The sequence below is a fragment of the Pseudomonas sp. 01L34 genome, from assembly GCF_056400265.1.
Map to the genome: position 1 here is coordinate 115,344 of NZ_JBFTSX010000009.1, position 57,671 is coordinate 173,014.

Annotated in this window: 46 protein-coding genes, 1 tRNA gene and 1 pseudogene (2 of these 48 cut by a window edge); 23 read left to right on the plus strand and 25 right to left on the minus strand. The window is 59.6% G+C overall.

Annotated features, from left to right (window positions below; genetic code table 11):
• From AC1DQM_RS25765 to AC1DQM_RS25780, 4 genes are all read right to left on the minus strand, one after another.
• Positions 1 to 121: the 5' portion of a FadR/GntR family transcriptional regulator gene (locus AC1DQM_RS25765; protein ID WP_018929528.1), read on the minus strand. The gene continues 626 nt to the left of window position 1, outside the view; the window shows 121 of its 747 coding nt (coding positions 1–121); it begins with the start codon at positions 119 to 121; its stop codon lies beyond the left edge, outside the window.
• Positions 122 to 286: 165 nt separating this feature from the next.
• Positions 287 to 2,014: an ABC transporter ATP-binding protein/permease gene (locus AC1DQM_RS25770; protein ID WP_477747038.1), complete on the minus strand. Its 1,728-nt coding sequence runs from the start codon at positions 2,012 to 2,014 to the stop codon at positions 287 to 289.
• A 96-nt stretch (positions 2,015 to 2,110) separates the two neighbouring features.
• On the minus strand, positions 2,111 to 2,671 hold the full coding sequence (locus tag AC1DQM_RS25775; protein ID WP_018929526.1) for a response regulator transcription factor: 561 nt from the start codon (positions 2,669 to 2,671) through the stop codon (positions 2,111 to 2,113).
• Positions 2,664 to 3,926: an ATP-binding protein gene (locus AC1DQM_RS25780; protein ID WP_018929525.1), complete on the minus strand. Its 1,263-nt coding sequence runs from the start codon at positions 3,924 to 3,926 to the stop codon at positions 2,664 to 2,666. Before AC1DQM_RS25780 ends, AC1DQM_RS25775 begins: the two co-directional genes overlap by 8 nt.
• Before the next feature lie 366 nt (positions 3,927 to 4,292).
• Here AC1DQM_RS25780 and AC1DQM_RS25785 point away from each other — a divergent pair, with 366 nt between their 5' ends.
• From AC1DQM_RS25785 to AC1DQM_RS25840, 12 genes are all read left to right on the plus strand, one after another.
• Positions 4,293 to 5,009: an SIMPL domain-containing protein gene (locus tag AC1DQM_RS25785; RefSeq protein ID WP_477747039.1), complete on the plus strand. Its 717-nt coding sequence runs from the start codon at positions 4,293 to 4,295 to the stop codon at positions 5,007 to 5,009.
• A 143-nt stretch (positions 5,010 to 5,152) separates the two neighbouring features.
• A complete protein-coding gene (locus AC1DQM_RS25790; RefSeq protein ID WP_019582420.1) occupies positions 5,153 to 5,635 on the plus strand; it encodes a hypothetical protein in 483 nt (160 codons plus the stop codon).
• A 4-nt stretch (positions 5,636 to 5,639) separates the two neighbouring features.
• Positions 5,640 to 5,873: a hypothetical protein gene (locus AC1DQM_RS25795; RefSeq protein WP_018929522.1), complete on the plus strand. Its 234-nt coding sequence runs from the start codon at positions 5,640 to 5,642 to the stop codon at positions 5,871 to 5,873.
• 280 nt (positions 5,874 to 6,153) lie between these two features.
• Positions 6,154 to 7,764, plus strand: a complete 1,611-nt coding sequence (locus AC1DQM_RS25800; RefSeq protein WP_111454497.1) for an ABC transporter substrate-binding protein — start codon at positions 6,154 to 6,156, stop codon at positions 7,762 to 7,764.
• Between the two features lie 257 nt (positions 7,765 to 8,021).
• On the plus strand, positions 8,022 to 9,647 hold the full coding sequence (locus AC1DQM_RS25805; protein ID WP_018929520.1) for an ABC transporter substrate-binding protein: 1,626 nt from the start codon (positions 8,022 to 8,024) through the stop codon (positions 9,645 to 9,647).
• A gap of 302 nt (positions 9,648 to 9,949) precedes the next feature.
• A complete protein-coding gene (locus tag AC1DQM_RS25810; protein ID WP_018929519.1) occupies positions 9,950 to 11,551 on the plus strand; it encodes an ABC transporter substrate-binding protein in 1,602 nt (533 codons plus the stop codon).
• A 172-nt stretch (positions 11,552 to 11,723) separates the two neighbouring features.
• Positions 11,724 to 13,157, plus strand: a complete 1,434-nt coding sequence (locus tag AC1DQM_RS25815; RefSeq protein WP_477747040.1) for an OprD family porin — start codon at positions 11,724 to 11,726, stop codon at positions 13,155 to 13,157.
• A gap of 77 nt (positions 13,158 to 13,234) precedes the next feature.
• Positions 13,235 to 14,830 carry an ABC transporter substrate-binding protein gene (locus tag AC1DQM_RS25820; protein ID WP_018929517.1) on the plus strand — a complete coding sequence of 532 codons (1,596 nt, stop codon included), beginning with the start codon at positions 13,235 to 13,237 and terminating at the stop codon, positions 14,828 to 14,830.
• Positions 14,831 to 14,903: 73 nt separating this feature from the next.
• Complete coding sequence (locus AC1DQM_RS25825) at positions 14,904 to 15,914, plus strand: ABC transporter permease subunit (protein WP_018929516.1); 1,011 nt, start codon at positions 14,904 to 14,906, stop codon at positions 15,912 to 15,914.
• A gap of 11 nt (positions 15,915 to 15,925) precedes the next feature.
• The gene (locus AC1DQM_RS25830; protein WP_028939886.1) at positions 15,926 to 16,837 is read left to right on the plus strand and encodes an ABC transporter permease subunit; all 912 of its coding nucleotides are present in this window, start codon (positions 15,926 to 15,928) and stop codon (positions 16,835 to 16,837) included.
• 10 nt (positions 16,838 to 16,847) lie between these two features.
• Entirely contained in the window at positions 16,848 to 17,816 is a 969-nt protein-coding gene (locus AC1DQM_RS25835; protein ID WP_007941106.1) for an ABC transporter ATP-binding protein, read from the plus strand.
• Positions 17,816 to 18,796 (plus strand): peptide ABC transporter ATP-binding protein, encoded by a 981-nt coding sequence (locus tag AC1DQM_RS25840; protein WP_018929514.1) that lies wholly within the window; start codon positions 17,816 to 17,818, stop codon positions 18,794 to 18,796. The genes AC1DQM_RS25835 and AC1DQM_RS25840 overlap by 1 nt, the downstream gene beginning before the upstream one ends.
• 112 nt (positions 18,797 to 18,908) lie before the next feature.
• Here AC1DQM_RS25840 and AC1DQM_RS25845 read toward each other — a convergent pair whose 3' ends face one another.
• Entirely contained in the window at positions 18,909 to 19,124 is a 216-nt protein-coding gene (locus AC1DQM_RS25845) for a hypothetical protein (protein ID WP_018929513.1), read from the minus strand.
• A 293-nt stretch (positions 19,125 to 19,417) separates the two neighbouring features.
• Positions 19,418 to 21,001: a peptide chain release factor 3 gene (locus AC1DQM_RS25850; protein ID WP_064616153.1), complete on the minus strand. Its 1,584-nt coding sequence runs from the start codon at positions 20,999 to 21,001 to the stop codon at positions 19,418 to 19,420.
• 360 nt (positions 21,002 to 21,361) lie between these two features.
• On the opposite strand from AC1DQM_RS25850, the gene AC1DQM_RS25855 reads away from it, so the two are divergent.
• The 5 genes from AC1DQM_RS25855 to AC1DQM_RS25875 all read left to right on the plus strand — a co-directional run bounded on the left by AC1DQM_RS25855 (position 21,362) and on the right by AC1DQM_RS25875 (position 26,501).
• Entirely contained in the window at positions 21,362 to 22,078 is a 717-nt protein-coding gene (locus tag AC1DQM_RS25855) for an ABC transporter permease (protein ID WP_018929511.1), read from the plus strand.
• Between the two features lie 20 nt (positions 22,079 to 22,098).
• The gene (locus AC1DQM_RS25860) at positions 22,099 to 23,001 is read left to right on the plus strand and encodes a glycine betaine ABC transporter substrate-binding protein (protein ID WP_477747041.1); all 903 of its coding nucleotides are present in this window, start codon (positions 22,099 to 22,101) and stop codon (positions 22,999 to 23,001) included.
• 18 nt (positions 23,002 to 23,019) lie between these two features.
• The gene (locus AC1DQM_RS25865) at positions 23,020 to 23,673 is read left to right on the plus strand and encodes an ABC transporter permease (protein ID WP_018929509.1); all 654 of its coding nucleotides are present in this window, start codon (positions 23,020 to 23,022) and stop codon (positions 23,671 to 23,673) included.
• Entirely contained in the window at positions 23,670 to 24,827 is a 1,158-nt protein-coding gene (locus AC1DQM_RS25870; RefSeq protein WP_477747042.1) for an osmoprotectant ABC transporter ATP-binding protein OsmV, read from the plus strand. The genes AC1DQM_RS25865 and AC1DQM_RS25870 overlap by 4 nt, the downstream gene beginning before the upstream one ends.
• A 510-nt stretch (positions 24,828 to 25,337) precedes the next feature.
• Entirely contained in the window at positions 25,338 to 26,501 is a 1,164-nt protein-coding gene (locus tag AC1DQM_RS25875; RefSeq protein WP_477747043.1) for a type III PLP-dependent enzyme, read from the plus strand.
• Positions 26,502 to 26,591: 90 nt separating this feature from the next.
• Here the strand turns inward: AC1DQM_RS25875 and AC1DQM_RS25880 are convergent, their stop codons facing one another.
• Both AC1DQM_RS25880 and AC1DQM_RS25885 read right to left on the minus strand, forming a co-directional pair.
• Complete coding sequence (locus AC1DQM_RS25880; RefSeq protein ID WP_477747044.1) at positions 26,592 to 27,347, minus strand: tetratricopeptide repeat protein; 756 nt, start codon at positions 27,345 to 27,347, stop codon at positions 26,592 to 26,594.
• Positions 27,344 to 28,024, minus strand: coding sequence for a Fe2+-dependent dioxygenase (locus AC1DQM_RS25885; protein WP_018929505.1), 681 nt, complete (start codon positions 28,022 to 28,024; stop codon positions 27,344 to 27,346). The genes AC1DQM_RS25880 and AC1DQM_RS25885 overlap by 4 nt, the downstream gene beginning before the upstream one ends.
• Before the next feature lie 206 nt (positions 28,025 to 28,230).
• Between AC1DQM_RS25885 and AC1DQM_RS25890 the strand changes: the two genes are divergently transcribed.
• Positions 28,231 to 30,489 (plus strand): TonB-dependent receptor, encoded by a 2,259-nt coding sequence (locus tag AC1DQM_RS25890; RefSeq protein WP_477747045.1) that lies wholly within the window; start codon positions 28,231 to 28,233, stop codon positions 30,487 to 30,489.
• A gap of 149 nt (positions 30,490 to 30,638) precedes the next feature.
• Positions 30,639 to 33,167, plus strand: coding sequence for a PepSY domain-containing protein (locus tag AC1DQM_RS25895; RefSeq protein ID WP_477747046.1), 2,529 nt, complete (start codon positions 30,639 to 30,641; stop codon positions 33,165 to 33,167).
• A gap of 75 nt (positions 33,168 to 33,242) precedes the next feature.
• On the opposite strand, the gene AC1DQM_RS25900 is transcribed toward AC1DQM_RS25895, so the two are convergent.
• The 5 genes from AC1DQM_RS25900 to ptsP all read right to left on the minus strand — a co-directional run bounded on the left by AC1DQM_RS25900 (position 33,243) and on the right by ptsP (position 41,052).
• Entirely contained in the window at positions 33,243 to 33,659 is a 417-nt protein-coding gene (locus tag AC1DQM_RS25900) for a hypothetical protein (protein ID WP_155944820.1), read from the minus strand.
• A 120-nt stretch (positions 33,660 to 33,779) separates the two neighbouring features.
• Entirely contained in the window at positions 33,780 to 35,330 is a 1,551-nt protein-coding gene (locus AC1DQM_RS25905) for an alkaline phosphatase D family protein (RefSeq protein ID WP_477747047.1), read from the minus strand.
• 162 nt (positions 35,331 to 35,492) lie between these two features.
• The gene (locus AC1DQM_RS25910) at positions 35,493 to 37,232 is read right to left on the minus strand and encodes a PTS fructose-like transporter subunit IIB (RefSeq protein ID WP_018929501.1); all 1,740 of its coding nucleotides are present in this window, start codon (positions 37,230 to 37,232) and stop codon (positions 35,493 to 35,495) included.
• 11 nt (positions 37,233 to 37,243) lie between these two features.
• Complete coding sequence (gene pfkB, locus AC1DQM_RS25915; protein ID WP_018929500.1) at positions 37,244 to 38,185, minus strand: 1-phosphofructokinase; 942 nt, start codon at positions 38,183 to 38,185, stop codon at positions 37,244 to 37,246.
• Positions 38,185 to 41,052 (minus strand): phosphoenolpyruvate--protein phosphotransferase, encoded by a 2,868-nt coding sequence (ptsP, locus tag AC1DQM_RS25920; RefSeq protein WP_019582441.1) that lies wholly within the window; start codon positions 41,050 to 41,052, stop codon positions 38,185 to 38,187. Before ptsP ends, pfkB begins: the two co-directional genes overlap by 1 nt.
• Before the next feature lie 301 nt (positions 41,053 to 41,353).
• On the opposite strand from ptsP, the gene cra reads away from it, so the two are divergent.
• Both cra and AC1DQM_RS25930 read left to right on the plus strand, forming a co-directional pair.
• On the plus strand, positions 41,354 to 42,349 hold the full coding sequence (gene cra / locus AC1DQM_RS25925) for a catabolite repressor/activator (protein ID WP_477747048.1): 996 nt from the start codon (positions 41,354 to 41,356) through the stop codon (positions 42,347 to 42,349).
• A gap of 3 nt (positions 42,350 to 42,352) precedes the next feature.
• Positions 42,353 to 43,129: a TatD family hydrolase gene (locus tag AC1DQM_RS25930; RefSeq protein ID WP_019651087.1), complete on the plus strand. Its 777-nt coding sequence runs from the start codon at positions 42,353 to 42,355 to the stop codon at positions 43,127 to 43,129.
• Positions 43,130 to 43,164: 35 nt separating this feature from the next.
• Here the strand turns inward: AC1DQM_RS25930 and AC1DQM_RS25935 are convergent, their stop codons facing one another.
• The 5 genes and pseudogenes from AC1DQM_RS25935 to AC1DQM_RS25955 all read right to left on the minus strand — a co-directional run bounded on the left by AC1DQM_RS25935 (position 43,165) and on the right by AC1DQM_RS25955 (position 49,196).
• Positions 43,165 to 44,094, minus strand: a complete 930-nt coding sequence (locus AC1DQM_RS25935) for a methyl-accepting chemotaxis protein (protein ID WP_477747065.1) — start codon at positions 44,092 to 44,094, stop codon at positions 43,165 to 43,167.
• Positions 44,071 to 45,162: pseudogene (locus AC1DQM_RS25940) on the minus strand (methyl-accepting chemotaxis protein); the annotation flags it as partial. The pseudogene AC1DQM_RS25940 and the gene AC1DQM_RS25935, both read right to left, overlap by 24 nt.
• 353 nt (positions 45,163 to 45,515) lie before the next feature.
• Positions 45,516 to 46,352, minus strand: a complete 837-nt coding sequence (gene ampE, locus AC1DQM_RS25945; protein ID WP_086945991.1) for a regulatory signaling modulator protein AmpE — start codon at positions 46,350 to 46,352, stop codon at positions 45,516 to 45,518.
• On the minus strand, positions 46,349 to 46,924 hold the full coding sequence (gene ampD, locus AC1DQM_RS25950; RefSeq protein ID WP_028939912.1) for a 1,6-anhydro-N-acetylmuramyl-L-alanine amidase AmpD: 576 nt from the start codon (positions 46,922 to 46,924) through the stop codon (positions 46,349 to 46,351). The genes ampE and ampD overlap by 4 nt, the downstream gene beginning before the upstream one ends.
• A gap of 64 nt (positions 46,925 to 46,988) precedes the next feature.
• Positions 46,989 to 49,196 carry a DUF1631 domain-containing protein gene (locus AC1DQM_RS25955; RefSeq protein ID WP_477747049.1) on the minus strand — a complete coding sequence of 736 codons (2,208 nt, stop codon included), beginning with the start codon at positions 49,194 to 49,196 and terminating at the stop codon, positions 46,989 to 46,991.
• A 360-nt stretch (positions 49,197 to 49,556) separates the two neighbouring features.
• Between AC1DQM_RS25955 and nadC the strand changes: the two genes are divergently transcribed.
• Positions 49,557 to 50,405 (plus strand): carboxylating nicotinate-nucleotide diphosphorylase, encoded by an 849-nt coding sequence (gene nadC, locus AC1DQM_RS25960; RefSeq protein WP_019582448.1) that lies wholly within the window; start codon positions 49,557 to 49,559, stop codon positions 50,403 to 50,405.
• A gap of 51 nt (positions 50,406 to 50,456) precedes the next feature.
• On the opposite strand, the gene AC1DQM_RS25965 is transcribed toward nadC, so the two are convergent.
• Positions 50,457 to 50,762 carry a DUF6388 family protein gene (locus tag AC1DQM_RS25965; protein WP_018929491.1) on the minus strand — a complete coding sequence of 102 codons (306 nt, stop codon included), beginning with the start codon at positions 50,760 to 50,762 and terminating at the stop codon, positions 50,457 to 50,459.
• A 304-nt stretch (positions 50,763 to 51,066) separates the two neighbouring features.
• On the opposite strand from AC1DQM_RS25965, the gene AC1DQM_RS25970 reads away from it, so the two are divergent.
• Positions 51,067 to 51,612, plus strand: a complete 546-nt coding sequence (locus AC1DQM_RS25970; RefSeq protein WP_018929490.1) for a hypothetical protein — start codon at positions 51,067 to 51,069, stop codon at positions 51,610 to 51,612.
• A 10-nt stretch (positions 51,613 to 51,622) separates the two neighbouring features.
• On the opposite strand, the gene AC1DQM_RS25975 is transcribed toward AC1DQM_RS25970, so the two are convergent.
• The 6 genes from AC1DQM_RS25975 to infB all read right to left on the minus strand — a co-directional run.
• A tRNA-Thr gene (locus AC1DQM_RS25975) sits at positions 51,623 to 51,698 on the minus strand.
• A gap of 162 nt (positions 51,699 to 51,860) precedes the next feature.
• A complete protein-coding gene (gene pnp / locus AC1DQM_RS25980; protein ID WP_018929489.1) occupies positions 51,861 to 53,966 on the minus strand; it encodes a polyribonucleotide nucleotidyltransferase in 2,106 nt (701 codons plus the stop codon).
• Positions 53,967 to 54,163: 197 nt separating this feature from the next.
• Complete coding sequence (gene rpsO, locus AC1DQM_RS25985; protein ID WP_011332409.1) at positions 54,164 to 54,433, minus strand: 30S ribosomal protein S15; 270 nt, start codon at positions 54,431 to 54,433, stop codon at positions 54,164 to 54,166.
• Positions 54,434 to 54,550: 117 nt separating this feature from the next.
• Positions 54,551 to 55,468 (minus strand): tRNA pseudouridine(55) synthase TruB, encoded by a 918-nt coding sequence (gene truB, locus AC1DQM_RS25990; RefSeq protein WP_007933551.1) that lies wholly within the window; start codon positions 55,466 to 55,468, stop codon positions 54,551 to 54,553.
• Between the two features lie 3 nt (positions 55,469 to 55,471).
• The gene (gene rbfA / locus AC1DQM_RS25995; RefSeq protein WP_028939914.1) at positions 55,472 to 55,873 is read right to left on the minus strand and encodes a 30S ribosome-binding factor RbfA; all 402 of its coding nucleotides are present in this window, start codon (positions 55,871 to 55,873) and stop codon (positions 55,472 to 55,474) included.
• Between the two features lie 159 nt (positions 55,874 to 56,032).
• A protein-coding gene (gene infB / locus AC1DQM_RS26000; protein ID WP_086945987.1) for a translation initiation factor IF-2 crosses the window boundary here: on the minus strand, positions 56,033 to 57,671 show its 3' portion. Its footprint extends 887 nt past the window's final position; only the last 1,639 of its 2,526 coding nucleotides appear in the window; its start codon lies beyond the right edge, outside the window; the stop codon is at positions 56,033 to 56,035.

Here is a 57,671-nt window from a genome sequence, read left to right on the forward strand (position 1 = left end):
GCAATTTGTCGCCACGCTTGAGCTGACCGTCGCGGATCTGCTCGGACAACACCGTCACCAATTCCTGTGCGAGGCTGCGGCGCTTGCGAGGGAGGCGAGGTGCGTCGATCGGGTTTTCCATGGTGAACGTCTGTCTCGAAAAAACGGCTGAAACCGCATCATAGCGCATGCGGGTTGTACGATCACCGTTGACCTGTGGGAGCGTGGCATGCCCGCGATGGCCTTGACGCGGTTTCCTGACGAACCGCGTTATCGTTCATCGCGGGCAAGCCACGCTCCCACAGGTTCAGGCGGTCACGGCCTGGTCCACCAGGTGACCATTCTCGATGCGCACATGCCGTGGATGGAAACGTTTCAGGCTGCTGCGATAGCCGACGCTGACAATGCTCAGCCCCGGCAATTCATCGATCAACGCCTGATACAACGACGCTTCATCCTCTTCATCCATCGCCGAGGTGGCTTCGTCCATGTACAGCCATTGCGGCGCATACAGCAGCGCACGGGCGAAGGCCAGACGTTGCTGCTCACCCGGCGAAAGCATGCGCTGCCAGTGATTGGCTTCATCCAGACGTGAAACCAGGTGCGGCAAGCGGCTGGTTTCCAGCACGTGGACGTAGCGCTCGTGCGGGTAGGTGTCGCCCGGTTGTGGATAACTCAACGCCTCACGCAGGCTGCCAATCGGCAGATAGGGTTTTTGCGGCAGGAACAGATAACGCGCCGTCGGCAGGCGAATGCTGCCGTGGCCGGCTGGCCAAAGGTGCCCCATCGCTCGCAGCAAGGTCGACTTGCCGCTGCCGGAACGACCGCTGAGCATGACGCGCTCGCCCTCCTCCACGGTCATGTCGGCATTGGTCAGCAAATGACGACCGTCAGCGAGGTCAAGACCAAGGTTATGCACCCGTAGTGCCGAACCCTGATTCTGCACGTCGATGGCCGGCGCGCGCTCTTCGTTGTCGGTCATGGCCTGACGGAAACTCAGCAGACGATCACAGGTGGCGCGCCACTCGGCAAGGTCCTGGTACGCGCTGATGAACCAGCTGAAGTTCTCCTGCACATTGCCGAACGCGGAGTTGATTTGCATCAGCTCACCAAGTTCGATCTTGCCGGCGAAGTAACGCGGCGCAGCGACCATGAATGGAAAGATGATTGCAATCTGGGCATAGCCGGCGGTGAAGAAAGTCAGGCGCTTGGACACTTTCATGATGTCCCAGAAGTTGTGCCAAACCAGGCCGAAGCGACTGCTCAGACGACGGTTCTCGTTGGGTTCGCCGTTGTACAGCGCAATGCTCTCCGCATTTTCGCGGACCCGCACCATGGAGAAACGCAAGTCGGCTTCGAAACGTTGCTGGTTGTTGTTGAGGCTGATCAAGCGACGACCGATCACATGCGTCAGCCAGCTGCCGACGGCGGCGTAAACCAGTGCGCACCAGAACATGTAGCCGGGGATCGTGAAGCCAAACACTTCGATGCTGCCCGACACGCCCCACAAAATGATCGAAAACGACACCAGGCTGACGATGTTCCGTATCAGCCCAAGGCCCAGGCCCAAGGTGTTGGTGGTGAACTTATTGAGGTCTTCGGAAATCCGCTGGTCCGGGTTATCGGTGTAACCGCCCTGCTCCAGCTGATAGTAATTCTTGCTGCCTAGCCAGCGGGCGAAGTGCTTTTCGGTGAGCCAGGCTCGCCAGCGAATGGTCAGCATCTGAGTCAGATAAAGCCGATACACCGCGCCAAGAATCGCCACGGCGGCGATGCCGCAGAAATACAGAATCAGCTGCCAGAAGGCTGCTTCGTCCTTCTTTTGCAGGGCGTTATAGAAGTCTTTGTACCAACTGTTGATCCACACCGAAATCGCCACGCTGAACAATGACAGCGCAATCACAGCGATCAACAGCGTCCAGGCCTTGCCCTTCTCTTCGCTGCGCCAGTAAGGCGTGGTCATCGCCCACACTTTGCGAAAAAACTGCCCGCGCACAGCATCGTTGACCGCGGAATATTCAGCGTTCTGATTCATGGATAAGGCTCGATAAAGAAAAGAACACACAAGAACCGATCATAGATGATCGGCTCGTGTGATCGCGAGAGCTGGCGATAACCGTTCAGCGCTCGTTCAGCGACGGACCGGACGCTTCTGCAGTTTGCGCTGCAGCGTGCGGCGGTGCATGCCCAGGGCACGGGCGGTGGCGGAGATGTTGCCTTCGTGCTCGGTCAGGACGCGCTGGATGTGCTCCCACTGGAGACGGTCCACGGACATCGGGTTTTCCGGCACCAGGCTGTCGAGGTCGGCGTGCTCGGAGAGCAGCGCGGCCAGCACGTCATCGGCATCCGCCGGTTTACACAGGTAATTGCAGGCGCCGCGCTTGATTGCCTCGACGGCGGTGGCAATGCTCGAGTAACCGGTGAGGATCACCACGCGCATCTCCGGGTCGAGTTCGAGCAGCTTGGGCAGCAACACCAGGCCTGAATCGCCGTCCATTTTCAGGTCCAGCGCGGCGTAATCAGGGATATCGGCCTGGGCGATGGTCAGGCCCTCTTCGGCGGAACCTGCGGTGCTGACGCGAAAACCACGGCGGGCCATGGCGCGGGCCATCACGCGGGTGAAGGTTGCATCGTCGTCTACCAGCAGCAAATGCGGCAGTTCTTCGCCTTCAACTTGGATCTCGTCACTCATGTTCGTCTCCTCGGGCGACACGGGGCAGGCGCAGCTCGGTGAGCGTGCCGCCTTCCTCATGACTGTAGAGTTTCACTGAGCCGCCGGCGCGTGTCACGCTGGCCTTGCTCAAAAACAGGCCCAGGCCGAAACCTTTGCCCTTGGTGGTAAAAAACGGTTTGCCGATCTGCTCGGCGATAGCCAGCGGTACACCGGCACCATGGTCGCGAATGCTGATGGTCAAGTCTTCGACGGTCCAGTCCAGGGTCACTTGCAAGCCTTCAGGGCACGCATCGGCGGCGTTGTTCAGCAGGTTCAACAGCGCTTGAGTCAAATCCGGCGGCGGCGCCATGCGCGGCACCGTGCCCTGGCCCAGACGCTGGAAGCGATAACTGGCCTCAGGACGCATCAGGTGCCAGCGGTTGAGCGCTTCGTCGAGCCAGTCGGTGACATCCTGCATCTCCACCGCCATACGACGGTTGGCCTCGGCGGCGCGCACCAGTTGCTGCAAGGTTTCCTTGCACAACTTGACCTGATCCTGCAAAACCTTCAAATCGTCCTGCAACATCGGGTCGGGGTGATCCTGCTGCATTTCTTTGAGCAACACGCTCATGGTCGCCAGCGGCGTGCCCAGTTCATGGGCGGCACCGGCAGCCTGAGTCGCGACTGCCAGTAATTGCTGATCGCGCAGGCCTTCTTCGCGACGGATCGCACGCAGCTCTTCCTGCCGACGCAGCTCTTCCGCCATGCGTGCAGCAAAGAAGGTGATGACGGCGGCGGCCAAGGCAAAACTCAACCACATGCCGTAGATCTGCAGGTTTTCCCGGGCGATGGGGAAGGTTTCCAGCGGGTAGAACCGCGCCAGCAGCAACGTATACAGCGCCAGGGCTATACCCGACAGAATCACCGAATAGCGCCACGGCAGCGTCACGGCGGCGATGGTCAGCGGCACCAGGTAATAAGAGACGAACGGGTTGGTCGAACCACCGGAGAAATACAACAAGGCGCTGTGGATAAACAGGTCGCAGGCCAGTTGCAGGGCGTATTCAAGCTCGGTAACCGGCCACGAAGTGCGCAGGCGCACGGCGGTGAACACACACAACAGCGTCGAACAGCCCAGGGTCATCGCCAGCGGCACCCACGGCAACGGCAGCAGCTGGAGCCAGTAGGCCAGGCCTACGGAGCCGGCCTGGGCGGCGAGCACCAGAATCCGGATGAAAGTCAGCCGCCAGAGGTTCTGGCGAGTGGCGGAAGTCAATTGTACGGGGGCGAGCATGAGCTCTCCTGATGAGCGCTCCAGGCGGATCGCACGGAGTATAACCAAGCCGCGGGCCTGAGAGGCGAAAGTGCGGCAAACGACCACAGGCTCTTTTGTGACGAGTGCCCCTGTGGCGAGGGGGCTTGCCCCCGTTGGACTGCGAAGCAGTCCCAAACCTGCCACCGCGTTTTGATCCTGCATACTGTATCTGCCGAATGGCGACTGCTGCGCAGCCGAACGGGGGCAAGCCCCCTCGCCACAGGATCACCAGCATTCCATCTGTATAGAAGTTGTAACTGTGCGAAACGGACCATTGAAGCTAGAGTCTGATGGTTTCACGCAGGTTCGGACCCTAACCCCTGCGCATCGTCCAAGGAGCTTTTCATGCACACATTGCGCCGCAGCGCCGCCCTTCTTGCCCTAAGCGTTGGCACCGCCGCCAGCCTCCCGGCCCTGGCCGTCGACGAGTTGCATTACAACCAGATCTCCCTGCGCGCCGAAGTCAGCCAGGAAGTGGCCCGCGACCTGATGATCGTGACCCTCTACACCGAAGAACAAAACACCGACCCGGCCAAACTCGCCGCCGACGTCAGCACTACCATGAACAAGGCGCTGGCCCAGGCCAAACAGGGCAAGGACATCACCCTGCGCCAAGGCAGCCGCAACAGCTACCCGATCTACGACACCAAAGGCCAGAAAATCACCGGCTGGCGCGAACGCGCCGAACTGCGCCTGGAAAGCTCGGACTTCGCCGCCCTGTCCAAACTCACCGGCGAATTGCTCACCGACCTGAAAATGGGCGGCATGGACTTCGCCATCGCAACGCCAACCCGCAAAGCCAGCGAAGACGCCCTGCTCAAAGAAGCCGTGACCGCCTTCAAGGCCCGCGCCCAACTGGCCACCGACGCCCTGGGCGGCAAGAGCTACAAAATCGTCAACCTGAACCTCAACAGCAACGGCTATCCACAACCGTACATGCGCGGGCCGATGATGATGAAAGCCGCCGGCATGGATTCGGCACCGGTGACGCCAGAAGTTGAAGCCGGCACCAGCCAGGTCAGCATGACAGCGGATGGGGCGATTGAAGTGTTGATGCCTTGATGCGATAACCCGGACACGAAAACGGCAGGGCGGTGTACGCGCGAGTAAACAGGCCGCCTCAGCTGCTTTTGATTTTGCATTTGCGAAAGCCCAGGAGCTAAGAGAAACTCCCTGCCTTTCCAGACTCGATAAGGACGCGAGCATTGAAGTTTGAAAGGGATCAGTTTTCCGGCAACCATGGAATTGTCTTCAACGTATCGCGCTTCACCCTGTCAGCCGGTGAACGGGGTAGCCTCAGAACACTGCATTTTGGTGAAGCGAAAGCCGCCCACTATGAAGTGAGCAATCTGGTGGTAGAGCTCTATGACAAAATGCTCGCCAAGGATTTGCCTTGCCAAATGATGGTCGGGATCTCCAAACCCCTGACCCGGCAACAGGGGGATTTACTCAATGCTCAACGAACAAGTATCGCCAACCTCACCAGTGGTGTTTTCGGGGCAGCGGCAGGTAAATTCATGCCCGGTGCGGCCATCCCGGTGGGATGGGCAGTCCGCGAGTTCACGCTGAGCAAATTGCCGACTTATCACGCCGGCGATGTCATCGTCAGCCTGGATGCACAGGTCAGCGGTGGCATAGGCCCTCAGCACTCAGGATCGTCCATGATCATCAAGACTCAAGGCGGGTGAGATCATGAACGAATATGGCCTGTACGCCGTGGCTTATGCAGTATTCCTGCTGTTGTTCTTCTATCTGAAATCCTATGGCCTCAGAAAATGGCTGGGCATCACCCTGTTCGCTCTGGGGTTTTCGAGTATTTTTATGCTGCCGCCTTTCATCGCCGGCTTCGATCTGGGCATCGTTTCAACCAATGCTATCGCCCTCGGGGCTGCGCTGTTTTTTAGTCGGGCCCGGTATACGGCGTGAGCCACGCGCTCATTCAAGCAACGTGAAACGGATTAACTTCACCCACAACGCCCGCCTGACACCGCTTTGCGTAGGAGCTGCCGAAGGCTGCGATCTTTTGACGTTGATTTTCAAGATCAAAAGATCACAGCCTTCGGCAGCTCCTACAGTCCGCCATCAACGCAAAGACCGGCAGACTATGCCCGGATAGAGGGGTCCCCCTCAAAAAACGATATTTCCACCCTCCCCGCCAACAACGCTACTCTCAGGAAAATATCGCTGCTCAAATCCCGGGGACTCCATGGAAAGAACCACCGTCAAACCACTTCTGCTCGCACTCGCCCTCGCCACAACCGCATCACTCGCACAAACCGCCCAAGCCGCCACCACCCTGGTCTACTGCTCCGAAGCCAGCCCTGCCGGATTCGACCCCAGCCAATACACCAGCGGCACCGACTTCGACGCCTCCGCCGAAACCGTCTTCAACCGCCTCACCCAATTCAAACGCGGCGGCACCGAAATCGAACCCGGCCTGGCAACAAAATGGGACGTATCCGAGGACGGCCTCACCTACACCTTCCACCTGCGCGACGGCGTGAAATTCCACACCACCGACTACTTCACCCCCACCCGCGACTTCAACGCCGACGACGTGCTGTTCACCTTCCAGCGCCTGCTCGACCCGGACAACGCCTTCCGCAAGGCCTACCCCGCCGAGTCGCCGTACTTCACCGACATGGGCCTGAACACCACGATCAAAAGCATCGACAAGATCGACGACCACACCGTGCGCTTCAGCCTGAACAACGTCGACGCCGCATTCGTGCAAAACCTCGCCATGAGCTTCGCCTCGGTGCAATCCGCCGAATATGCCGCCCAACTATTAAAGGAAGGCAAAGCCGCCGACCTCAATCAGAAACCCGTCGGCACCGGCCCGTTCGTGTTCAAGCGCTACCAAAAGGACTCGCAAATCCGCTACGCCGCCAACAAGGCCTACTGGAAACCCGAGGACGTGAAACTCGACAACCTGATTTTCTCGATCACCCCGGACGCCGCCGTGCGCTTGCAAAAACTCAAGGCCGGCGAGTGCCAGGTCAGCGGCTACCCACGCCCGGCAGACATCGAAGTGATGGAGCAAGACCCGAATCTGAGGGTGCTCAAGCAAGCCGGTTTCAACCTCGGCTTCCTTGCCTACAACGTGACCCACCCACCGCTGGACCAGCTCAAGGTGCGTCAGGCGCTGGACATGGCCATCGACAAGCCGGCGATCATCAAGGCTGTCTACCAGAGTGCCGGGCAACTGGCGCAAAACGCCTTGCCACCGGCGCAATGGTCGTATGACCCGAGCATCAAGGACGCCCCGCACGACCCGACCAAAGCCCGCGCGCTACTGAAAGAAGCGGGGGTTGCACCCGGCACTACAATTAATCTGTGGGCCATGACCGTGCAGCGCGCCTCCAACCCCAATGCGCGGATGTCGGCACAGATGATCCAGCAGGATTGGGAGAAAGTCGGGATCAAGGCCAACATCGTCAGCTATGAATGGGGCGAATACATCAAGCGCGCCAAGAACGGTGAGCATGACGCAATGATCTACGGCTGGACCGGCGACAACGGTGACCCGGATAACTGGCTCGGCGTGCTCTACAGCTGCGCTGCGGTGAAAGGTAGCAACTACGCCAAATGGTGTGACCCGGTCTACGACAAACTGGTGCAGCAAGCCAAGGTGTCCACGGACAAACAACAGCGGGTCAAACTGTACCAACAGGCCCAGCAAATCCTTAAACAACAAGTACCTATCACACCCATTGCCAACTCGACGGTGTTCCAGCCACTGCGCAAGGAAGTCACCGACTTCAAGATCAGTCCGTTTGGCCTCACACCGTTCTATGGCGTGGGTATAAATAAGTAACACCAGGCTCCAACCGGGTGCGTCAACCGCCCCGGTCGCCCCTTATCGGTGCACGACTTGCACCGTAAAAAACCTGCGCAAACGGTCAAATACATCAGTTTTTACACATATGCGACATTAAGGTACGTTCGTGCCACTCTTTAGGACTTGTGGCCATTCCGGATCTTGCATTGGGTACGGCCCCTGCATAAGTATCCGCAGGTCGACTCACGAGGTCGTCCTCTAATCCAAAAATGACAACAAATCATGAGGCCACCATGCTTAAACACGCGGTCATTCCGTTTTTAGTCGGCGCAAGCCTGTTAGCCAGTGCACCTTTCGCCCAAGCGGCGTCTAACCTGGTGTTCTGCTCCGAAGGAAGCCCGGCCGGTTTCGACCCAGGTCAATACACCACCGGAACCGACTTCGACGCCTCTGCAGAAACCATGTTCAACCGCCTGACCCAGTTCGAGCGCGGCGGCACCGCCGTGATTCCTGGCCTGGCGACCAAGTGGGACATTTCCAGTGACGGCCTGACTTACACTTTCCACCTGCGTGAAGGCGTCAAGTTCCACACCACCCCGTATTTCAAGCCGACGCGTGAGTTCAACGCCGACGACGTGCTGTTCACCTTCAATCGCATGATTAACAAGGATGACCCGTTCCGTAAGGCGTACCCGACCGAATTCCCGTACTTCACCGACATGGGGATGGATACCAACATCACCAAGATCGATAAAGTCGACGACCACACCGTCAAGTTCACCCTCAAAGACGTAGACGCCGCGTTCATCCAGAACATGGCCATGAGCTTCGCCTCGATCCAGTCCGCCGAGTACGCTGCCCAGCTGCTCAAGGAAGGCAAGGCTGCCGACATCAACCAGAAACCGATCGGCACCGGCCCGTTCGTGTTCAAGAGCTACCAGAAAGACTCCAACATCCGCTACACCGGGAACAAGGACTACTGGAAGCCTGATGACGTGAAGATCGACAACCTGATCTTCGCCATCACCACCGACCCGTCGGTACGCATCCAGAAGCTGAAGAAGAACGAGTGCCAGATCACTCTGTTCCCGCGTCCAGCCGACCTGAAGGCGCTCAAAGAAGATAAAACTTTGAAGATGCCTGAGCAGGCTGGTTTCAACCTGGGCTACATCGCCTATAACGTGATGGACAAGGTCAAGGGCAGCAACGAGCCGAACCCGCTGGCCGACCTGCGCGTTCGTCAGGCGCTGGACATGGCCGTCAACAAGCCGCAGATCATCGACTCGGTTTATCAGGGCGCAGGCCAACTGGCCGTCAACGCCATGCCGCCGACCCAATGGTCCTACGACACCACCATCAAGGATGCCAAGTACGATCCTGAGAAAGCCAAGCAGCTGCTCAAGGAAGCCGGCGTCAAGGAAGGCACCGAAATCGTTCTGTGGGCGATGCCGGTACAGCGTCCGTACAACCCGAACGCCAAGCTGATGGCTGAAATGCTGCAGTCCGACTGGAAGAAGATCGGCCTGAACGTGAAGATCACCAGCTACGAATGGGGCGAGTACATCAAGCGCTCCAAAGGCGGCGAGAACCAGGCGATGATCATCGGCTGGAGCGGCGACAATGGTGATCCGGACAACTGGCTCAACGTGCTGTTCGGCTGCGACTCGCTGAGTGGCAACAACTTCTCCAAATGGTGCGACAAGAAATTCGACGGCCTCGTCAAGGAAGCCAAACGCACCACCGATCAGGCCAAGCGCACCGAACTGTACAAACAGGCGCAACACGTCCTCAAAGATGCTGTTCCAATGACACCTATCGCTCACTCGACGGTGTTCCAACCCATGCGCGCCAACGTGCAGGACTTCAAGATCAGCCCATTTGGCTTGAACTCCTTCTACGGCGTCAGCGTCAGCAAATAAGAAAAGGCAGCGGCGACGTTTTCAGTGTCGCCGCTGCTTTTTTCTGCCGAGAAGTTAGGAATTTGCCTACATCCAAATCCGCTGTCTGACGCAGCCAGGGGTTAGGACGCGTTGCCTTTTCCTACGAGTCTTTAGGACTCAGCGCATTTACTGCCAGACCCACGGCACCTACCGTCGGGTTCTGACCAGTGACTGTGTGGGCTATCGGTTTGCTGCCCGTATTGGTTTGAGCTCAATGCCGCCACAACGTCCCCGGACGGGATCGCGGCGCATTGAATAACACTACAAAAAGAGGGAGCGTCATGCGCCATTCCTTGGTTTTATCCGCATTGCTGGGCACCGGCCTGCTGGCCGCCACTTCCATCAGCCAGGCCGCCAATAACAGCCTGGTGTTCTGCTCCGAAGGCAGCCCCGCCGGTTTCGACACCGCGCAGTACACCACTGCGACCGATAACGACGCCGCCGAGCCGCTGTACAACCGTTTGGCAGAGTTTGAAAAAGGCGCCACCAATGTCGTGCCAGGCCTGGCAACCCGCTGGGATATTTCCGAGGACGGACTCAAATACACGTTTCATCTGCGTGAAGGGGTGAAGTTTCACACGACCAAATACTTCACGCCGACTCGCGATTTCAACGCCGACGACGTGCTGTTCACGTTTAATCGCATGCTCGATCCGCAGCACCCGTTCCGTAAGGCTTATCCGACCGAGTTCCCGTATTTCAACGGGATGAGCCTGAACAAGAATATTGCCAAGGTCGAAAAGACCGGGCCGCTGACCGTGGTGATGACGCTCAACAACGTCGACGCCGCGTTCATCCAGAACATCGCCATGAGCTTCGCCGCCATCCTTTCGGCCGAATACGCCGACCAGTTGCTGGCGGCCGGCAAGCCGAGCGAGATCAACCAGAAGCCGATCGGCACCGGGCCGTTCGTGTTCAAGAGCTACCAGAAAGACTCCAACATCCGTTACAGCGGCAACAAACAGTACTGGGACCCGAGCCGGGTCAAGCTCGACAACCTGATTTTTGCCATCAACACCGACGCCTCGGTGCGCGTGCAGAAGCTCAAGGCCAACGAATGCCAGATCACCCTGCACCCGCGCCCCGCCGACGTGACCGCACTGAAGAATGATCCGAAACTGCAGCTGATCGAGAAACCCGGCTTCAACCTCGGCTACATCGCCTACAACGTCCGGCACAAGCCTTTCGACCAGCTCGAAGTGCGCCAGGCGCTGGACATGGCGGTGAACAAGCAAGGCATTCTCAACGCCGTCTATCAAGGTGCCGGTCAACTGGCGGTCAATGCCATGCCACCGACCCAGTGGTCCTATGACGACACCATAAAGGACGCCTCCTACAACCCGGAAAAAGCCAAGGAACTGCTCAAGGCTGCCGGCGTGAAGGAAGGCACCGAAATCACTCTCTGGGCCATGCCGGTCCAGCGTCCGTACAACCCCAACGCCAAACTGATGGCCGAAATGCTCCAGGCGGACTGGGCGAAGATCGGCCTCAAGGTCAAGATCGTCAGCTATGAATGGGGCGAGTACATCAAGCGCACCAAGAACGGCGAGCACGACATCAGCCTGATCGGCTGGACCGGTGACAACGGTGACCCGGACAACTGGCTCGGCACGCTCTACAGCTGCGATGCCATCGGCGGCAACAACTACTCCATGTGGTGTGATCCGGCCTACGACAAGCTGATCAAGCAGGCCAAGGTCGTCACCGATCGCGACCAGCGCACCGTGCTCTACAAACAGGCGCAGCAGTACCTCAAGCAGCAGGTGCCGATCACGCCGGTCGCCCACTCGACGGTCAACCAGCCGTTGAGCGCCAAAGTCGAAGGGTTCAAGGTCAGCCCCTTCGGTCGCAACGTGTTCTCGGGCGTCAGTATCGACCAATAACCAATTAGCCAGAAACGCTGGGGGGCGGATTCCGCCCTCACGCAAGCGTATTGCCGTAATTCGTCAAATCGGCCTGCAGCAAACGTTTGCGAAGCCTGAATGAGTTCTAAACCAAATAGCCGGATCACCAAAAAAGACCGGCATTAAAAAAAGAAAGAAAGGAGCTTCACACATGAAACTGAGCAGCACCGCGTTATTGGCCTTGGCCATCAGCAGCGTGACCGCCACGGCTTACGCAGAGTCCCAGAGCCAGGCGTTCACCCCGGTTACCGTGAATGAGAAAAGTGCTCAGAGTGAAGCCACTGGCTTCGTCGAAGGGCAGTCGATCACCGGTAGCACGCGTAACTGGTATGCCAACGAGCAACTGAAACGTGGCGGCACGTTCAGCTACAAGAAAGACGGTGTATCAACCCCGACTGATCGTCGTATCAACTGGGTTCAGGGCACCATCCTCAAGTACAACTCCGGCTTCACTCAAGGCACCGTAGGTTTCAGCACCGAAGTGGCGGCCTACAACGCCATCGTTCTGGATCGTGATCGCAAGGATCTGGCGTCCAACAACGGCGGCGCACCGGGAACCCGTCCTGGCGCGGGCAACAACCGTACCCTGACCGAAGAAGGTGGTGACGCCGTCGGCCAGTGGAGCAAACTGGGCCTGGCCAACGTCAAGGCCCGTGTCTCCAACACTACCCTGACCGCTGGCCGCATGAACTTCAGCAGCCCGATGGTCGATGTCATCGGTAACCGTGCGCTGCCTTCGAGCTTCGAAGGTGTGGCCATCCACAGCGAAGAGCTGAACAATCTGGCTTTCGACCTGGCCACCTTCGATCGCAACTCTCCGCGTACCGAAGAAAGCCAGCGTAAATTCCGCACCGAATACGCCAACGGCATCGTTGAAACCGATCACATCTACACCGGCGGTATCACCTACACCCCATTCGCCAGCCTGACCACCAGCCTTTGGGCGACCCAGGCCGAAGACATCTGGAACCAGTACTACTTCGGCGCCAGTCATGTGCTGGGCGACAGCCAGGTCCTGAGCCTGACCACCGGCCTGAACTACTACAAAACCCAGGAAGAAGGTAAAGCCCTCATAGGCAAAATCGACAACGACACCTACTCCCTGTCGTTCGGCCTGACCCACCAGGCCCACAGCCTGACCTTCTCCTACCAGGAAGTGAACGGTAACGAGTACTTCGACTACCTGCACGAAACCAACGGCATCTACCTGGCCAACTCCCTGCTGTCGGACTTCAACGGCCCGAACGAGAAGTCCTTCCAGATTGCCTACGGTCTGAACATGGCCGAATACGGCGTGCCAGGTCTGAAGTTCAACATCTACCAGGCACGTGGCTGGGGCATCGACGGTACTCACTACACCGGCAATGAAGGCGTAGCAGGCAAGGGTTACGACGGTATCCAGGCCCAGGATGGCGAAACCCATTACGAATACGGTATCGGTGCGACCTACGCCCTGCAGAGCGGCCCGCTGAAGGCCACCACTGTTCGCGCAACCTACACCGCGCACCGTGCCAGCGAAAACCAGGCGGATGGCAGCATCAACGAGTTCCGTCTCGTGACCACCATCCCGTTCAACATTTTGTAAAACGCACGCCGGCGGCTGACTCATGACGAGTCGGCCGTTCGGTTTTTTCCTGTTCAACCGATTGCAGAGGGTTCTTGATGAAAATGCTTCCCCTACGAGCGGCCATCGCTGCCGCATTGCTGAGTGTCGCTGTTGGCGTCTCGGCCAAACCCTTGGTGGTCTGTACCGAAGCCAGCCCGGAAGGCTTCGATATGGCCCAGTACACGACTGCAGTCACAGCCGACGCAGTGGCCGAAACCATCTTCAATCGCCTGGCGGACTTCAAGCCCGGCACCACTGAAGTGATTCCGGCGCTGGCCGAATCCTGGGACATCAGTGAAGACGGCCTGACCTACACGTTCCACCTGCGCAAAGGCGTCAAGTTTCACACCACCGATTACTTCAAGCCGACCCGCGACATGAACGCCGACGACGTGGTCTGGAGCTTCCAGCGTCAGCTGGACCCGAATCACCCATGGCACAAGCTGTCGAGCGTGGGCTTCCCGTACTTTGAGAGCATGGGCTTCAAGGAACTGCTCAAAAGCGTAGAGAAAGTCGACGACAACACGGTCAAGTTCACCCTGACCCGCCGCGAAGCGCCGTTCCTGGCCGACATTGCCATGGCCTTCTCCTCGATCTACTCCGCCGAGTACGCCGATCAACTGCTCAAGGCCAACAAGACCGGCGACCTGAACAACAAACCGGTCGGTACCGGCCCGTTCATCTTCCAGCGTTACGCCAAGGACGCCCAGGTGCGCTTCAAGGCCAACCCGGACTACTTCCGTGGCAAGCCACCGGCTGATGCGCTGGTCCTGGCGATTGCCACCGACAACAACGTGCGCCTGCAAAAGCTCAAGGCCAACGAGTGCCAGATCGCGCTGTATCCAAAACCGGATGACATCCCGAGCATCAAGAAAGACACCAACCTGAAGGTTGATGAGCTGAACGCGATGACCGTCTCCTATGTCGCCATGAACACCTCCCGCAAGTACATGAGCGACGTGCGGGTGCGCAAAGCCATCGACATCGCGTTCGACAAAGAGGCCTATGTCAACGCGCTGTTCGGCAAGGGCAATGCGACGGTGGCGGTCAACCCGTACCCGGACACCCTGCTGGGCTACAACCATAAACTGACCAACCCGCCTCGCGACCTCGACAAGGCTCGTGCCCTGCTCAAGGAAGCCGGGGTACCGGAGGGCACCGTGTTCACCCTGTTCACCCGTAACGGCGGCGGCCCGACCAACCCTAATCCGATGCTCGGCGCACAAATGATGCAGGCAGATCTGGCCAAGGTCGGCATCAAGGTCGATATTCGTGTCATGGAATGGGGCGAGATGCTCAAGCGCGCGAAGAACGGCGAACACGATATGGTGTCCGCCGGTTGGGCAGGCGATAACGGCGACCCGGATAACTTCCTGACGCCTATGCTCAGTTGTGAGGCCGCCAAGAACGGCGAAAACTACGCTCGCTGGTGCAATGAAAAGTTCCAGGCGCTGATCGACGAAGCACGGGCCAAAGTGAACCCGGCCGAACGCACGGCGCTCTACGAACAGGCCCAGGACGTTTTCAATCAGGACCAGCCATGGATCAGCATGGCGCACACCCGCATGTTCACTGCAATGCGCACCAACGTAGAGGGTTATCACATTAGCCCCCTCACCACTAACAACTTCGCCACCACCCAGGTGAAGTAGATAAGAAACGCCCGGCATCGCTGACCCCAGCGATACCGGGCATGCCTAACCGGCTGATGAGGTACCACACAAGATGTTTAGTTTTATTGCCCGCCGATTGGGGTTACTGATCCCCACGTTCTTCGGCATCACCTTGTTGACTTTCGCGTTGATCCGCATGATTCCTGGCGACCCCGTGGAAGTGATGATGGGCGAACGTCGGGTCGACCCCGAAATGCATGCTCAGGCAATGGAACGCCTAGGTCTGAACAAACCGCTGTATGCCCAATACCTGGATTACATTGGCAAACTGGCCCACGGCGATCTCGGCGAATCCCTGCGTACCCGTGAAAGCGTCTGGACCGAGTTCAGCTCTCTATTCCCCGCGACCCTGGAACTGGCCTCGGCCGCCATGTTGTTCGCCGGCATCCTGGGCCTTCTGGCCGGGGTGATCGCGGCACTCAAGCGAGGGTCCCTGTTCGACCATGGGGTAATGGGTGTCTCCCTGGCGGGATACTCGATGCCGATCTTCTGGTGGGGCCTGATCCTGATCATGTTCTTCTCGGTGAGCCTGGGCTGGACCCCGGTATCCGGGCGGATCGACCTGCTCTACGACATCGAGCCACGCACCGGCTTCATGCTCATCGATACGTTGCTGGCCGATGACGTCGGAGCGTTCTTCGATGCCCTGCATCACCTGATCCTGCCAGCCATCGTGCTCGGCACCATCCCGCTGGCGGTGATTGCGCGGATGACCCGTTCGTCGATGCTCGAAGTGCTGCGTGAAGACTACATCCGCACCGCCCGCGCCAAAGGCCTGTCGCCTTCGCGCGTGGTGTTCGTTCACGGTCTGCGTAACGCATTGATTCCGGTACTGACGGTGGTCGGCCTGCAAGTCGGCACGCTGCTGGCCGGCGCGGTCCTGACCGAAACCATCTTCTCCTGGCCCGGCATCGGCAAATGGCTGATCGAAGCCATTGGCGCACGGGACTATCCCGTGGTGCAGAACGGCATCCTGTTAATCGCCTGCCTGGTGATTCTGGTCAACTTCGTAGTGGACATCCTCTACGGCTTTGCCAACCCACGCATCCGTCATCAGCGCTGAGATCAATGACCATGACCACTCTCACTACACCGGTAGCAGTCGATCAAAGCCTGCTGTATCCGTCGCCCTACAAAGAATTCTGGCATGCGTTTTCCAGGAACAAAGGGGCCGTCGCCGGCCTGTTGTTCATGCTGCTGGTGATTTTCTGCGCGATCTTCGCCCCGTGGGTCGCACCGCATAACCCGAGCGAACAGTACCGCGACTTCCTGCTGACCCCGCCCTCCTGGCTGGAAAGCGGGCATATCCAGTTCCTGCTGGGTACCGATGAACTCGGTCGTGACCTGCTGTCGCGTTTGATTCACGGCTCGCGCCTGTCCCTGCTGATCGGCTTGTCATCGGTGGTGATGTCGCTGATTCCAGGCATCCTGATGGGACTGTTCGCCGGGTTCTTCCCGCGCGTGCTCGGCCCGACCATCATGCGTCTGATGGACATCATGCTGGCCCTGCCGTCCCTGCTGCTGGCGGTGGCAATTGTCGCCATCCTCGGCCCTGGCCTGATCAACACCATTATTGCCATCGCCGTGGTTTCGTTGCCGTCCTATGTTCGTCTGACCCGCGCCGCGGTGATGGGCGAATTGAACCGCGACTACGTGACCGCCGCGCGCCTGGCCGGTGCCGGTCTGCCTCGCCTGATGTTCGTCACCGTGCTGCCCAACTGCATGGCGCCGCTGATTGTTCAGGCCACCTTGAGTTTCTCCTCGGCGATTCTCGATGCCGCGGCACTGGGCTTCCTCGGCCTTGGCGTACAACCGCCAACCCCTGAGTGGGGCACCATGCTGGCTTCGGCTCGCGACTACATCGAACGCGCCTGGTGGGTGGTGAGCTTGCCTGGTTTGACCATTTTGCTCAGCGTGCTGGCAATCAACTTGATGGGCGACGGCCTGCGCGATGCGCTGGACCCGAAACTCAAGAACGCCGCCTGAGGAGATTCAAATGTCACTGTTAGAAATCAAGAATCTCAACGTTCGCTTCGGCGACGCCAACGCCGTTCCGGTGGTCGATGGTCTCGACATATCCGTGGAAAAGGGCGAAGTGCTGGCCATCGTTGGCGAGTCGGGTTCCGGCAAATCCGTGACCATGATGGCGCTGATGGGCCTGATCGAGCATCCGGGGATCGTCACCGCCGACGCCCTGAATTTCGACGGCAAGAACATGCTCGCGCTCAGCAACCGTCAGCGTCGACAGATCGTCGGCAAAGACCTGGCCATGGTCTTCCAGGACCCGATGACCGCGCTGAACCCGAGCTACACCGTGGGCTTCCAGATCGAAGAAGTGCTGCGCCTGCACCTGAAAATGTCCAGGAAGGACGCTCGCAAGCGCGCCATCGAACTGCTGGAAAAAGTGGAAATCCCCGGCGCCGCCAGCCGTATGGATGCCTACCCGCATCAACTCTCCGGCGGCATGAGCCAGCGTGTTGCAATCGCCATGGCGATTGCCGGCGAACCAAAACTGCTGATCGCCGACGAACCGACCACGGCACTCGACGTAACGATTCAGGCGCAGATCATGGACCTGCTGCTGGCCCTGCAGAAAGAGCAGAACATGGGCCTGGTGCTGATTACTCACGACCTCGCGGTCGTGGCCGAAACCGCCCAGCGCGTGTGCGTGATGTACGCCGGCCAAGCGGTTGAAGTCGGTCAGGTGCCACAACTGTTCGACATTCCGGCGCACCCGTACAGCGAAGCGCTGCTCAAGGCCATTCCAGAACACAGCCTGGGTGCTGCGCGCCTGTCGACGCTACCGGGCATCGTTCCGGGGCGTTACGACCGTCCGCAAGGTTGCCTGCTGTCGCCGCGCTGCCCGTATGTGCAAGACAATTGCCGCACCCAGCGTCCAGCCCTTGACCAGAAAAGCAACAGCCTCGCCCGCTGCTTCTACCCGTTGAACCAGGAGGTGGCGTAATGGCCGTCGTACTTACCGCCCGCAACCTGACCCGTCACTACGAAGTGTCCCGTGGCCTGTTCAAGGGCCATGCGACCGTGCGCGCCCTCAACGGTGTGTCGTTCGAACTGGAAGCCGGCAAGACCCTCGCTGTCGTGGGTGAGTCCGGTTGCGGCAAATCCACCCTGGCCCGTGCCCTGACGTTGATCGAAGAGCCATCCTCCGGCTCGTTGAAAATCGCCGGGCAGGAAGTCGCCGGCGCCGACAAGGCTCAGCGCAAGCAACTGCGCAAAGATGTACAGATGGTGTTCCAGAGCCCGTACGCGTCGTTGAATCCACGGCAGAAAATCGGTGATCAACTGGCTGAACCGCTGTTGATCAACACCAACCTTTCCGCCGCCGAACGTCGCGAGAAAGTCCAGGCGATGATGAAGCAGGTGGGCTTGCGTCCCGAGCACTACCAGCGCTATCCGCACATGTTCTCCGGCGGTCAGCGCCAGCGGATCGCCCTGGCCCGCGCGATGATGTTGCAGCCGAAAGTGCTGGTGGCGGACGAACCGACCTCGGCGCTGGACGTGTCGATTCAGGCGCAGGTACTCAACCTGTTCATGGATTTGCAGCAAGAGTTCAACACCGCCTACGTGTTCATCTCCCACAACCTGGCGGTGGTACGCCACGTTGCCGATCACGTGATGGTGATGTACCTCGGCCGTCCGGTGGAAATGGGGCCGAAAGAGGACATCTACACCCGTCCCCTGCACCCGTACACCCAGGCGTTGTTGTCGGCGACGCCGACCATTCACCCGGATCCGGACAAGCCGAAAATCAAGATCGTCGGCGAACTGCCAAACCCGCTGAACCCGCCGTCCGGCTGCGCCTTCCACAAGCGTTGCCCGTACGCGACCGAGCGCTGTGCCATCGAAGAGCCGCTCCTGCGCCTGCTCGACACCCGCCAGGTAGCTTGCCACTACGCCGAGCAATTCCTCGACGGCGCGGCATAAAAAAACGCGCCCCGGATGCCGGGGCGCGCTTTTGCTGAGTTAACCAAACCCCTTCTGCCTCGATTGCGCATCAGTCAGGCAGACGGGGTTTTCTTTTGCCTGTCATTCAGGCTCAAGTGTCGTCTTCGTTGCTGTCTGGGTCGTCGGTCGAGTCGTCATCGTTCGAGCTACCCGATTCCGATGCGGCGAGCATCAGCTCGCTGTGCACGCCTTGCCCGCTCCAGGCCTGTTCATCATGATTCGTGCACTCCGCCCACGCCGCTGACGTGCCGAGGGATAGCATCACCAAAACCTTCAGCAGCAACACTATGCGTTGAATAATGCTCATAGCCGATTCCATCCTTTCTTGGGTGAAGCATGGGTGCCGGAATGGCGCAGAGAGAAATTTAGCGCGATTCTCCAGACAGGACGCTAACGAAGGTCGGGAAATGCCGTGAGAAGGGAGATTGGTTTCGAATAATGCCTATAACCAGATCAACTAAGTGATGCGGGCTCGCCGAGCACGGAAGGAAGAACCCTGTTGCGCCCGGACAACCGAGTCGCTTCGGTGCGGTACACAGCCCAGACAATAAAAAGCCCCGAGACTCGCGCATCGGGGCTTTGGGGTTTGCAACTCAGCGCTTAGTGATGCTCACGCGTCGCACGGAATTTCACGTCCGGCCAGCGCTCTTCCATCAGTGCCAGGTTGACCCGGGTCGGGGCCAGGTAGGTCAGGTGACCGCCGCCGTCGAGGGCGAGGTTTTCCACGGCCTTGTTGGTGAATTCCTCAAGCTTCTTCTTGTCGCCGGACTCGATCCAGCGCGCGGAATACACGGTGATCGGCTCGTAGGAGCACTCGACCTTGTATTCCTCTTTCAAACGGCTGGCGACCACATCGAACTGCAGCACACCGACGGCGCCGAGAATGATGTCGTTGCTGCGCTCGGGGAAGAACACCTGGGTGGCGCCTTCTTCGGCCAGTTGCTGCAAGCCTTGACGCAGTTGCTTGGATTTCAGTGGATCGCGCAGGCGTACGCGACGGAACAGTTCCGGGGCGAAGTGCGGGATGCCGGTGAAACCCAGGGTTTCGCCTTCGGTGAAGGTATCGCCGATCTGGATGGTACCGTGGTTGTGCAGGCCGATGATGTCGCCGGCGAACGCTTCTTCCAGTTGCTCACGCTCGGACGAGAAGAAGGTCAGCGCGTCGCCGATCCGCACGTCCTTGCCGGTGCGCACATGGCGCATCTTCATGCCTTTTTCGTACTTGCCGGAGCAAATGCGCATGAAGGCGATGCGGTCGCGGTGTTTGGGGTCCATGTTCGCCTGGATCTTGAACACGAAACCACTGAACTTCTCTTCCACCGGCTCGACGGTGCGCTCGTTGGCGACACGGGCCAATGGTTGCGGTGCCCAGTCGACCACAGCGTCGAGCACGTGATCGACACCGAAGTTGCCCAGCGCGGTACCAAAGAACACCGGGGTCAGTTGGCCGTCGAGGAATTCCTGTTGATTGAATTCGTGGCAGGCGCCCTGCACCAGTTCCAGCTGCTCGATGAAACGCTCGTACTCGTCACCCAAGTGCGCGCGCGCTTCATCGGAATCGAGCTTCTCGATGATTTTGGTTTCGGTGCGCTCATGACCGTGGCCGGCGGTATAGACGATGATGTAGTCGTCGGCGAGGTGATAAACACCCTTGAAGTCGCGGTAGCAACCGATCGGCCAGGTGATCGGCGCGGCCTTGATCTTCAGGACCGCTTCGATTTCGTCGAGCAGTTCGATCGGGTCGCGGATGTCACGGTCGAGTTTGTTGATGAAGCTGACGATCGGCGTGTCACGCAGACGGCAGACGTCCATCAGGGCGATGGTCCGTGGTTCTACACCCTTACCGCCGTCGAGGACCATCAATGCCGAGTCCACCGCAGTCAGGGTGCGGTAAGTATCTTCGGAGAAGTCTTCGTGGCCCGGGGTGTCGAGCAGGTTGATCATGTGGTCGCGATACGGGAACTGCATGACCGACGTGGTAATGGAAATACCCCGTTGTTTTTCCATTTCCATCCAGTCGGAGGTGGCATGGCGGTCGGACTTGCGAGATTTCACCGTGCCGGCAACCGCAATCGCCTTGCCCATCAGCAAGAGCTTCTCGGTGATGGTGGTCTTACCGGCATCGGGGTGGGAAATAATGGCGAAAGTGCGGCGTTTCGCGACTTCGGCGGCCTGTTTGGTCATGGGAAATCGCCTGGCGGTGATTCAAAAAAGGGCGGCGAGTATAGCTTAAAAAGTGATCTACGGACCACCACGCACAGGAGCTGCCGATGGCCGTAATCAGCGCGGGCAGCTCCTTCTTGGTGGCTAAATGCTGCTGATTATGGAACCTTTTAAAAGCTGGAGACGTCCACTCCCCTGTTACGACCCATCGTCAGGGGCTGAAAAATCAGCAAGTTAGCCTGACGAGGCTGCGCTTATGGCTCGATTTCATGCGGTTTTATCAGCATGTAGAGCTGCTTCTCGCGAACGTTGTTTTCCCGGCAGCCAGGAATGGCATGCCACACGGGACTGCGTTCGCCGACTGAAAAAAGGAGTCTGCCTGTGGCTATTCGCTATGGCAAAGGGCTGACAGGAGGTGCGGTTGTCGTCGCTCTTCTGGCCCTGCTGGTCCACTGGATTGGCATCAACACGATCGAACAGTACCGCGACGATTTGTTGTTTTACCTGCAAGCTCATCTGATTCTTGTCCTCGCTTCCATGCTGGCCGCCCTCGTTGTGGGCATCCCCGCCGGTATCTTCCTCAGCCGCCCGACCATGGTTGGACGCGCCGAACGCTTCATGCAGATCTTCAACATCGGCAATACCGTGCCGCCGCTCGCCGTACTGGCCATCGCCTTGGGCATCCTCGGCATCGGCAGCGGTCCGGCAATCTTCGCTCTGTTCCTGGCTTCGCTGTTGCCGATCGTGCGCAACACCTATGAAGGGCTGAAAAACGTTCAGGGTTCGCTCAAGGAAGCCGCCGTCGGCATCGGCATGACCCCGACTCAGGTGCTGTGCCGGGTCGAACTGCCGAACGCCGTGCCAATCATCATCGGTGGCGTGCGCGTGGCATTGGCGATCAACGTCGGGACCGCGCCGCTGGCGTTCCTGATTGGCGCCAACAGTCTGGGCAGCCTGATTTTCCCCGGCATCGCCCTGAACAATCAGCCGCAACTGCTGCTCGGCGCGGCCTGCACCGCCCTGCTGGCCTTGCTGCTCGACGGACTGGTGACACTCGCCAGCCGCCTCTGGCTCGAACGCGGCCTACGCCCGTCTTAAGCCTCGGCAAAGGAATTAACATGAAAAAAGTCTGCTTATTTTTAGGCTGCGTTCTGCTGTTCGCAGGAATCGCCCAAGCCGCTGAAAAACCCGTGATCCGCATTGGCGCCCGGGTGTTCACCGAACAAACCCTGCTGGCGGAAATCACCTCCCAATACCTACGCACCAAGGGTTACGACACCCAGGTAACCGGCGGCCTGGGCAGCAATCTGGCCCGCAGTGCTCACGAAAGCGGCCAACTGGACATGCTCTGGGAATACACCGGCGTCTCGCTGGTGGCTTACAACCATGTCACTGAAAAACTCGACAGCGCGCAGTCCTACGCCCGGGTGAAAGAACTCGACGAGAAAAAAGGCCTGATCTGGCTCACTCCGTCGAAATTCAGCAACACCTACGCCCTGGCCCTGCCGGAAAAAACCGCGAAGGCTTACCCGCAGATCAACACCATCAGCCAGTTGAACGAGGTGTTGCAAGCCGAGGCGAAGACTAATCACCTCGTCGCACTGGACACCGAATTCGCCAACCGTTCCGACGGCCTGGGCGGCATGGTTGATCTCTACGGCATGAACCTGACCCGCAACAACATTCGCCAGATGGATGCCGGGCTGGTCTACACCGCCTTGCGCAATGGCCAGGTGTTCGCCGGCCTGGTCTACACCACCGACGGTCGCTTGAACGCCTTCAAACTCAAGTTGCTCGAAGACGACAAGCATTACTTCCCGGATTACACCGCCGCGCCGGTGGTGCGCCAGGCCTACCTCGATGCCCACCCGAAACTCGCCGAAGAGCTCAAGCCACTGGCCGAACTGTTCGACGACGCCACCATGCGCCAGCTCAACGCGCGGGTCGATGTCGATCACGAAAGCCCTTCATCCGTTGCCGCCGATTTCCTGCGCCAGCATCCACTGCTGTCTGTTCAATAAGGCAGAGGAGAAAAAGACATGGAATTTCTCAACGCCTTTTCCCATCTCGATTGGCCGCTAGTGCTGCACCTGACCTGGCAGCACATCACCCTGGTTGGCATCGCGGTAACGCTGGCGATTCTGGTCGGCGTGCCGCTGGGCATCCTGATGACCCGCTTCCCGACATTGGCCGGCCCGTTGCAAGCCAGCGCCACGGTTTTGCTGACCGTGCCGTCGATTGCGCTATTCGGCCTGCTGTTGCCGTTCTATTCCAGGTTCGGCCAGGGCCTGGGCCCGATGCCGGCAATCACCGCCGTGTTTCTCTATTCGCTGCTGCCGATCATGCGTAACACCTACCTGGCGCTGACCGGCGTGGAACCCGGCATTCGCGAAGCCGCCCGGGGTATCGGCATGACCTTCGGTCAGCGCCTGCGCATGGTCGAACTGCCGATTGCCGTGCCGGTGATCCTCGCCGGTGTCCGCACCGCCGTAGTGATGAACATCGGCGTGATGACCATCGCCGCCACCATCGGCGCCGGTGGCCTCGGTGTACTCATCCTCGCTTCCATCAGCCGCAGCGACATGTCGATGCTGATCGTCGGCGCGGTGCTGGTCAGTCTCCTGGCCATCTTCGCCGACCTGCTTCTGCAATGGCTGCAACGCACGCTGACCCCAAAAGGACTCTTGAAATGATCGAACTTCAAAACCTCAGCAAGACCTTCCAAAGCAACGGCAAAGATGTGAAAGCCGTGGACTCGGTGAGCCTGACCGTCAATGAAGGCGAGATCTGTGTGTTCCTCGGGCCATCGGGCTGCGGCAAGAGCACCACGCTGAAAATGATCAACCGGTTGATCAAACCGACTTCGGGCAAGATCCTGATCAACGGCGAAGACACCACCGACCTCGACGAAGTGACCCTGCGCCGCAACATCGGTTATGTGATCCAGCAGATCGGTCTGTTCCCGAACATGACCATCGAGGAAAACATCACCGTCGTTCCGCGCCTGCTCGGCTGGGACAAACAGAAATGCCACGACCGCGCCCGCGAGTTGATGAGCATGATCAAGCTTGAACCCAAGCAATACCTGACTCGCTACCCCCGTGAATTGTCCGGCGGCCAACAACAGCGGATCGGTGTGATTCGAGCACTGGCGGCGGATGCGCCGCTGTTGTTGATGGACGAACCGTTCGGCGCGGTCGACCCGATCAACCGCGAAATGATCCAGAACGAGTTCTTCGAGATGCAACGGGCGCTGAACAAGACCGTGATCATGGTCAGCCATGACATCGACGAAGCCATCAAGCTCGGTGACAAAATCGCGATTTTCCGCGCCGGCAAGCTGTTGCAGATCGACCACCCGGACACCTTGCTCGCGCATCCGGCGGACGATTTTGTCAGCAACTTCGTCGGCCAGGACAGCACGCTCAAACGCTTGCTGCTGGTGAAGGCTGAAGATGCGGCGGACAACGCGCCGTCGGTGAGCCCGGAAACCCCGGTGGCCGAAGCCCTGGAATTGATGGACGAACTGGACCGGCGCTACGTAGTGGTGACCTGTGCCGAGAACAAGGCCTTGGGCTACGTGCGCCGTCGCGACCTGCATCGCCAGACAGGCACCTGCGCGCAATACCTGCGCGAGTTCAACGCCACCGCGGCGTACGACGAGCATTTGCGCATCCTGCTGTCGCGCATGTACGAGTTCAACCGCTCGTGGCTGCCGGTGATGGACGCCGAGCGGGTGTTTCTCGGTGAGGTGACTCAGGAATCGATTGCCGAATACCTGAGTTCCGGTAAGTCCCGTGGGGGCAAGACCAGCATTGTTTCGCCAGCCGAGGCCGCTGTCGCCTGATATGACCCTGTGGCGAGGGGGCTTGCCCCCGTTGGGCCGCGAAGCGGCCCTGAAACCAGAGAACGTAATTGTTCTGATATACCGAGTACTCTGGTTCTACGACTGCTGCGCAGCCGAACGGGGCGGTGCGGCGTTCCGACAAGCCCCCTCGCCACAAAGGCAGTGCAAATCCCTTCAAAATTCCTCATTCGGGGAACATCACACTGTCACGCAGGTCGGTTACATCAGTAGCTGTCAGGGACCGCACGACGGAAGCGTGCAAAAACGCGACATTTTTTGTTGATCTCAAGCCCCTCACGCCCTAAAGTTCGCGCCGAACGTCCATGCTGGAAACGATCCATCCGGCTCAAGTACTGACGACGAGACAGCAAGGCCAAGGGAAGCACCGCCTCCCATGGCCTTTTTGCTTTCGGCGACATGCCTTGGGAAGTAGGCGAACCAAAGTGGGGATACGGAGGGCGTTCATTTGCACCCATTGATAATTTCAGTTTGCCAGTAGGAGTTCCCAGCATGTCGATCAACGTCGAAGACTATTTCGCGCGCGAAACCTTCCAGAAAATGAAGGCCTTCGCCGACAAACAAGAAACCCCGTTCGTGGTGATCGACACCGCGATGATCGCCCAGGCCTATGACGACCTGCGTGCCGGTTTCGAATTCGCCAAGGTCTACTACGCGGTCAAGGCCAACCCGGCCGTGGAAATCATCGACCTGCTCAAAGCTAAAGGCTCGAGCTTCGACATCGCCTCGATCTATGAGCTGGACAAAGTGCTGAGCCGTGGCGTCAGCGCCAACCAGATCAGCTACGGCAACACCATCAAGAAATCCAAAGACATTCGCTACTTCTACGACAAGGGCGTGCGCCTGTACGCCACCGACTCCGAAGCCGACCTGCGCAACATCGCCAAGGCAGCTCCGGGCTCGAAAGTCTACGTGCGTATCCTGACTGAAGGCTCGACCACTGCCGACTGGCCTTTGTCGCGCAAATTCGGCTGCCAGACCGACATGGCCATGGACCTGCTGATCCTGGCTCGTGACCTGGGCCTGGTGCCATACGGCATCTCGTTCCACGTCGGTTCGCAACAGCGCGACATCAGCGTCTGGGACGCGGCAATCGCCAAGGTCAAAGTGATCTTCGAACGCCTGAAAGAAGAAGACGGCATCCACCTGAAGCTGATCAACATGGGTGGCGGCTTCCCGGCCAACTACATCACCCGCACCAACAGCCTGGAAACCTACGCTGAAGAAATCATCCGCTTCCTGAAGGAAGACTTCGGCGACGACCTGCCGGAAATCATCCTGGAGCCGGGCCGTTCGCTGATCGCCAACGCCGGTATTCTGGTCAGCGAAGTGGTGCTGGTGGCGCGTAAATCCCGTACCGCTGTAGAGCGTTGGGTGTACACGGATGTGGGCAAGTTCTCCGGCCTGATCGAAACCATGGACGAAGCCATCAAGTTCCCGATCTGGACCGAGAAGAAAGGCGAGATGGAAGAAGTGGTCATCGCCGGCCCGACCTGCGACAGCGCTGACATCATGTACGAAAACTACAAGTACGGTTTGCCGCTGAACCTGGCGATCGGTGATCGTTTGTACTGGCTGTCGACCGGTGCGTACACCACCAGCTACAGCGCCGTCGAGTTCAATGGCTTCCCGCCGCTGAAATCGTTCTACGTGTAAGCACTGCACGCAGAAATCAAAAAGCCCATGACGTGTCATGGGTTTTTTTGTGCCTGTGCTGATCGCTCCCACACAGGGCGTGGGAACGATCTATCCTGGCGTCAGCTCCCGAGCACGCTGTTGATACTCGGTAGCCAGCCCATGAATTCTTGGATCGGTCGACGTCAATAGCGCCTTCCTCGCCACCCGCAAGAAATTCAAATTCCCGCCATCCAAGGCCTTGCGTAACCAGCCCAACGCCTCGTCGACCTTGCCTTCATCCGCCAACACCGCCGCATAACTGAACTGACCGCGAAAATCCCCTCCTTCAGCCGAGCGTCGATACCAGTCACGGGCAGCGTGCGGATCTGCCGGGCAATCGTGCCCCTCTTCCAGGTATCGCCCCAGCAGGTTCATCGACTTTGCGTGGCCCAATTCAGCGGCACGCCGATAGAGATTCAGCGCTTGCGCCTGATCCTCGACCACCCCGCGCCCGGTAGCCAGCAGATTGGCGTAGTTGTACATCGCCCAATCCAGTCCTGCCTCGGCGGCGAGGCGATAATGCCCCGCGGCGCTCGTGGCGTTGGCGGTGCACCCCCAGCCATGTTCATGGCAACGACCAAGCATGTTGCGCGCCATCAAGTGCCCGCGCTGAGCCGCAATCTCGAACCAGCGCAGCGCCAGCGGCTGATCCCGCTCGATACCCCGCCCGTCCAGCAAAATCTGTCCCAGCAAGGCCTGGGCATCCAGCACACCTTCACGGGCGGCGATCAGAATCGCCTGGGCTGCGCGCGCCGGGCTTTCCTCCAGCATGGCCTTGAGGCGATCACCGTCGAGGACTTCCTCGCGGCGCAATTGATAACTCATACCTCGACCCAGCGACGCAACAGGTTGTGGTAAGTACCGGTCAGGCGGATCAATGAAGGATGGTCGGGCATGTCCTGGGTCAATTGCTGAATCGCCCCGTCCATCTCGAACAGCAAAGCGCGCTGGTTGTCTTCACGCACCAGGCTTTGCGTCCAGAAAAACGATGCGTAGCGGGTTCCACGCGTGACGGCGTTGACCTTGTGCAGGCTGGTGCCGGGATACAGGACCATATCGCCGGCCGGCAATTTCACGCGCTGAGTGCCGAAGGTGTCCTGGATTTCCAGTTCGCCGCCGTCGTAATCCTCCGGGTCACTGAAGAACAGCGTCGCCGACAGGTCGGTGCGCACCCGCTCGATGCTGCCCTTGGGCTGACGCACGGCATTGTCGATATGGAAGTCGAAACTGCCACCGGCGGTGTAACAGTTCAACAACGGAGGGAAGACCTTGTGCGGTAATGCCGCTGACATGAACTGCGGATTTTTCCACAACCGCTCGAGCATCGCCGCACCGATTTCCTTGGTCAACGGATGTCCTTCAGGCAATTGCAGATTGTGCTTGGCCTTCGCCGACTGATAACCGGCGGTAATTTTGCCATCGGCCCAATCCGCCTGCGCCAGGGCCTCGCGAATGCGCTGCACTTCTTCTTTCGCGAACACGCCGGGAATGTGCAACAACATGGAAAGACACCTGAAAGCAAAGGGGCGTTAATGGTATTGATTCTTATTACTTATGTAAAACCCAAGAGACGAATGAAACCGCAAAAACCGTAAAGGCCAATTGTAAAGAATGTAAATTCGTTGCGAATAGCAACGTTTCGCAATTGATACAGATACGTATTTACTCTACATTCCGCGACCTCAAATCCTTGGGGAGGGGAATTCACATGTCACGCCAACAACCACAATCAACGGTCAGTTCACCGCGTTTGCTCGCGTCTGCAATTGGCGTGGCGATCACCGCCGGCTCTGCGGGCCACATGGTTTTCGCGGCCGAGAAGACCGACGAAAAAGCACCCGGCAATGCCATATCCCTGGACGCCACCAGCGTTGTAGGCGAGCAGGATGACACCTCCTACAAGACCGATACCTCGGCCTCCAAGAAGTACACCGCGCCACTGCGCGAGACGCCGAAAAGCGTCACCGTGATCCCGCAACAAGTGATTCGCGACACCGGCGCCACCAGCCTGGTCGACGCCCTGCGCACCACGCCGGGCATCACTTTTGGTGCCGGCGAGGGTGGCAACCCGGCCGGTGATCGTCCGATCATTCGCGGCTTCAACGCCGAAAGCGACGTGTTCATCGACGGCATGCGCGACGTGGCGTCCCAGAGCCGCGAGATCTTCAACGTTGAATCGATCGAAGTCAGCAAGGGCCCAGGGTCGGCCTTCACCGGCGCCGGTTCCACCGGTGGCAGCCTGAACCTGGTGAGCAAGACCGCCAAGCTGGGCAATGCCTACAACGGCGGCTTCACCTGGGGTTCGGACCAGACCAAGCGCACCACCCTCGACCTGAACCAGCAAATGACCGACACCTCGGCGTTCCGGCTGAACCTGATGAAGCACGAAGCCAACGTCGCCGGGCGTGATGCCGTGGACGTCAGTCGCTGGGGCGTGGCACCGTCCTTCGCCTTCGGCCTGGGCACCGACACCCGCTTGACCATCGGCTACTACCACGTCGAAACCGACGACATGCCCGACTACGGCATCCCGTTGACCCTGAGCCCCAACCGCAGCAAGTACAACGTCGACAAGCCGGCCAACGTCAACCGCGACAACTTCTACGGCCTCACCGGCCGCGACTATCGCCAGACCAGCAACGACAGCGGCACGATCAAGCTCGAGCACGATCTGAACGATAGCCTGACCGTGTCGAACAGCTTTCGCATGTCCCGTTCAACCCTGGACTACATCGTCACCAACCCTGACGACAGCAAGGGCAACGTGGCCAACGGCAGTGTCTACCGTGGCGCGAAGAGCCGTAACTCGACGTCCAGCGGCTGGATCAACCAGACCGACCTGAGTGCCAAATTCAACACCGGCGCCATCGAGCACAGCCTGGTGACCGGTCTGGAGTTTTCCTATCAGGACACCCACAACCGCCCGTACCTCCTGACCTCCAGCGCCAACGGCACCCGGTGCAACCGTGCCCTGTTCAACTCCGGCGACTGCACCAGCCTGTACAACCCGACTCCTGGGGATAACTGGAACGGCACGATCACCGACAGCAACGCCTTCACCGACACCGACACCAAGACCGCCGCGGCCTACGTGTTCGACACCCTGAAGTTCAACGAGCAATGGTCCCTGAACCTGGGCCTGCGTTATGACAACTACCAAGTCGAATCCAGCGGTTTCGCCAACGCCAGCAGCACGGCTCCAGCGGGCAGTTTCTCCCGTCAGAACACCAGCGACCTGGTGAACTACCAGATCGGCGTGGTCTACAACCCACTGCCAAACGGCAGCCTCTATGCCGCCTACTCGACGTCCAGCAACCCGGCCGGCGAAACCAGCGGCAACGGTGGCCTGGAACTGGCGGCGAACAACAGCAGTCTGGACCCGGAAAAGAACCGCAACTACGAGATTGGCACCAAGTGGGACTTCTTCGGTGACGACCTGTCGCTGACCGCCGCACTGTTCCGCACCGAGAAAACCAACGCGCGTATCAACGATCCGGACGGCGGCACCACCCAAGTGCTGGACGGCGAACAGCAGGTCAATGGCCTGGAACTGACCTACACCGGCAAGCTGACCCGTAACTGGCGAGTCTTCGGCGGCTACACCTACATGGACAGCGAAGTGGTCAAAACCACCCTCGCCGCCGATGAAGGCAACCACATGCCAAGCACCCCACGAAACAACTTCACGTTCTGGTCGACCTACGACCTGGTGCCGGACAAGTTGACCGTCGGTGCCGGTGCGACCTTCGTCGATTCCCAGTTCGGCAACGTCGCCAACTCGGTGGAGATCCCGTCCTACTGGCGTTACGACGCGATGGCCAGCTACCGCCTGACCAAGAACGTCGACCTGCAACTCAATGTACAAAACCTGGCCGACAAGCGTTACTTCGACCAGGTATTCCAGACGCACTACGCCCACGTGGCGCCGGGCCGCACTGCTCTGCTGAGTGCCAACTTCCACTTCTGATAACAGAAGCGTGAAGACCAAAGCGCTCAGGCAAAAGCCCCGTTCATCAAAGTGAACGGGGCTTTTGCGTGTAAAAAAGAATGCTTCTCGACAACTCACGGCATAATGCGCGCCGTGATGATGACTTTTGAACGAACAAGGCGAGCGACGTGTTGAAGAAATCCCTGTTCCAGTTGCACTGGTTTTTCGGCATCAGCGCCGGACTGGTCCTGGCCCTGATGGGCATTACCGGGGCGGCAGTATCGTTTCAGGATGAAATCCTGCGAACGCTGAACCCCTCCGTGCTGCACGTCGAGAAGCAGATCGCCGGCGTGCTGCCACCGGCCGAACTGGTGGAGAAAATCGAAAGCGCTTCGGGCAAGATCGTCTCTATGCTCTGGGTCGAGACCGACAGCGGCAATGCTGCGCGGGTGATCTTCACGGCGCCGCCCGGCGAACGTCGCGGGCAGATGCGTTATTTCGACCCGTACACCGCCGAGTTCATGGGCGACGTCACCGGCCAGGACTTCTTCGGCCTGATGCTGCAGTTGCACCGCTTCCTCGCCATGGGTGATACCGGCCGGCAGATCACCGGCGCCTGCACGCTGATTCTGGTGTTCTTCTGCCTGTCCGGCCTGTACCTGCGCTGGCCGCGCCAGTGGAAAAGCTGGCGCGCCTGGCTGACGCTGGACTGGAAGAAAAAGGGTCGCAGCTTCAATTGGGACCTGCACTCGGTGGCCGGTACCTGGTGCCTGGTGTTCTACCTTTTGGCAGCACTGACCGGGTTGTCCTGGTCGTACGAGTGGTACAACAAAGGGCTGACCAGGCTGCTTTCCGATTCGCCGCAAAACGAGCGGGTTCGCAGTGGTCGCGGCCCTGCGCCAAGCGGCCCGGCCCCCACCGCCGATTACGCCGCGATGTGGAGCAGCATCTACAGCGCCGCCGGCCCTGGTCTTTCGTCCTACAACGTTCGGATGCCGCCCGTGGCCGGGCAACCGGCAACCGTGTTCTACCTGCTGAAGGATTCACCCCACGACCAGGCACGGAACCAGATCACCCTCGATCCGGTGACCGGCGCCGTCAGCCGTCATGACCGTTACAGCGACAAGAGCCTCAAGGCGCAGTTGCTGACCAGTATTTATGCACTGCACGTCGGCAGTTATTTCGGGTTGCTCGGGCGGATCATCCTGACCATCGCCGCGCTGAGCATGCCGCTGTTTTTCGTCACGGGCTGGTTGCTGTACCTGGACCGCCGACGCAAGAAACGTCAGATCAAGGATGCCCGTAAAGGCCTTGAGCAACCGGGTAGCGACGTACCGGCATGGCTGATCGGCTTCGCCAGCCAGAGCGGGTTAGCCGAGCAGCTCGCCTGGCAGACTGCCGGGCAATTGCAGGCCGCCGGATTACCGGTGAAGGTGCAACCGTTGGCCGATGTCAGCGAACAGGATCTGCGAGATTCCAGCAACGCACTGTTCGTGGTCAGCACCTTCGGCGACGGCGAAGCGCCGGACAGCGCCCGCGGTTTCGAACGTAAAGTGCTGGGGCGTGCACCGAGTCTTAAACGCCTGAACTATGCCGTGCTCGGCCTCGGTGACCGCCAGTATCAACACTTCTGCGGCTTCGCCCGTCGCTTGCACACCTGGCTGGGCGAGCACGGCGGCAAGACCTTGTTCGCCCCGGTTGAAGTCGACGGTGGCGACCCTTACGCCCTGCGTCACTGGCAACAGCAACTCGGTCTGCTGACGGGTCAGGCACCGGTCGACACCTGGCAAGCGCCCAGCTACGACAACTGGACCCTGACCCGCCGCGAATTGATGAACCCGGACAGCAGTGGAGCTCCCGTGTACTTGCTCGGCCTTACCGCTCCCAGCACCAGCAGTTGGCTGGCCGGTGATCTGGTGGAAGTGCTGCCGCGCAATGGTGCGTGGGCCATCGAGCATTTCCTCGAAGGCCTGGGAATTGACGGTCGAGCCACGGTTGAACTCGATGGCCTGTCGCAGTCTCTGGAGCAAGCCCTGGCCAGCCGCCAACTGCCCGAGAACCGCGCTCATCTGGTCGGCCTGCACGCGCAAGCGCTGGTGAATGCGTTGGTGCCACTGGCCCTGCGCGAATACTCCATCGCCTCGATCGCCGCCGACGGCGCGCTGGAATTGATCGTGCGTCAGGAGCGGCACCCAGACGGCAGCCTGGGCATCGGCTCCGGCTGGTTGACCGAACACGTGCCTGTAGGCAGCCACGTCAACCTGCGGGTGCGGCGCAACAGTGGTTTTCATCTGCCGAACGAACCGGTGCCGATGATCCTGCTGGGCAACGGCACCGGCCTGGCCGGGTTGCGCAGTTTGCTCAAGGCACGGATTGCCGACGGGCAACAGCGTCACTGGTTGCTGTTTGGCGAGCGTAATCGCGAGCACGATTTTCTGTGCCGCGCGGAACTGGAAGAGTGGTTGATCAACGGTGATCTGGCGCGTCTGGACCTGGCGTTTTCCCGCGATCAGGCCGAGAAAATCTATGTGCAGGATCGCCTGCGCGAGTCTGCCGGCGAGCTGAAGAAATGGCTGGCCGATGGCGCCGTGATTTACATCTGCGGCAGTTTGCAGGGGATGGCGTCAGGGGTGGACCAAGTGCTTAACGACGTGCTGGGTGCGGATGAAGTCGAGCGCCTGATCGAACAGGGCCGCTACCGCCGCGACGTTTACTGAGAGCATGAAGAAATTAATCCTGACGTTACGTTAAGAACATAGCGTCAGGATTAGCCGAATCACTAAAAACAAAACTCAAGGAGCCTTTAAAGGATCGTTGTTTATCACTCGTTTTTTAGTGTTCAAATATAGATCGAGATTTTTAATTTCACGTGGAGCAGGGCATTGAGCTTTAGAACAGTCGAACTCGCGGCACATCTTGTCACAATCATAAGACTTTACATTTCCCAGCTCATCAACAATGCAGGTGTCGCTGGTTCCACTCCGAAAAGCACCGTCACGATCATTATCTCTCCCGAACAAAATGCAATAAGCATCACCTGGCATACCGCCCCAGCAGAGATAACCACCGACTAATGCCCATTCTCCATTACATATACCTGCATTGGTTTCATTAGTATTTTTGCATGCAGTAAGAAAAATCGTACAAAAGATCAAGGATACAACGATCTTCCATGACAATCTTTGTTGCCCATTAAACAGCCTCATCATTAGCGCCTCGGTTGGTTTTAGATTTCAGTCTAAATAAAACCAACCAAATAACACCTGTTAGAAATAACAGTAAATTATATTCATTGGCTATAATCCGACAGGGTTCTTAGCCTGCAACTCTCACCCCGCTTGGACCGGTTGCAACTTCTGCTCGAATACCGACACCCCATCCAAATCCCGCAACACCACACTCATGTCCCCGGTCTGCCCGTCAATATTCACCTCGCCAAAAAACTGAAACCCGGCAAACGGCGAGGTGTTCTGCGCCGCTGGCGCCTTCTGGAACACCACCTCGGGGCCGAAGGTTTTATCCAGCGCATTCGGCCCGAAGCTCCCCGCATTCAGTGGCCCCGCGACAAATTCCCAGAACGGTTCGAAGTCCTGGAACGCCGCGCGATCAGGATGGTAATGGTGCGCCGCGCAATAATGCACATCCGCCGTCAGCCAAACGAAATTGCGCACCTGCTGCGCCCGCAGAAAGCCCAGTAATTCAGCGATCTCCAGCTCACGGCCTTGAGCCGGGCCCGGATCACCGTTGGCCACCGCCTCCCAACGCGCCACACCGGGGCTGACTTCGCCGTCCGGGACGCCGAGGCCGATAGGCATGTCGGCGGCGATGACTTTCCATTGAGCCTGGGAGCTTTTCAATTCACGTTTGAGCCAATCCAATTGCTCTCGACCGAGGAACGGTTTGGCGGCACCAAGGTTGTCGTCATTGGCACCTCGGTAGCTGCGCATGTCGAGCACGAACACATCGAGCATCGGCCCATAACTCAGCTTGCGATAAATCCGCCCGCCACCGTCGGCGCTCTGCAAACGCATCGGCGCATATTCCAGCCAGGCCTGCCGTGCGCGGCCCACCAGGCTGTGGATATCTTTGCTCTTGTAGCGATTATCCAGTTGCTTGCCCGGCGACCAGTTGTTCACCACTTCGTGGTCGTCCCACTGCCAGATCTGCGGCACTTCGGCGTTGAAACGACGGACGTTTTCGTCCATCAGGTTATAGCGGTAATTGCCGCGATACTCGTCGAGGGTTTCGGCGACTTTGCTCTTGGCTTCGCTGGTGACGTTGCGCCACACCCGGCCGCTTTCGGTGGTCAGTTGCGCCGGCACCGGGCCGTCGGCGTAGATGGTGTCACCGCTGTGGATAAAAAAGTCCGGCAGGCGCAGACGCATGGCTTCGTAGATGCGCATACCGCCGATGTCCGGGTTGATGCCGAAGCCTTGGCCAACCGTGTCGCCACTCCAGACGAAGCGAATATTCCGCCGAGCGCTGGGCACACTGCGCAGATGGCCGAACCACGGTTCGCTGGCGACACCGCTCTGGGCGTCTTCGAACGTCACGCGGTAGAAAATTGCCTGATCGGCAGGCAGGCCGGTGAGTTCGACCCGAGCGGTGAAATCGGTGCCGGCATCGGCCAATGGCGAGACGAATCGACGAGGGTTGCTGAACAGGCTGCGCGTGTCCCATTCCACCACCATCCGCGCCGCGCGATCGCTACGGCTCCAGATCATCGCCCGGTCGCCCAACAGGTCGCCGGACTGCACACCATCGGTGAGTTGCGGCCGATCCTTGACCGATGCAATCACCGCCGGCGCCAGCCCGGGCAGCAACAGCCCGGCTCCGACAGCTTGTATGACACGACGGCGGCCGAGGTCGAATTCGCTCATGGTGCTCTCCCTGAAAAAGGAAAACTAAAGCATGGCCGCATGAATCAGGTATGACACAAAAAAGATCGCACCCTCCAGCAGCTCCAGGCTCGATGTACGCCGCCATATCGCGGTCGAACACTGTTCTGGCCGGGAGCTGCCAAAGGCTGCGATCTTTGGCTGTTAAGCGTTAGCCGGCTCCAGCGCCAGTTCCACTGTTTCCGGTCGCTTGAGCACCGAATACACCACCGCCGTCAGCAGACTCCCGGCCACGATCGCCAGCAGATACAACAGCGCATGGTTGATCGCATTCGGAATCAGCATCACAAACAATCCACCGTGCGGCGCCATGAGTTTGCAGCCGAAGTACATCGACAACGCGCCGGTCAGCGCACCGCCGGCGATGCTCGCCGGAATCACCCGCAGCGGGTCTTTGGCCGCGAACGGAATCGCCCCTTCGGAGATAAAGCACAGCCCCAGCACCAGCGCCGCTTTACCGGCCTCGCGTTCCGTCTGGGCGAACTTGCGCCGGGCAATCAACGTGGCGATGCCCAGGCCAATCGGCGGCACCATGCCGGCGGCCATGGTCGCGGCCATCGGTGCATAACTCTGCGATGCCAGCAGCCCCACCGAAAACGCGTAAGCCGCCTTGTTGATCGGCCCACCAAGGTCGACGCACATCATGCCGCCCAGCAGCACACCGAGCAGAATCGCGTTGGTGGTGCCCATGCTGTCGAGGAAATGGGTAAGCCCCGCAAGCATCCCGGCCACCGGTTTGCCAACCACGTAGATCATCACCAGACCGGTAAACAGGCTCGCCAGCAACGGAATGATCAGGATCGGTTTCAGCGCCTCAAGACTTTGCGGCAAGCGCGCATAGCGATTGATCGCCTGAGCCGCATAGCCAGCAATGAAACCGGCAATGATCCCACCGATGAAACCGGCACCGAGCGTGCTCGCCAGCAAACCACCGATCATCCCCGGCGCCAGGCCCGGACGGTCAGCGATCGAGTAGGCGATATAACCCGCCAGCAGCGGCACCATCAGTTTGAACGCGCTCTCGCCGCCGATCTGCATCAGCGCCGCCGCGAGCGTGCCTTGCTCCTTGAACGCGGTGATGCCGAACACGAAGGACAAGGCAATCATCAGACCGCCCGCCACCACCATCGGCAACATGTACGAGACACCGGTCAGCAGGTGTTTGTAGATACCGGTCTTCTCTTGCTTGGCCGGGCCTTTGGCGCCGGTCGCAGCGCTTTCCTGCTTGCCTTCGGCCAGGGCTTTGTTCAGCGTCGCTTCGGCCTGTTTCAGGGCGATGCCTGTGCCGCAGCGGTAGATTTTCTTGCCGGCGAAACGCTCGGTGGCAACTTCGATGTCTGCCGCCAGCAGCACCACGTCGGCATTGGCAATCGCCTCTGCACTAAGCGGATTGCGTGCGCCGACCGAGCCCTGGGTTTCCACTTGCAGGTCGTAACCCAGACGCTTGGCCGCTTGCTGCAAGGCTTCGGCGGCCATGAAGGTGTGGGCGACACCGGTCGGGCACGCGGTGACGGCCACCAGGCGTGGCGCCTGTTTAGCAACCGCGGCAGGTTCAGCGGTGGCTGCGGGCGCGACGTAAACCTCGGCTTCCTCTACCCCACGGCGCAGCACCGCTTCGACATCTTGCAGAGCCTGGGCCGGGGTGCTCTGGAACACCCGTTTGCCGATAAACCGTGACATATCCACCGGTGCGCTGGTGACCAGCAACACCCACTCGGCGGCCTCGATGATCGCCGCCGACAATTGACGTTCCGGATGGGCTGCATCCACGACTTCGACACTGGTGCTCCAGCCCTGACGCTGGGCCGCTGCATCGAGCAGACGAGCACACAGCACACTGGTGACCATGCCGTTCGGGCAGGCCGTAACAATGGCTAATTTCATTGCAAACCCTCTTATTGTTCTGTCAGGGGGCGCACGCGCACGCCCTGTTCGAGCTGCGCCAGTTGCGCGGCGTCGCCGATGCCAAAACCGATCTGGGTGACGGCCATGGCTGCGATCGCAGTGGCGGTGCGCAAGGTCTGTTCAGGCGTATCGGCACTGAGCAAGCCGTGCAACATGCCCGCCAGCAACGAATCCCCCGCACCGACGGTACTGACCACGCTGACCTTGGGCGGTGTGGCATGCATCGCCGAGCCGACACTGAACCAGTTCACCCCGTCGGCACCGTGGGAAATCACCACGTGCTCGATGCCATGAGCGTGCAAACGGCTCGCGGCCTCGGCTTGGGCGCCCACGGAAACCACTTCGCAATCCAGTGCCTCAGCCAGCTCTTCGGTGTTGGGTTTGATCAGCCACGGGCCGGCCGACAGGCCGGCACGCAAGGCTTCACCGCTGGTGTCGAGCGCAACGTTCAAGCCGCGTTTTTTCAAGCGCAGGATCAACTCCCGCAACCATTGAGCACTCACACCACGGGGCAAACTGCCGGCCACCACGACGGCGTCATGCCCTGGTGCAATCTGGTCGAGCCGATCAAGCAAAGCCTGCTGCGCCGCTTCACTGACCCGCGGCCCCGGGCCGTTGATATCGGTGATGCGCCCATCGTTTTCCGCCAGTTTGATATTGCTGCGGGTCTCGCCGGGGACGCGGATAAACGCGTCGGTGAAGCCGCGTTTGGCGAACAGGGTTTCGAACGCCTGAAGGTTATCTTCCCCGAGAAATCCGCTGACGGTCAGCTGATGCCCGAGGTCGGCCAGCACCTGCGCCACGTTCACCCCTTTGCCGGCGGCATGGGTGTGCATTTCGTCGCTGCGATTGACCTGACCGGGCACAAGCATCGGCAATTGAACGGTAAGGTCCAGCGCCGGGTTGAGGGTCAGGGTTAAGATCTTGGCCATTACAGCGCCTCCACTAATGCGCGGACTTCGTTCGCGCTGCCCACGGCCAGGGCCTGTTGGGCAAGGGTTTGAGTCTGGGTCAGGCTGAGTTCGCGAATGCGCGCCTTGACCTCGGCAATGCTGCGGCCCGACACGCTCAACTCATCCACACCCAGGCCCACCAGCACCGGCACCGCCAGCGGATCGGCCGCCAGTTCACCGCACACGCCGACCCACTTGCCATGAGCATGAGCCGCACGCACGGTGATGTCGATCAGTTGCAGCACCGCCGGGTGCAAGCCGTCAGCCTGGGCCGACAAAGTGGGATGACCACGGTCGATGGCCAGGGTGTACTGCGTCAGGTCGTTGGTGCCGACGCTGAAGAAGTCCACTTCCTTGGCCAATACCGGCGCCAGCAAGGCGGCCGACGGCACTTCGATCATGATCCCCAGTTGCAGATCGGCGACCGGGATTTCCAGACGCAGACGTTCGGTCATGTCCCGAGCCTGGCGCCACTCATCGACGCTGCCGACCATCGGGAACATGATCCGCAAGGGACGGTTATCCGCCGCACGCAGCAAGGCGCGCAATTGCGCTTCCATGACCTGCGGACGTTGCAGGGTCAGGCGAATGCCACGCACACCGAGGAACGGGTTCTCTTCTTTGGCGATCGGCCAGTACGGCAGCGGTTTGTCGCCACCGACGTCGAGGGTGCGCACCACCAGCGGTCGCCCGGCCAGGCCATCGAGTACGCGACGGTATTCGACTTCCTGGGTGGCCTCGTCCGGTGCTTGTGAATGAGCCATGAAAATCAGTTCGGTGCGCAACAGGCCAATGCCTTCGGCGCCCTGCTCCACCGCGCTGGTGACGCCAGCGCTTTCACCGATATTGGCGAACACTTCCACGGGGTGGCCGTCGGTGGTCAGCGCCGGTTGATGGCGTTGTTCGGCGGCGGCTTTGAGGCGCAGTTCGCGGGTGTCGCGCTCTTCGGTGGCGCGCTGCAAGGTCGCGGCATCGGCGTCCACGTGCAGGCGGCCGCGTTGGCCATCGATCAACAGCGGCGTGCCCGGTTTCAGCAGCAACACGGCGGCGCCGGCGCCCACCAGTGCCGGAATACCCAGGGCCCGGGCGACAATCGCACTGTGGGCCGTGGCACCACCGCGAGCGGTGAGAATGCCGGCGACGCGCGTCGGATCAAGACGCGCCACATCCGACGGGCCGACTTCGTCCATCACCAGAATGTACGGTTGCGCAGGCTCCGCAGGCGTTTCGACGCCACACAAATGCGCCAGCACCCGACGGCCAATGTCGCGCAAGTCGGCGGCACGTTCGGCGAGCAACGCGTCCTGCAGCGCTTCCTGTTGTTTGGCGGCGGCTTCGATCACCGTCATCCACGCCGCTTCGGCGCTTTCACCTTGCTTGAGGCGGGTTTCGACTTCGTCGGTCAATTCCGGATCGTCGAGCATTTCCTGATGGGTGATGAAAATCTCGCGAATCGCTTTGGCCTTGCTGCGCTCGATCAGGCCTTCGATGTCACGACGCACATCGGCCAGCGCTTGCTTGAGACGCTCGCGCTCGATGGCCGCGGACTCACCGCGCAGCGGGTAATCGATGACTTGCAGCACTTGAATATGCGCCGGGCCGATGGCGATCCCCGGTGCCGCGGCAATCGCCTGAATCAGGCTGCCGGACGCTGGCGCGAGCAGTGTTTCGGCGACCTCCACCTCCACGAGCACTTCGCGCTGCTGGCTTACCACGGGCAGCGGCTCGACTTCTTCACCGAGGCCTTCTTCGATGGCCGCCAGCAAGGCCGGCAAGGCGTCGGCGGCGATGACCGGTTCGGCGATGAGCTCCAGCACCTGACCGCGACGGGCGCCAAGGCTGAGCAGTTTGCTCAAACTCTTCACCGACACCGCGCTGTCGTGGCCATCGACGATGCGTATACGGATCTCGCCTTCAAAACTTTTCGCCAATTGCGCGAGGATCTTCGCCGGGCGCGCATGCAAACCGTGGGCGTTGGCCAGGGCAATGCGTGCGCTCGGCCAGTCCGCCGGCACTTCACCGCCAAGGACTTCCAGCACCGCGCGGCTACTGGTGGCACGGCCCAATTCATGGCCGCGACCTTCAATCAGCAACGCGCAAAGACGTTCGAGCAGCGCCTGATGGGCTTCACCGAGGCTGGCCAGGCAGAACAGCCCGCTCAGCGGCTGACCGAGGTAGCGGATGGGTTTGTCCGGGGTAACGAACGCCAGGCCGGGACGCTTCACTGTTTGCTCGCTGTGCAGCCACCACAGGCCATCGCCCAGCGGCAGCGCTTCGACCTGCTGCAAGACGCCGGCAAAACCGTTGCTCACGCAATCGGCCTGACGCAGCAAACGGGCACCGCGCCAAACCAGCTCTTCGAAGTCATCGGCGGACACACCGAGGCCGATCATCTGTGCGTCCAGTGCCAGCTCTTGTGGCGCGCCTTGCAGCAATTTCAGCAAGGCCTCGGCGGAACTGGCGCGGCGCAGGGCCTGGCCCAGATCGGTTTCACCGAGGGCACGGGTCAGCAGTTGCAGTAGGCGCAGGTGTTCATCGGATTTGGCGGCGATACCGATGGCCAGATAAACGATCTGGCCATTGCCCCAGTCCACGCCGTCAGGAAACTGCATCAGCCGCACGCCAGTGGCGAATACCTGATCGCGGGTTTCGGGAGTGCCATGGGGGATGGCAATACCTTGGCCGAGAAAGGTCGAGCCCTGGGCTTCCCGGGCCTGCAAGCCTGCGAGGTAACCGTCGGCCACCAGGCCATCGGTCACGAGTCGGTCAGCGAGCAATTGCAAGGCGGTGGCTTTATCCACAGCCGACTGGCCCATGGATATCTGCTCTATGGTGAGCTCGAGCATGCTTTCTCCTTTTTGGCGCCGTGTGACGCCAGGTATTGTTTTGATTGATTCAGCTTAGGCGTTTTGAGAACACCTTTTCAGACGCAGTTTTGGCGGTTTCGCGGCAGAACCGGCCAAAGCGACCTATAACGTAGAAAATACGCCTGCTGAAACGTTTAATCTAGAATCTTAGGCACGTTACTCGATAATGTCTCATCCTTGAAGTCCAATTATCGGATGTGCTGCGACAATGGTCGCCTGCCTCAATCGGGTAGGATTGGCGAAAATGTCGGGGCACGCTCTAAAAACAAGGAATACCGGGTTGAAACTCAGTGATATTGCACAATTGGCCGGTGTCTCCGTGACCACCGCCAGTTACGTCATCAATGGCAAGGCCGAACAGCAACGCATCAGCAGCGCCACTGTCGAGCGCGTGCGGGCAGTGGTCGAACAACATGGCTTCACACCCAACCCGCAGGCCGCCGGGCTGCGCAGTCGGCACACCCGCACCCTGGGCTTCATTCTGCCGGACCTGGAAAACCCCAGTTACGCGCGAATCGCCAAACTGCTGGAACAAGGCGCCCGGGCGCGCGGCTATCAGCTGCTGATCGCCAGCTCCGACGATGCGCCGGACAGCGAACGGCAATTGCTGCAACTGTTCCGCGCCCGCCGCTGCGATGCGCTGATCGTCGCCAGTTGCCTGCCGGCCGGTGACGACAGCTATCGCCAGTTGCAGGCCAAAGGCATTCCGATCATCGCCATCGACCGGGTGATGGAGCCCGAGCATTTCTGCTCGGTGATCAGCGATGATCGCGAAGCCAGCCTGCACCTGACCCGCAGCCTGCTGACCCCGCTGCCAAAACAGATCGCGCTGCTCGGCGCACGCCCTGAATTGAGTATCAGCCAGGAGCGGGCAACGGGCTTCAAGGAAGCGCTGAACGGTTTCAAAGGCGAGGCGCTGATCGAGCACGGCGAGTCGTTCAGCCGTGAGTGCGGCAAACAACTGATGGAAGAATTGATCCAACGCCTGGGCCATTTGCCGGATGCGCTGGTGACCACCTCCTACGTGCTGCTTCAGGGCGTGTTCGATGCCTTGCACGATTTCCCGCTGAAAAGCCGCCCGCTGCGCCTGGGCACCTTTGGTGATACGCAGTTGCTGGACTTCCTGCCGCTGCCGGTCAACGCCATGGCCCAGCAGCATCAACTGATCGCCGACAAAGCCCTGGAACTGGCAGTGACCGCCATCGAACAGGCCGATTACCAGCCCGGCGTGCAGGCCATCGCGCGGACGTTCAAGCAGCGTATTCTTCAGGACTGAACCGTGGAACTGATCGACACCCACACTCACCTGGACTTTCCGGACTTCGACCCGGATCGTCAGGCGCTGCTGGCCGAGAGCCGCGCCCTCGGCGTGCGGCGGATGGTGGTGCTGGGGGTGTATCAGGCCAATTGGCAGCGGGTCTGGGAGCTGGTGCAAAGCGATCCCGATCTGCACGCGGCGTTTGGTTTGCACCCGGTGTATCTGGATGACCATCGCCCTGAAGATTTGACCGAACTCGGTGACTGGCTGACGCGGTTAGCGGGCCATCGCCAGCTATGCGCGGTGGGCGAGATCGGTCTGGATTACTTCATCGAAACTCTGGATCGTGAACGTCAGCAAACGCTGTTCGACGCCCAACTGCAACTGGCGGCGGACTTCAATCTTCCAGCATTGATTCATGTGCGACGCAGCCACGCAGCGGTGATCGCCACACTCAAACGGTTTCGCTTGAAACGGGCGGGGATCATTCATGCCTTCGCCGGCAGCCAGGAAGAGGCTCGCGAATACATCAAGCTCGGTTTCAAACTCGGCCTCGGCGGCGCCGCGACCTGGCCACAAGCCTTGCGCATGCACCGGGTGATTGCCGGTTTGCCCCTTGAATCGGTGGTACTGGAAACCGACTCACCGGACATGGCCCCCGCCATGTTCCCCGGCCAACGCAACAGCCCGGCCCATTTGCCGGCGATCTGCGAGGCACTGGCCACCCTCATGACGATCAGCCCCGAACAACTGGCCGCTGCCAGCACGGCCAACGCCTGTGAGCTGTTCAACTGGTAATCCGTTGATTCCCACATTTGATCTGCTTCGTGGCATCAAACCCGGAACGCACTGATCAACTGCTTGAGCTCCACCACCTGCGCCGACAGCGCTCTGCTCGCATTCTCGGTCTGGTGCGCGCCTTCGGCGGTGCGCTCGCCGGCGCGGTTGATCTCGACGATGTTCTGGTCGATGTCGTGGGCCACAGCGGTCTGCTGCTCTACCGCAGCGGCAATCTGCTGGTTCTGGTCGACGATCATGCCGACGGCGCCGAGGATGTTTTCCAGCGCCTGCTGGACCTTTTCCGACTGCCCGACCGTGCCGCTAGCCATCTGATGGCTGGTGCCCATTGCCTTGACCGCCGCACCGACACCGCTGTGCAACTTGGCGATCATCTGCTCGATTTCTTCGGTCGATTGCTGGGTGCGCTTGGCCAGGGTCCGCACCTCATCCGCCACCACCGCAAAACCCCGGCCCTGCTCGCCCGCGCGGGCGGCTTCAATGGCGGCGTTGAGGGCCAGCAGGTTGGTCTGTTCGGCAATGCTTTTGATCACCTCCAGCACACGACTGATGGACTGACTGTCGCTGGCCAGTTGATTGATCACCCGCACCGACTGATCGATTTCGCTGGCCAGTGCAGCGATGCTGCCCTGCTGGGACTCCACCAATCCGCGACCGCTGACGGTCTCGTCATTGACGCTGTGGGCACTGCTGACGGCCGCAGAGGCACTGCGCGCCACCTCCTGGGAAGTGGCCGACATCTGGTTCATCGCGGTGGCGACCTGTTCGATCTGCGTACGCTGCCCCGCTACCGCCTGGTTGCTCTGGGCGGACACGCTTTCGACCTGCCCGGCCTGGCGCTCGACCTCGCTGACGGTCTGCCCCACTCGCTCGATCAGGTCATGGATTTTCTTCACGGTACCGGTGAACACCTCACCCAACTCGCCCAGCTCGTCGCGGCTGTTGGCGCTGAAGGTCACGGTCATGTCACCGGCCGCTACCTTGTCCATCACCGCGCCCAGACGCTTGAGGGTGGTGCGGGTCGAGGCGTAGAACCCGCCATAGAGGTAAAAAATCAACACAAACACCAGCGCCAGCGCCACCGCCTGCAACACCATGTGGGTACGGTGCTGCTCCAGCCGCTGCTGCAACTGGGTGCCGAGAAACTTCAGGGTGGCTTCGTTGAGTTGATAGGTCTGGTCCATCAGGCCCGTGACCTGATCGAAAAAGGCCTGCCACGGCGCATCGAGGGTGTCGGCCATCACCACCTGTTCTTCGAACAGTTCACTGGCCTTTTTCAGGGAGGTCTTGCTGCTTTCTGCCTGAGCCGCCAGGGTTTCGTGCGCGGCTTTACTGGAGCCCAGAGCGTCCTTCAACTTCAGGCCGTATTCGGCCTGAAGTTTCTCGATCTGCGCCAGCAACTCATCAAATCGGGTACTCGAGGCCGAATTGAGAAAACCCTGCCCCAGCGAGTAAGACCCCATCGCCCGGCCCTCGCCGAGTGTCTGGGTGACGGCCGGCGTGACATTGGTAATGAGTTCGCTCAGCTGACGCATGTCGCTCTGGCTGTCGCGGCTCAGGCCGGCCTGACTGGCGATAATCTGGCTGAAAATCTGCGCGTTGCCGAGCAACTTGCCGATCAGCGCACTTTTGCTTTGCAGGGAGTTTTCCGCTTGCTGGGCCTTGAACGCGGCGATCATTTCATCGCGTTTGCCATCGAAAAACGTGATTTGCTCCGGGTCAGTGGTCATCGCCGCCAGCCCCTGCAAACGGCTCAGGACGCTTTGCTCCAGGGCACTGATCGTCGATTCGACATGATTGGCCTTGCCGGACTGGCCCAGGGTGACGTTGATCTGTACCAGGTTGTTCAGGGTCTCCAGGTCCCGACGCAGGCTCAGGCCGCTGCCCAACAGGTCGAGGCTCTGCAACTCGATCCGGGTGCCCTGGAATTCGCGATAGGAGTCGCGCACCAGATAGAAGTTGGTCACCAGCATCGGTACGAGGAACAGCACGCTGATCAGGCTGAACTTCATGCCGAAGCTCAGGCGGTTCATCAGCGCGACAGCGGGATAGAGCAAGCTCTTCACTGTGAAGTCTCCCTTTGATTTCTTATTTTTATTGGCAGGCGCGCAGAGACAGCAGATAGCCACTATTGGCGCTGCCTCTGTATAGCCTAAATCGGAAGGAGGTTTTGTAACTTAAGGTTAACGGCGGGGTGCCTTTTCTTCGGACAGAAGATGCCCTTTCAGGCAAGTGATATCCCTGTGGTGAGGGGGCTTGCCCCCCGTTCGGCTGCGAAGCAGTCGTAAATCCAGACAACACGATTGTCTGGACTGACGCTGGGGACGCTTCGCGACCCAACGGGGGCAAGCCCCCTCGCCACAAAAGCGTTCGCCGTAGATTGGAGTCAGGACAAAACAGTCCACAACGCAAAACCGGCATACCAAAGCACTGCCGCGCGCAGCAGCAGTTCCCAGATCCGGTCCAGGCTGTTGATGCCGTCCGGGCCGACCACCGGCGCCGGAATTTCACCGGCAACCAATCCGACCTTCTCGATCAGTTGGGCGGCGCTGATGTTCCAGTTCAGCAGCTCATGCAGCATCACCCGGCTGACCGCGACAAAGTTGCCGACCAGCGCGAAGCTCGCCGCCAGCAACCGCACCGGCACCCAATCGAACGCGTGGCGCAGTTGTGTCGCGCGCTCGACCACGGCCGGGTTCTGCCCATGCTCTTCGGCCAGCGCCAGCAGTCGATAGCTCAGGGCCGCAACCGGGCCCAGCAGGAAGTACCAGAAGATCACCGCGAAAAAGCTCTGATAGGCCTCCCACAACAGATGCCCCTGCACCCGTTCCAGCAGTTGCTCGCCACTGTCGGCGCAGATATCCAGGTCGCGTTTGGCCACATGGGCGGCAGCCTGCAGGTCTTCCCGGCGCCAGGCATCGCGAAACGGCCCCAGGCCGGCCAGCAGATCGCCACGCCCCAGACTGTAAATCACCACCAACAGGTGCACGGGCAACGCCAGCAAGCCATAGGCCACCGGGTCCAGCACCACCAACAGCAACCCCAGCAGCGCCACCGGCAACAACACCAGCACCACCAGTATCAGCCACGGACGGTTGGTCATGCGTGGGCTCACTTCAAGCTTGTTCAGCTCACGCACCCAACCCGCATCACGTTGAACCCGATGGCGCAGGGCCGAGAATTTCTCGATCCAGACCGCTAACAGCAGCACCAGAAAACTCATTGTTGCTCCTCTTCTTCCTGAGCGGCTTTTGCCAGGGCCGCACGATAGCGCGCCCAGTCAAACGCCGGTCCCGGATCAGTCTTGCGCCCGGGTGCAATGTCGCTATGCCCACAGATACGTTGCGCGGTGATGCCCGTGAAGGCGCTTTGCAGCTGTCGGGTCAGAGTCGTCAACGCCTGATACTGCGCATCGGTAAACGGTAGATCATCCGTGCCTTCAAGCTCGATGCCCACGGAAAAATCGTTACAGGTTTCCCGTCCCTCAAAACACGAAACGCCGGCGTGCCAGGCGCGCTCAAGACAAGAGACAAACTGAGTGACGGTGCCGTCACGTTCAATCAGAAAGTGCGCAGACACCCGCAGGTCGGCGATCCCTGCAAAGTAGGGATGTTCCGTGACATCCAGACGATTCTGGAAAAATTCCTGCACCTTGCCGGTCAGAAACTGCGCGGGCGGCAGACTGATGTTGTGGATCACCAGCAGGGAAATCTCGCCCTCGGGGCGCGCATTGAAGTTGGGTGAAGGGCATAAACGCACACCCTGACACCAACCACTCGCGGGGTCCAACTGCATACAGGCTCCTTCAACGACGACTGTGTTGGCGCCCAGTATGCCGCGATAGACCCTCGGCGCGCGATCACTTGCCGCGATTGAGACGCCGCAGGTTGCCCAGCACCGATTCCAGCGCCCGATCGAACAGCAAGGTGTCGTCCAGCGTGCGCACCGCGCCACGCCGAAACTCCAGGGCCAGGCCGGTACGGTTGCGCTCCAGCACTTTCATTCCGGTACGGTCGACAAAGATGTACTTGCCGGTGGATTCAATGATTGCCGTCAATTTACAACGCAGGGTGTTTTCCTCGTCTTCCTGAAACTCGACCCAGCCCCCCGGGCGCAGTTGATCGACTTGCAGTAGCGCGGCATCATCCTCCGGCAAACGCACCGAGGCCGTTTCGACCGGGCCTTCGTCAGCAGTGCGAAGCACGATTTCCTCCTGCACTTCGACCATTATCGGCCCCTCGACAGGCGTGCTGTTCAGGCTCGGACGTTCAAACAGTTGAACGTGCAGGGCTTCCAGCTCGCTGAAAAACTCGCTGGTAGCGAACGGGTCGAATGCCGAGCTGTTCAGCCCATCGCGCAATGACTTGAGCAACCCTGGCACCAGCGCCAACAAGCGCAGGCTCGCATCGGGTTCGTCATGGCGCTGCACGCTCCAGATCAACTGCTCCATGGTCTGCACATCGGCGTGCCATTCGGCGGACTGATCACCGTGCTTGAGGCCGGTCAGCAACAGCACTTTGCTCCAGGCCTCCCGAACAAACACCACCACGCTGTGCGGCAAAACCTTGCCCACCAACACCCGATTCAACGCCTGCTCGACGCGCTGACGGGCCAGTTCGGTCCTGGCGCGGCCTTCTTCGGCGTCTCGGGTGCGCTGCTCCAGCAATTCACTGCGACGACGCTCGTCATGGGTGAAGGCGAGGAAATCCGCCAGCAGTTCGGAAAAGATCGCCGGATCATCGACAAAGTCGTTCAACAAGCGCTGCACCACCTGCTCAATGCGCAGGTACAGACTGTCGCGCTGATGGTCATCGCACTCGCCCCAGCCCATGGCCGCCGCGGCGATTTCGTTGAGCAAGCGCCGGGCGGGATGGCTGCTGCGGCTGAAAAAACTCTTGTCGAGCACTGCGACTTTCAGCATCGGAATCTGCAAGCGGCCAATCAGCGCCTTGAGGGAGTCCGGCAGGTTGCGGTCATCGAGAATGCATTCGAAGAGCATGGCGATCAGGTTGATCACGTCTTCATCAGCCACCCCGACCACCCGCGACCTGCCACTTTTGACGCTGACCCGGGTCAGCAGCAGTTCGAGCTGGTTACGCAGGTCGAAGTCGTCCTGAACCGCCAGCGCCGGCACATATTGCTGCAAGTGCGAGAGCAGTCGCAGCAGGTCGCGGGTGGAAATGGGCTGGGTCTGGGCACTGACCTCCAGGGTCGGCGCAACGCTGCCGCGCACATGGAGCAGCAACTCCTGCAAGGCGGCGAAAACTTCCTGCACCCCCTCGTCAATCTGTGGATTGCTGCTGCGACTCCCTGCCTCGACAGGGTCGGCGTGAGCACTGGCAGCCGCTCGATCAGTGGCACGCCGCGCCGGGGCAGGCTTGAGGTCCGGCAGCACACCGGTGGCGATCAGCAATTGATTGGCTTCGGCGTAGAGCTGATCGGCGTTGCTGAGCACATAGCGCTCAAACAGCTTGAGGATGATCAGCTTGACCTTGATCTCCATCCCCAGGTTGCGACCCGCCTGCAGGAAATACTCGCAGAGCAGCGTCGGCCCCAGGGGGTTGTGCTGTTCGACCAGTTTCTTGCCCAACAGGGTGCTCAGTCGGGCGGTGAGTTGGTCGAGGGCGAAGCCATCGCGGTTCAGCACTTTGCCGACCATGATCTCCACCGCCACATTACGCTCCATGTCGTCATGGGATAGCGACGCCGAGGTATCGAAAGCCAATGCCCGGGGCAAGGCAGCCTGTGAGGTGTCGCACTGCGTGAGTCTGAGGAAAGCCTCGAGGAACTGCTCGAGAAAACCGCGCTCGATACTTTTGCGCTTGAGGCGCAAATCGCGCATGGCTTCGAAGAAAATGTTTTGCTCGACATCGTTTCGGGCCCGGTCGGCCATTTCGAACAAGGTGTCGTCGGCGTTATCGAACAGCTCCTGCAAACCCTGCTTGAGCTGTTGGGCAGCTTTGTCGCGAACCTGAAGCAGAATCACGGGCAGGCGGGCGAGCAGCGAATGAGTCGCCTGATCGGTAGTCGCCTTGTGCAAAGGCACTACATTCCCGTCGTTGTGCATCCAAGCCTCCTGAAACGGTGATTCTTCGGTTCGGTAAGAAAGATCGAGCACGCCGGCCACACAGCCGGCGTTCAGCGGAGAACATTGCACACCCGCTGTCATTCAATAATCGGGAATCCAAAGGTACGTCAAAGCTATGACGTCAAATACAAGGCAGAATTATCTGCAAAAGACCTCTCTTGTGCCAGCAGACTCTGCGCTCCCAAAGAAACAGACGTTTATGAAAGACCCTTGCTTAGAGTCAATTGCTCACGCGAATCGACCAAATGCAGGTTTGCGAACGACGGGATGGTTGTTGATGCCTTGGGTTGCCTCGCGCCATGGCCCTATAATCGGGCCACTTTGTTTGTGGAGCCCGTTATGCCGAATCTACGTCTCGCCGATTTGACCGCCGAAATCGAAGCCAACGTGCGCCGTGCGTTGCTCGAGGACATCGGCAGCGGCGACATCACCGCGCAACTGATCCCGGCCGAACGTCTGGCCAAAGCCACCATCATCACCCGCGACGCGGCCGTCATCAGCGGCACTGCATGGGTCGATGCCGTGTTTCGGCAGCTGGATCCGCGGGTCGCCGTGCACTGGCAGGTGAGCGATGGCGAGCGGGTGAAACCCAATCAGGCGCTGTTCCACCTCGAAGGCCCGGCACGCTCGCTGCTCACCGGCGAACGCAGCGCGCTGAACTTCCTGCAGCTGCTTTCGGGCGTGGCCACGCGCGCGCAGTACCTGGCGGATTTCGTCGCCCAAACCCAAGTGAAGTTGCTCGATACCCGCAAAACCCTGCCGGGGCTGCGTCTGGCCCAGAAATACGCCGTGACCTGCGGCGGTTGCTACAACCACCGCATCGGCCTGTATGACGCCTTCCTGATCAAGGAAAACCACATCGCCGCCTGCGGTGGCATCCCTGAGGCTATTGCTGCCGCGCACAAGATCGCTCCGGGCAAACCGGTGGAGATCGAAGTGGAGAACCTGACGGAGCTCAAAGAAGCCCTGGCGGCGGGGGCCGACATCATCATGCTCGATGAACTGAGCCTGGATGACATGCGTGAAGCCGTGCGCCTGAATGCCGGCAAGGCAAAACTGGAGGCCAGTGGCGGCATCAACGAAAGTACGTTGCTGCCGATTGCGCAAACCGGGGTGGATTACATTTCGATTGGTGCGATGACCAAGGATGTGAAGGCGGTGGATCTGTCGATGCGACTGAGCCTCTGAGTTCTTCGCATAAAGAAAAACGCCAGCCCCGATGAGGCTGGCGTTTTTGTATCAGACCACTAGATTGTTCATCTCGCAGTACTCTTCCCACTCGACACCCAATACCTCGGCCGCTTCCTTGTGCAGCGCCAGGCGCGCAGCCTCGAACTCTTCCGGGGTTGAGGTGTACTTGAGCGTCAGCTCCCACGGCTGCAAGCCCTGGGCTTCTGCCTCATCCTCGAACGCCCACTGGATCTGGTCCTTCTGATCGTCGGCAGGCAAGTCCTTGATCTCTTCCAGTAACTGGGGTGCATCCAGTACGTACTTTTTCAGGGCTTCTTCGTGTCTGGCTTCTTGGGTCAATTCTTTAACGGTCATGGCGTTCTCGCTGATCTGGGGAATGGAAGATGGATCTGGATCATCAAGGATCTCTCTGACGCAAAAAAACCGTTTGAAGCCCGGTTTGTCTGGCCTTCAGAACCATTCGGGATCATCTGAAAACTGCTGGGCGATGCTCATGCAGGCAACGAATATAGGACGTTTTGCCGACGATTTACACGGCTCTTTACATCTATCCCGCAAAAAGCTGTGTGCAAGAGATGCTGGAGACCTCGGGGAACATAAATTCAAATCCCAAGTCATAGCGATGTGCCATATCGGCACTTCACAAGGAACCCCAGTGATGCGCAGTTTTTCGAAGCTTTCGTCTACCCGTCTTGCCGCTGCTACCCTGCTGCTCGGCAGCCTGACATTGGCCAGTGCAGCTCAAGCGGCTGTCGAAGTCGCCTCTGACCCTTCGCTGTACTCCGACAAAATCTCTGCCCTCCACAATTCATACGGCAAGGACACGCTCGTCAGAACCAGTGTCAGCATCGATGATCTGGAAAACCTGCAAAAAACCGTGAAGGCCAATGCCAGCGATCTCGAAAGCCAGAAGCGCACTATCAGCGAACAGGCCCGCCAGATCGAAGAACTCAAACGCAACAGTGGTTCCAGCACCAGCTCCAGCAGCAAGGAGATTGATGATCTCAAGCGCACGGTCAATGAACAGGAACGCGACCTGAACACTCTCACCAAACAAGTGGAAGAGCTCAAGCGCAACAGCGGTTCCAGCTCCAGCTCGAACAACAGCGAGATCTCCAGTCTTAAACGGGAAATCAGCGATCAGGATCGCGCGATGGATCAGCTCAAGCGCACCGTCGAGGAGCTGAGCAGAAAGGTGAAGTAAGCGGGGAAAATGGTGCCCGAGACAGGAATCGAACCTGCGACCTTCGCGTTACGAGTGCGCTGCTCTACCGGCTGAGCTACACGGGCTGTGGGCTAAACCTAGCACCGGTCTCGCGGTCCGGCAACTTGTGGCGAGGGAGCAAGCTCCCTCGCCACACCAAATTCCACGCTCAGCTTTTTCCTGCACACAGCAAAACGCCCCGAACCAGTCGGGGCGTTTTGCTGTTCAACGGTCAGGCGCGGGGGTAATTAAACACCCGAAGCCTTGGCCGCTGCTACGTCTTTGATGGACAGCTTGATACGGCCGCGGTTGTCCACGTCCAGTACCAGAACTTCCACTTCCTGGCCTTCTTTCAGGATGTCGGTCACTTTCTCAACGCGAGCGTCGCTCAGCATCGAGATGTGAACCAGACCGTCCTTGCCCGGCAGGATGTTGACGAATGCGCCGAAGTCGACGATGCGCTCAACCTTACCGACGTAGATCTTGCCGATTTCAGCTTCAGCGGTGATGCCCAGAACGCGCTGGCGTGCAGCTTCAGCCGCTTCCTTGGTTTCGCCGAAGATCTTGATCGAGCCGTCGTCTTCGATGTCGATCGAAGCCTTGGTCTCTTCACAGATCGCACGAATGGTCGCGCCGCCTTTACCGATGACATCACGGATTTTGTCGGTGTCGATTTTCATCGCGATCATGGTCGGAGCGTTTTCCGACAGTTCGGTACGCGACTGGCCAATGATCTGGTTCATCTGACCGAGGATATTCAGGCGCGCTTCCAGGGCTTGGCCCAGAGCGATTTCCATGATTTCTTCGGTGATGCCCTTGATCTTGATGTCCATCTGCAGCGCGGTAACACCTTTGGCGGTACCGGCTACTTTGAAGTCCATGTCGCCCAGGTGGTCTTCGTCACCCAGGATGTCAGTCAGGACGGCGAATTTCTCGCCTTCTTTAACCAGACCCATGGCGATACCGGCAACCGGTGCCTTCATCGGTACACCAGCGTCCATCAGCGCCAGGGAAGCGCCGCAGACCGAAGCCATGGAGCTCGAACCGTTGGACTCGGTGATTTCCGACACGACACGGATGGTGTACGGGAACACGTCGGCAGCAGGCAGCATGGCCTGAACCGAACGACGAGCCAGACGGCCGTGACCGATTTCACGACGACCAGCGCCACCCATGCGACCACACTCGCCCACCGAGAACGGAGGGAAGTTGTAGTGCAGCATGAACGGGTCTTTTTTCTCGCCTTCCAGGGTGTCCAGCAGCTGTGCGTCACGGGCGGTGCCCAGTGTCGCGACGACCAGAGCCTGGGTTTCGCCACGGGTGAACAGTGCCGAACCGTGGGTCTTCGGCAGAACACCCACTTCGATGTTCAGCGGACGTACGGTGCGGGTGTCGCGGCCGTCGATACGTGGCTTGCCGTTAACGATGTTTTCGCGAACGGTGCGGTATTCGATTTCGCCGAAAGCAGCTTTGACGTCAGCTGCGGAAGGCTGGCCTTCTTCACCGGACAGCTTGGCAACCACTTGGTCTTTCAGTTCGCCCAGACGAGCGTAACGGTCGGCCTTGATGGTGATGGTGTAAGCCTGGGAGATCGCTTCGCCGAACTCGGCACGGATAGCACCCAGCAGAGCAGTGGCTTCTGGCTGAGGAGCCCAGGCCCAGGTCGGCTTGGCAGCTTCAGCGGCCAGTTCTTTAACGGCGTTGATCACCACCTGGAACTCGTCGTGAGCAAACAGTACCGCGCCCAGCATCTGGTCTTCGGTCAGCTCTTTGGCTTCCGATTCAACCATCAACACGGCTTCCGAAGTACCGGCAACGACCATGTCCAGGCTCGAAGCTTTCAGTTGTTCGTAAGTCGGGTTCAGCAGGTAACCGGTGCTTTCGTGGAATGCAACGCGGGCAGCGCCGATCGGGCCATCGAAAGGAATGCCGGAGATAGCCAGCGCAGCCGAGGTACCGATCATCGCTGCGATGTCCGGATCGGTCTTCTTGCTGGTGGAAACGACGGTGCAGACAACCTGCACTTCGTTCATGAAACCTTCAGGGAACAGCGGACGGATCGGACGGTCGATCAGTCGGGAAGTCAGGGTTTCTTTCTCGGAAGGACGGCCTTCACGCTTGAAGAAACCGCCAGGGATCTTACCGGCGGCGTAAGTCTTTTCCTGGTAGTGAACAGACAGAGGGAAGAAGCCCTTGCCTGGATCGGCTTGTTTGGCACCGACTACGGTCACCAATACGCTGACGTCGTCGTCAACGGTGACCAATACTGCGCCGGAGGCCTGACGGGCGATACGGCCAGTCTCGAGGGTAACGGTCGACTGACCGAACTGGAATTTTTTGATTACCGGGTTCACGGTGTCCTACCTTCTTTGTGGCTCTTGGGGGAACTGGTTTCTTGCGAAATTCTTGGGCAACGCCGGGAATCGGCCCGACTGTCATTGTCCAGGGTAAAACTATTGTCCAGATAAAACTTGAGGCTGGGAGCCTGCCATGTACCTGCGGGAAACCCGCTGGCACACAGCAAACAACCAACCTCTAGCGCAATCGCTTATTAGCGACGCAGACCCAGGCGAGCGATCAGAGCGCTGTAACGGCTCACGTCCTTGCCTTTCAGGTAGTCCAGCAGCTTACGACGCTGGTTAACCATGCGGATCAGACCACGACGGGAGTGGTGATCTTTACCGTTGGCCTTGAAGTGACCTTGCAGTTTGTTGATGTTGGCGGTCAGCAGTGCAACTTGCACCTCTGGCGAACCAGTGTCACCAACAGCTTGCTGGTAGTCAGCTACGATTTGAGCTTTTTCTTGAACGTCGAGAGCCATGAGGCAATCCTTTTATCAGGAAACCGTTTCAGAAAAACAGTTTCAACAGGCCAGGGACAAATCCCTGTATCTAAAAATGAGTAGTGACCGTGCCTGTTAACAGCCACCCTCGTTCGGTCATTCTGACCGAATCAGTCGACGTGGCGCGATGCGCCCGTCTTCGCTCACTTCACCGATACCGATGAAGCGACCATTGTGATCCTGTACCCGTACCATGCCAAATTTCGGTGCATCCGGGGCACGTACCGGCTGGCCGTTGAGCCAGTAGAACGCGCTCGCTTCCGAGAACTGCAACAGTGGCCAATCCAGCAGGCCGCTGTCCGATGGCATCAGGAAGCGGTCGACCGCTTCGTTGCCGCCTTCGGCATGTACCGCTTCCAGCTCTTCCAGAGTGACGGTCTGTGCAAGCGTGAAAGGCCCGGCCTGGGTACGTCGCAATTCAGCCACGTAAGCGCCACAACCGAGTTGCTCACCGATATCCTCCACCAGGGTACGGATATAGGTGCCTTTGCTGCAATCCACCGCAAGCCGCGCAGTATCACCCTCAAAGGCCAGTAATTCCAAGCGCGCAATAGTAACAGAACGCGGTTCGCGCTCCACTACTTCACCTGCACGGGCCAGCTTGTACAGCGGCTGCCCATCGCGCTTGAGTGCCGAGTACATCGGCGGTATCTGACTGATTTGCCCACGAAATTTCGGCAACACAGCTTCGATATCGGCACGACCAACGGTCACCGGACGTTCCAGCAAAACCTCACCTTCGGCATCCGCCGTGGTGGTGGTCTTGCCCAGTTGCGCCAGGGTTTCATAACCTTTGTCGGAATCGAGCAGGTATTGCGAGAACTTGGTGGCCTCGCCGAAGCATAACGGCAACACGCCAGTGGCCAGCGGATCGAGACTGCCGGTGTGCCCGGCCTTCTCGGCATTGAGCAACCAGCGGACCTTCTGCAACGCCGCGTTGGAAGTGAACCCCAACGGCTTGTCGAGCAGGATGATACCGCTGACGTTACGACGGATACGTTTGACCTGAGCCACCGATTACTCCTTGGCGTCTTCGGGTTCAGCCGCAACCGGGTGCTGACTGTCTTCAGCCACCGCGCGTTCGATCAGGGCCGACAGGTGCGCACCACGCACGACACTTTCGTCGTAATGGAAGTGCAACTGTGGAACGCTGCGCAATTTCATCTCGCGAGCCAACTGCATGCGCAGGAAACCGGCGGCGGAGTTGAGCACCTTGATGCTTTGCGCGATGTCGTCGCGGCTGTCCTGCCCCATCACGGTGATGAAGATCTTGGCGTGACCGACGTCACGGCTGACTTCAACAGCGGTAATAGTGACCAGCCCGACGCGCGGGTCTTTGACTTCACGACGGATCAGCTGTGCCAGCTCACGCTGCATCTGATCGCCGATACGTTGGGTACGGCTATATTCTTTTGCCATGTCTTGTTACCTGTTACTGCCCCACGGTGAAACCCGAAGGGTCTGAAAGCGGCAAACGCCCGGCCTGACAAAAGCCAGACCGGGCGTTGCGTTTAGAGTCCGACTGATGCGCCGCGCAATTGCATGCGGCTGGCCATCACGGCTCTTGAAGTGCGCGAGTTAGAGGCTGCGAGCAACCTGAACCTTCTCGAAGACTTCGATCTTGTCACCGACTTTGACGTCGTTGTAGCTCTTCACGCCGATACCGCATTCCATGCCGGCACGTACTTCGGAAGCGTCATCCTTGAAGCGGCGCAGGGATTCCAGCTCGCCTTCGAAGATAACGATGTCTTCACGCAGTACACGGATTGGACGGTTACGGTGAACAACACCTTCGATAACCATGCAACCGGCGATCGCGCCAAACTTCGGCGAACGGAACACGTCACGCACTTCAGCGGTACCCAGGATGTTCTCGCGAACATCGCTGCCCAGCATACCGGTAAGGGCTTTCTTGACGTCTTCGATGATGTCGTAGATCACGTTGTAGTAACGCATATCCAGACCTTCCTGCTCGACGATCTTGCGAGCGCCGGCATCGGCACGCACGTTGAAGCCGAACAGTACAGCGTTGGAGGCCAGTGCCAGGTTGGCGTCGGATTCGGTGATACCACCGACACCGCCACCGACCACACGCACTTGCACTTCGTCGTTACCCAGGCCATTCAAGGCACCGTTCAACGCTTCCAGCGAACCACGGACGTCGGATTTGAGGACGATGTTGAGCGTCTTCTTCTCTTCCTGACCCATGTTCTCGAAGATGTTTTCAAGCTTGCCGGCGTGAGCACGGGCCAGTTTGACTTCGCGGAACTTGCCTTGACGGAACAGAGCCACTTCACGGGCTTTCTTCTCGTCAGCAACTACGCTCATCTCGTCGCCAGCGTCCGGAGTACCGTCCAGGCCGAGGATCTCGACAGGGATGGAAGGACCGGCTTCCTTGATTGGCTTGCCGTTCTCGTCGAGCATGGCGCGAACGCGGCCATAGTTCGAACCGACCAGCACCATGTCGCCCTGGCGCAGGGTACCGTCTTGAACCAGAACGGTTGCAACCGGGCCACGACCTTTGTCGAGACGCGATTCAACCACAACACCACGACCAGGGGCCGATGGGGTTGCTTTCAGTTCGAGAACTTCAGCTTGCAGCAGAACAGCTTCGAGCAACTCGTCCACGCCGGTACCGACTTTCGCCGAAACCGATACGAACGGGGTGTCGCCGCCCCACTCTTCCGAAGTCACGCCGTGAACCGACAATTCGCTACGGATGCGATCGAGATCGGCGCCCGGCTTGTCGATTTTGTTCACTGCAACAACCAGAGGTACGCCAGCCGCCTGAGCGTGCTGAACAGCTTCAACGGTCTGCGGCATTACGCCGTCGTCCGCTGCAACCACCAGGATCACGATGTCGGTCGCCTTGGCACCACGGGCACGCATGGCGGTAAACGCGGCGTGACCAGGGGTGTCGAGGAAGGTGACCATGCCGCGTTCGGTTTCAACGTGGTACGCACCGATGTGCTGGGTGATACCACCGGCTTCGCCAGCAGCTACCTTGGCACGACGGATGTAGTCGAGCAGCGAGGTCTTACCGTGGTCAACGTGACCCATTACGGTCACAACCGGTGCACGGGAGAACGTCTCACCTTCAAACTTCAGGGACTCGGCCAGGGAATCTTCCAGGGCGGTGTCGCTGACCAGGGTCACTTTGTGGCCCAGCTCTTCGGCAACCAGTTGGGCAGTTTCCTGATCCAGTACCTGGTTGATG

What these genes read in the sequence shown, in the direction of transcription:
- AC1DQM_RS25795 (WP_018929522.1), top strand. Translation starts at nt 5,640, where the DNA reads ATGAACGAATATGGCCTGTACGCCGTGGCTTATGCAGTATTCCTGCTG.
- pfkB (WP_018929500.1), bottom strand. Translation starts at nt 38,185, where the DNA reads ATGGCCAAGATCTTAACCCTGACCCTCAACCCGGCGCTGGACCTTACC.
- AC1DQM_RS25860 (WP_477747041.1), top strand. Translation starts at nt 22,099, where the DNA reads ATGAAAAAAGTCTGCTTATTTTTAGGCTGCGTTCTGCTGTTCGCAGGA.
- AC1DQM_RS25830 (WP_028939886.1), top strand. Translation starts at nt 15,926, where the DNA reads ATGACCACTCTCACTACACCGGTAGCAGTCGATCAAAGCCTGCTGTAT.
- AC1DQM_RS25845 (WP_018929513.1), bottom strand. Translation starts at nt 19,124, where the DNA reads ATGAGCATTATTCAACGCATAGTGTTGCTGCTGAAGGTTTTGGTGATG.
- rpsO (WP_011332409.1), bottom strand. Translation starts at nt 54,433, where the DNA reads ATGGCTCTCGACGTTCAAGAAAAAGCTCAAATCGTAGCTGACTACCAG.
- AC1DQM_RS25970 (WP_018929490.1), top strand. Translation starts at nt 51,067, where the DNA reads ATGCGCAGTTTTTCGAAGCTTTCGTCTACCCGTCTTGCCGCTGCTACC.
- AC1DQM_RS25800 (WP_111454497.1), top strand. Translation starts at nt 6,154, where the DNA reads ATGGAAAGAACCACCGTCAAACCACTTCTGCTCGCACTCGCCCTCGCC.
- AC1DQM_RS25770 (WP_477747038.1), bottom strand. Translation starts at nt 2,014, where the DNA reads ATGAATCAGAACGCTGAATATTCCGCGGTCAACGATGCTGTGCGCGGG.
- AC1DQM_RS25815 (WP_477747040.1), top strand. Translation starts at nt 11,724, where the DNA reads ATGAAACTGAGCAGCACCGCGTTATTGGCCTTGGCCATCAGCAGCGTG.
- AC1DQM_RS25825 (WP_018929516.1), top strand. Translation starts at nt 14,904, where the DNA reads ATGTTTAGTTTTATTGCCCGCCGATTGGGGTTACTGATCCCCACGTTC.
- ptsP (WP_019582441.1), bottom strand. Translation starts at nt 41,052, where the DNA reads ATGCTCGAGCTCACCATAGAGCAGATATCCATGGGCCAGTCGGCTGTG.
- AC1DQM_RS25910 (WP_018929501.1), bottom strand. Translation starts at nt 37,232, where the DNA reads ATGAAATTAGCCATTGTTACGGCCTGCCCGAACGGCATGGTCACCAGT.
- AC1DQM_RS25890 (WP_477747045.1), top strand. Translation starts at nt 28,231, where the DNA reads ATGTCACGCCAACAACCACAATCAACGGTCAGTTCACCGCGTTTGCTC.
- nadC (WP_019582448.1), top strand. Translation starts at nt 49,557, where the DNA reads ATGCCGAATCTACGTCTCGCCGATTTGACCGCCGAAATCGAAGCCAAC.
- AC1DQM_RS25840 (WP_018929514.1), top strand. Translation starts at nt 17,816, where the DNA reads ATGGCCGTCGTACTTACCGCCCGCAACCTGACCCGTCACTACGAAGTG.
- AC1DQM_RS25810 (WP_018929519.1), top strand. Translation starts at nt 9,950, where the DNA reads ATGCGCCATTCCTTGGTTTTATCCGCATTGCTGGGCACCGGCCTGCTG.
- AC1DQM_RS25905 (WP_477747047.1), bottom strand. Translation starts at nt 35,330, where the DNA reads ATGAGCGAATTCGACCTCGGCCGCCGTCGTGTCATACAAGCTGTCGGA.
- AC1DQM_RS25870 (WP_477747042.1), top strand. Translation starts at nt 23,670, where the DNA reads ATGATCGAACTTCAAAACCTCAGCAAGACCTTCCAAAGCAACGGCAAA.
- AC1DQM_RS25805 (WP_018929520.1), top strand. Translation starts at nt 8,022, where the DNA reads ATGCTTAAACACGCGGTCATTCCGTTTTTAGTCGGCGCAAGCCTGTTA.
- AC1DQM_RS25880 (WP_477747044.1), bottom strand. Translation starts at nt 27,347, where the DNA reads ATGAGTTATCAATTGCGCCGCGAGGAAGTCCTCGACGGTGATCGCCTC.
- ampE (WP_086945991.1), bottom strand. Translation starts at nt 46,352, where the DNA reads ATGAGTTTTCTGGTGCTGCTGTTAGCGGTCTGGATCGAGAAATTCTCG.
- AC1DQM_RS25820 (WP_018929517.1), top strand. Translation starts at nt 13,235, where the DNA reads ATGAAAATGCTTCCCCTACGAGCGGCCATCGCTGCCGCATTGCTGAGT.
- AC1DQM_RS25900 (WP_155944820.1), bottom strand. Translation starts at nt 33,659, where the DNA reads ATGATGAGGCTGTTTAATGGGCAACAAAGATTGTCATGGAAGATCGTT.
- AC1DQM_RS25875 (WP_477747043.1), top strand. Translation starts at nt 25,338, where the DNA reads ATGTCGATCAACGTCGAAGACTATTTCGCGCGCGAAACCTTCCAGAAA.
- AC1DQM_RS25780 (WP_018929525.1), bottom strand. Translation starts at nt 3,926, where the DNA reads ATGCTCGCCCCCGTACAATTGACTTCCGCCACTCGCCAGAACCTCTGG.
- AC1DQM_RS25850 (WP_064616153.1), bottom strand. Translation starts at nt 21,001, where the DNA reads ATGACCAAACAGGCCGCCGAAGTCGCGAAACGCCGCACTTTCGCCATT.
- rbfA (WP_028939914.1), bottom strand. Translation starts at nt 55,873, where the DNA reads ATGGCAAAAGAATATAGCCGTACCCAACGTATCGGCGATCAGATGCAG.
- AC1DQM_RS25885 (WP_018929505.1), bottom strand. Translation starts at nt 28,024, where the DNA reads ATGTTGTTGCACATTCCCGGCGTGTTCGCGAAAGAAGAAGTGCAGCGC.
- AC1DQM_RS25775 (WP_018929526.1), bottom strand. Translation starts at nt 2,671, where the DNA reads ATGAGTGACGAGATCCAAGTTGAAGGCGAAGAACTGCCGCATTTGCTG.
- AC1DQM_RS25835 (WP_007941106.1), top strand. Translation starts at nt 16,848, where the DNA reads ATGTCACTGTTAGAAATCAAGAATCTCAACGTTCGCTTCGGCGACGCC.
- AC1DQM_RS25935 (WP_477747065.1), bottom strand. Translation starts at nt 44,094, where the DNA reads ATGACCGTGACCTTCAGCGCCAACAGCCGCGACGAGCTGGGCGAGTTG.
- AC1DQM_RS25955 (WP_477747049.1), bottom strand. Translation starts at nt 49,196, where the DNA reads ATGCACAACGACGGGAATGTAGTGCCTTTGCACAAGGCGACTACCGAT.
- ampD (WP_028939912.1), bottom strand. Translation starts at nt 46,924, where the DNA reads ATGCAGTTGGACCCCGCGAGTGGTTGGTGTCAGGGTGTGCGTTTATGC.
- AC1DQM_RS25965 (WP_018929491.1), bottom strand. Translation starts at nt 50,762, where the DNA reads ATGACCGTTAAAGAATTGACCCAAGAAGCCAGACACGAAGAAGCCCTG.
- AC1DQM_RS25865 (WP_018929509.1), top strand. Translation starts at nt 23,020, where the DNA reads ATGGAATTTCTCAACGCCTTTTCCCATCTCGATTGGCCGCTAGTGCTG.
- AC1DQM_RS25785 (WP_477747039.1), top strand. Translation starts at nt 4,293, where the DNA reads ATGCACACATTGCGCCGCAGCGCCGCCCTTCTTGCCCTAAGCGTTGGC.